The organism is Sphaerimonospora thailandensis (genome assembly GCF_016863115.1).
GTDB lineage: Bacteria > Actinomycetota > Actinomycetes > Streptosporangiales > Streptosporangiaceae > Sphaerimonospora > Sphaerimonospora cavernae.
The window spans coordinates 170829-228499 of record NZ_BOOG01000007.1 but is presented as its reverse complement, the minus strand read 5'-3'; the positions used below and the strand labels follow the sequence as shown (position 1 = coordinate 228499).

Genomic DNA, 57671 nt, shown 5'->3' with positions numbered 1-57671 from the left:
TCGAGCAGCCACAGGTAGCCGTAGTTCACCCCGCGGTGGCGCAGCGGGACGCACACCCGGCCGAGCAGGCCGGGCAGACCGGGGATGCGCACCGGGCCGGTCGCGGCGGCGATGCCGTACCCCTCGAAATGGGCGCGCACCTCGGCGGAGGCGCGCCGGCGCAGGATCGACTCCTGCCGGACCCGGTCGATGTCTCCGCTCTGCTCGCCGTACGCGAGCAGCTTGAACGACCGGTCCTCCATCGTGACCGAGGCGTCCAGCAGCCGCGCGATCTCATCGGCGATCTCCTGCATGTGCTCCATTGTTGTGCATCTGTCGGAAAATGCTGTGGCGGATGTCCGTGGACCATCGTGAGCTGGGAATTTTACCCTTGCGCCATGCTCGGATCTCTGCTTCTCGCGGTCTCGCGCAGCCCGCTGGCCCGTCGGACCGTCTCGGGTCTGCGGGCCACCCGCAAGGTCGTCGACCGTTTCGTGGCCGGGGAGTCGACCGCCGACGCCGTGGCCGCGGTCCGGCGCCTGACCGGCTCCGGGCTCACGGTCACGATCGACCATCTCGGCGAGGAGGTCCGTGACAGGGGGGCGGCCGTCGAGGCCGCCAAGGCGTACGTCACGCTGCTGGACGCGCTGCGGCCGCTCGGGCTCGGCGACCGGGCCGAGGTGTCGGTGAAGCTGTCGGCCGTCGGGCTCACGCTCGACGGCGACATGGCTCTCGGCGGTATGGCTCTCGACCACGTCGGGCAGATCTGCGCGGCGGCCCGCGACTGCGGCGCCACCGTCACCCTGGACATGGAGGACCACACCACCGTCGACTCCACGCTGGAGATCCTGCGCGCGTTGCGCGAGGACTTCCCGGAGACCGGCGTGGCGATCCAGGCGTACCTGCTGCGCAGCGAGGCCGACTGCCGCGACCTCGCCGGCTCGCGGGTCCGGCTGGTCAAGGGCGCCTACCGCGAGCCCGCCTCCGTGGCCTACCAGAGCAAGGCCGAGGTGGACCGGGCCTACGTCCGGTGCCTGCGGGTGCTCATGGCGGGCAGCGGGTATCCCATGGTGGCCACGCACGACGACCGGCTGATCGACATCGCCGAACTGCTCGCCGACCGGTACGGTCGCGGGCGGGACCGCTACGAATACCAGATGCTGTACGGCATCCGGGCCGACCGGCAGCGCGAGCTCGCCGCCGCCGGGCACCGGGTGCGGGTCTACGTTCCGTTCGGCGACGACTGGTACGGCTACTTCATGCGCCGTCTCGCCGAGCGCCCGGCCAACGTCGCCTTCTTCCTGCGCGCTCTGAAAGGCAAGTGAAGCAATGGATGCCATCGTCAACGTCCCGGTCCCGGCCAACGAGCCGGTGTACGGCTACGCGCCCGGCAGCGCCGAGCGCGCGGCCCTGGAGGCCCGGGTCAAGGAGCTCGGCGAGACGCGGCTCGACCTCACGATGACCATCGGCGGTGAGCGGCGGATGGCGGGCGGCGCCCCGATCGACGTCGTCCAGCCGCACAACCACGCCGCCGTGCTGGGCACCACGGCCGATGCGAGCGCCGCCGACGTGCGCGCGGCGATCGACGCGGCGCTGGCGGCCGCCCCGGCGTGGCGGGCCCTGCCGTTCGAGGAGCGGGCCGCGGTCTTCCTGAAGGCCGCCGACCTGCTGGCCGGCCCGTGGCGCGCCACGCTCAACGCCGCGACGATGCTGGGCCAGTCCAAGTCGGTGCAGCAGGCCGAGATCGACGCGGCCTGCGAGCTGATCGACTTCTTCAGGTTCAACGTCTCCTTCGCGCGGCAGCTCCTCTCCGAACAGCCGGTGTCGTCGCCGGGCGTGTGGAACCGCATGGAGTACCGCCCGCTTGAGGGATTCGTCCTCGCGATCACCCCGTTCAACTTCACCGCCATCGCGGGGAACCTGCCGGCTTCCGCCGCGCTGATGGGCAACGTCGTCGTCTGGAAGCCGTCGCCGACCCAGCAGTTCGCCGCGCACTTCACGATGCGGCTGCTGGAGGCGGCCGGGCTGCCGCCCGGTGTGATCAACATGGTCACCGGCAACGGCGCCGCCGTCTCCGAGGTGGCGCTGACCCACCCCGAGCTGTCCGGGATCCACTTCACCGGGTCGACCACGACCTTCCAGCACCTGTGGCGGACGGTCGGGACGAACATCGCGGGCTACCGGGGCTATCCGCGGCTGGTCGGCGAGACCGGCGGCAAGGACTTCGTGGTCGCCCACCCCTCCGCCTCGGCCGAGGTGCTGTCGACCGCGTTGGTCCGCGGCGCCTTCGAGTACCAGGGCCAGAAGTGCTCGGCCGCCTCCCGGGCGTACGTGCCGCGATCGCTGTGGTCACGGATGCGGGACGACTTCGTGGGCACCGCCGAGTCGCTCGCGGTGGGTGACGTGGCGAGCGATCTGTCGGCGTTCATGGGGGCCGTCATCGACCACCGGGCGTTCGCCAAGCACCGGGAGGCCATCGACCGGGCCGGGGCGACCGACTCGATCAACGTCCTCACCGGGTCGTACGACGACTCGACCGGATATTTCGTGAAGCCGACCATTCTGGAGTGCTCCGACCCGACCGACGAGGTGTTCGTCAAGGAGTACTTCGGCCCGATCCTCGCGGTGCACGTCTACGACGACTCGTCGTACGACACGGTCCTGGACCAGATGGAGAGCATCGCGCCGTACGCGCTGACCGGCGCGGTGATCGCGCAGGACCGGTACGCGATCGCGGCGGCCACCGAGCGGCTGCGCTTCGCGGCGGGCAACTTCTACGTCAACGACAAGCCCACCGGCGCGGTCGTCGGCCAGCAGCCGTTCGGCGGCGCGCGGGCCTCGGGCACCAACGACAAGGCCGGGTCGATCTTCAACCTGATCCGCTGGGTCAACACCCGGTCGATCAAGGAGTCCTTCGTCCCCGCGACCGACCACCGCTACCCCCACATGGGCTGACATCTGCCGACCCGGCGAGGGCTTGTCGTGGTCAGGCGCTGACCACGACAAGCCCGCCGTCGGCGATCAGCTCCTGACCGGTGGTGAAGGTCGCCTCGAAACCGAGGAACAGCACTGCGGCAGCGATCTCCTCCGGCGAACCGTGACGCTTCATCGGGGTGATCTGGTCTCCCAGCGCGTGGAACTCCTGACGTTCCCGGGGAGAGGCGTCCACCCCCATGGTGGGGGTGTCCACGAATCCCGGGCTCACGGCGTTCACCCGGATCCCGCGATCGACCAGTTCGGCCGCGAACACCTGGGCGAACGACCGCACGGCCGCCTTCGCGCCCGCGTACACGCTCATCCCGGCGCTGCCGCCGATGTTCGCGATCGAGGTGGTGAAGACGATGGCACCGCCGTCGCGCACCAGCGGCGCGAGCACCTGGGCGGTGAAGAACGCCCCCCTGGTGTTGACGGCGAAGGTCCGGTCATAGGTCTCCACGGTGACCTGATCGAACGGCTCCAGCTTGGCGTATCCAGCGTTGACATGCAGCAGGTCGATCTCGCCCAGGCGTCCGCCCGCCTCCTCGCCCAACGCCCGGATATCGTCCACGTCCGCGACATCGCACCGCACCACATGGGCGGCGGACCCGAGCTCCCGCCGGGCCTTCAGGAGGTTCTGCTCGTCTCGACCGGTGATCAGCACCTCGGCTCCGCCGTCGACAAGGGCCATGGCCACGGCGAAGCCCATGCCGTGGGTACCCCCCGAGATGACCGCCTTCTTACCGGCAAACCGGCTCACAAGCGCTTCCTTTCCGTCTGCTGGCTGGCGGCCGTACGACCTTGTCGGCGCCAGAGCGGTTCACGGTAGGCAGACCGTCTCTCCATCGGCTCTCGTCCGGCTCTTGGCGCGCTCTCGTCCAGATCGCCGCGCCACGAACGGATCAGACAGGCCGGATCAGATAGGTCAGGAGACGCCCGAGGCCGACATGAGCGCGCGCACCGGATCGAGCGCCCGCCCCTGCTCGAAACGGTGCTGGAACTCCACGCCGAGGGCCTCCCGTACGGCGGTGCCGATCCGGGTGACGTCGCCCCGTTCGGCGGGCGGCAGCGGAGCGCCCGCCTTGTCCCGGGCGGCGGTGGCGGCCCCGAGCAGCTGCGCCGCCCGGACGTGTCGCCCGGCAAGGGCCAGGGCACCGGCCAGGCCTTCCAGGGCCAGCGCGATCGATCGGGGATCACCAGTCGTGCGTGCCGCTTCCGCCCCCTCCAGATGCAGCCGCATCGCCGCCACCGCGTCTCCCCGTTGCTCTGCGACGAAGCCGAGCTCGGCGAGGATCAGCGCCTCTCCCGGGTCACCATCGAGCCGCCTGCACCACTCCAGCCACCGGCGCAGATGCGCCTCGGCCTCGTCGAGCCCGCCTTCCCTGCGGGCGCCCATGCCGAGGCCCACCTCGGCGAACTGTTCACCGAAGGGATAGCCCTGCTCCCTGGCCAGCCGCAACGCGCGTTCGTGCAGCCGCCTGGCCCGCCCGTGGTCTCCGTCCAGCAGCGCGATACGGGCGATGCCCGACAGCTTGACCGACACCTCGGCCCACAGCCCGAGGGTCTCCGCGACACGCAACCCGTCGTGATGCAACGCCGCCGCCCGTGGGTAGTCGCCCTGCACCTCGGCCAGCGACGCCAGGGTGTCCATGGCCTGGAGCCGTCCCCACCCGTCGCCCAGGTCGCGGAAGATCTCGGCGCTCTCCTCGCCGTATCGGCGGCCCGCGGCGAGGTCACCCCGGAGCATGGCGCGTGCGGCCAGGGCCGCCAGCGCGGCCGCGGTGCCCCACCGGTCGTCCAGCGAGCGGAACTCGGCCAACGCCCGGACGATGAGCCGCTCACTGCCGGCCTGGTCGCCGAACCCGGTCCGCATGAATCCGAGGAACCAGCACGCGATGGCCCGGCCGTACGGATCGTCGATCCCGCCGACGAGATCCTCGTAGCGCTCCGGCGGATCGCTCGGCTCGCCCGCGCGCAGTCTGAAGCCCGCCTGCCAGGCCAGCGCGACGGCGCGATCCGGGGCGTCACCGGGCGCCGCGAGCGCGGCCGTGAAGGCCCGGCTCGCCTCGCCGAACCTGCCGCGCAGAAACCAGTACCAGGCGAGCGCGTTGACCAGGCGCAGGGCCAGCACGCCCGTGCCCTGCCGTACCGCGATCTCCAGTGCGCTCTGCAGGTTGGCGCTCTCGGCGTCGATCAGCTCCAGCCGGCGACGCTGGCCGGGACCGTTCAGGTACGGCAGGGCCCACTCGGCGAGTTCGACATGGAACCGGACGTGCCTGATCCTGACCCGATCCGCCTCGCCTGCCTCGTGTAACCGCTCGGCGCAGTACGCGGCCAGCGACTCGGGCAGCCGATAACGGCGCTGCCCCGCCACATCGCCCGCCGACACCAGGCAGCGGTCGACCAGCCTGGCCACCAGGTCGAACACCTCGGATCGCTTGACGGCGTCGCTGTCACCGGCATCGGCGCCGTCGCCGTCGGCAACACCGTCGCCCGCGCAGACCTCCTCGGCGGCGCGCAGCGTGCATCCGCCGCTGAACACCGACAATCTGCGCAGCACCACCCGCTCCGGCTCGGTGAGCAGGTCCCAGCTCCAGTCGAAGACGGCACGCAGCGTCCGCTGCCGGGCGGGCGCGCCGCGCCGGCCGACCGTCAGCAGGGCGAACCGATCCGCCAGCCTGGCGGCGACCTCATGCACACCCATTGCGCCCACCCGGGTGGCGGCGAGCTCCAGCGCGAGGGGCAGCCCGTCGAGACGGCGGCAGATCTCGACGACCGCATCGATGGTGGTGTCATCGAGGGGGAAGTCCGGTTCCGCGGCCCTGACCCGGTCGAGGAACAGTGCCACGGCGCTGGATTCGGCGGCCCGGTCCGTGCTCCCCGCGACGCTCCCCGCGACCTGAATCGGGGCCCTCGCGGCGTTCTCCTCCGGCAGGGTCAGCGGCGGAACCATCCACAGCCGCTCCCCCTCGACGCCCAGAGCTTCCCGGGTGGTCGCCAGCACGCGCACGCCCGGTGCGGCCCGGAGCAGCATCTCCGCGACCCGCGCGGCCCGCTCGACGACATGCTCGCAGTTGTCCAGCACGAGCAGCAGCCGCCTGGCACGCAGGGCGTCGGCGAGCCGGTGAGCCGACGGAACCGGCCGCGGCACGATCACCTCGTCGCGCACACCGAGCGCGGTGGCCACCAGATCGACGATCGGCTCGTGCGCGTCCTCCCCTCGATCCCCGGGCTCCACGCCGGACAGTTCGACCAGCCACACCCCGTCCGGGTAGTCACCCGGGTAAGCACCGCCCGGGTGGTCACCATCCACACCGATCTGGGCCGCACCGATCTGGGCCGACTCTTCGGCGACCGCCAGCGCGAGCCGCGTCTTGCCGACGCCGCCGATACCGGTGAGGGTCACCAACCTGCCGGCCTGCAGCAGCACGCGGACCCGCGTGATCGCCTTTGCTCTGCCGATCAGGGAGCTCATCGCGACCGGCAGGTTGTTCGGCACCTTGGCCGACCGGCCGGCGAGCAGGACCGGGTGCGGGCCGGAACACGGCGCCGGAGCCGGGGGCAGAGCCGGGGCCGGAACCGAGCGCGGGGGGCGTGCCAGCGCCGGGTCCTGCCGCAGGATCGCCTGGCGCAGCGCGACCAACTCCGTGCCCGGATCCAGCCCCAGTTCCTCGGCCAGAAGTGCGCGCATCTCGTCGAAGCCGGCCAGCGCCTCGGCCTGGCGGCCAGCGCCGTACAGGGCCCGCATGTGCGCCATGCGCAGCCGCTCGCGTAGTGGGTGGCGCAGCACCAGGTCGGCCAGTTCCCCGGCCAGCGGGCTGTGCTCACCCAGCTCCAGCAGCGCGTCCGCGCGATCCTCCAGCGCGGTCAGCCGCTGCTCCTCCAGCCGTGCGACGATCGGCTGGGCGAAATCGGCGTCCGCGAAGTCGGCCAGCGCGGGGCCGCGCCACAGGGCGAGCGCGTCGTCCAGGGCCGCCACCCGGGCACGGGGCGTGGTCGCGTCGCGAGCCCCGGCCAGCAGGTGCTGGAACCGCCGCGCGTCCACCTCGACGTCGGCGACGTCCAGCAGGTAACCCGGCGGACGGAACACCACCAGATCACCCGCGCCCGGCTCGGCCCGCCCCAGCGCGCGGCGCAGCCCCCACACCTTCGTGTGCAGCGCCCCGGCCGGATTTTTCGGGGGCGAGTCTCCCCACAGGTCCTCGGCGAGCCGGTCCGCCGAGACCGGTCTGCCCTCCTGTACCAGCAGATCCGCCAGGAGCAGTCGGATCTTGCGCCCGGGTACGGCGAACGCGTGGCCGTCCGCTGTCCACACGGTCAAGGCCCCCAAGATGCCGAAACGCACGAAATTCACCATATAGCGGCCCGCAACGAGAGATCGACAAGAGCGAACGGTGAGAGCGCTCCGGCACCCTGGGGCCCGACACGGACGGATTGACAGACGGATTCACGGGCGATCACGCCCATCCCGAAGAGGCCCGTCCCGCAGAGAAAGGGATTGAGGGATGACCTCGGAGAACCACGCGCCGGTGAGCGTGATCGGCCTCGGCTCGATGGGCTCGGCTCTGGCACAAGCGTTCCTGGACGCCGGTCACCCGACAACTGTCTGGAACCGCTCACCAGGCAAAGCGGACAAGCTGCTGGCCAGCGGCGCGACCCGGGCGGCCACGGTGGCCGAGGCGGTCTCAGCCGGCGACCTGATCGTCATATGCGTGCTGGACTACCAAGCGATGCGCGAGATCGTCGGTTCGGCCGGCGACGCCCTGGACGGCCGCGTCATCGTCAACCTCACCTCCGGCACCCCCGAGGAGGCCCGCGAGACCGCGACGTGGGCGGCCGGGCGTGGGGTGCGCTACCTCGATGGCGCGATCATGGCCGTGCCGGACATGATCGGCGGTGCGGACACGCTCATCTTCTACGGTGGCTCCAAGGCCGTCTGTGCGGCGCATGCCTCAGTCCTCACCGCCATCGCGGGAGGCGGCGCCTACCTGGGTGAGGACGCCGGCCTGCCATCGCTGTACGACGTGGCGCTGCTGGGGCTGATGTGGACCACGTGGGCGGGTCTCCTGCACTCACTGGCCCTGGTGGGCGCCGGGGGCGTGCCGGCGTCCGCCTTCCTGCCGTATGCGCAGGCGTGGTTCGAGCATGTGATCGGCCCGGAGATTCCCGTGATCGCAGGCCAGGTCGATCAGGGCGTCTACCCCGACGCCGACTCCGCTCTCGGCATGCAGGCCATCGCGATCGAGCACCTGCTCGATGCGAGCCGGGCACAGCAGGTCGACGCCGGGCTCCCCCAATTCCTGAAGGACCGCACCGAGCAGGCGATCCGGCGCGGCCACGCGGGCGACGGCTTCGGCAGCCTGTTCGAGGTGCTGCGACGCCCGTCAGGTGAATGCCCTGAACGAGCTGAAGTCTGCCGTAACTGATCGATAACGCTCCCTGAGATCCTCAGCATCAGTGGGCCCAGGGCGGCCAAGTTCATACGGGTAGCCATCCGATCGGCGAGTCTCGCCGGAACTTGGCTGCCGCGATCAGCTTGGGGACATGGGATCCGTCGCTGGACGCCACCTTCGCTGGACCGCTTCCCGCTGCGGCAGACGCCACGACCAAGGCGTCCACGACGCATTCGTGTCCATCCAACCCGGCATCCTCCAGCAACAACCCGGCAAGGTCCGCGGTCCCCTCGGTGACAGGGATCACGGTCAGGTGAGCCCGTTGCCGGACGAGCCGCCTCCCCACCGCTCCGGTGCGTCGCACCTCCGCAAGAGTCACGGCACTGATCGCTGGGATGAATCCTTCCTGCCGGGCGACCGCGATCCGGGCCACGACTCCCGGATCATCTTCACCCAGCAAGGAGAACGGCTGGGCATCCAGCACCAACAGCGGCGTAGGGAACGAGACGTCCGCACGCCTCACTCGCCGAACCACGCGCGCTTGGCCTCCTCCATGACCTCGTCGGACAAGGGGCCCACCCGGCGCTCGTGGTCGGTCACGATCTCCTCGGCCTTCAGCAGTGCCAAGCCGTACTCCGCGGCCTGATCGACGAATCGGGAGAAGCCGCGTGGTCCGGTGCGGCTCTCGATCTCCTCGGCGAGGGAGCGGCGAAGTTGAGAGAACTATACTTGTGATAACTATGGATATCTCAGTTGGGGTGCCGAAGCCGGCGGGCATGTTCGACCGCGATCGTGAGTGGTCGATGCTGGTCAAGTTCGCTGCGGATGAGCAGCCGGGCGCCACACTCGGAGTCGTCTCCGGCCGACGCCGCCAAGGCAAGAGCTTTCTGTTGGAATCGCTCTGTCAGGAGTTGGGCGGGTTCTACTTCTCCGCCCAGGAGGCGACCGACGCCGAGTCGCTGGCGGCCATCGGAGCCGCGCTGACCCGGCATCTCGACCCGGTGGTTCCCTTCGCACCGGCGAGCTGGTCCACGGTGGTGGACGTCCTGCTGAGAATCGGCCGAGACCGGCCGGTTCCCGTCGTGATCGACGAGTTTCCGTACCTCGCCCGATCCAATCCGGCCCTGCCATCGATCATCCAGGGCGCTTACGCCCCGCGCAGGATGGAGCGTACGGAGTCGCGAGCCCGCCTGCTCCTGTGCGGTTCCGCCATGTCGTTCATGGGCGGACTTCTGTCCGGCAATGCGCCGCTGCGCGGACGAGCGTCGCTGGACCTGCCGGTGGACACCCTCGACTATCGGCTCGCCGCCCGTTTCTGGGGACTGACCGATCCCAGGCTGGCTCTGCTGGTGCACGCCGTGGTCGGCGGCACGCCGGCCTACCGGACCGAGATGATCCGTTACGACGCCCCCCGTGTCCTGGACGACTTCGACGACTGGGTCATCCGGGCCATCCTGTCCCCGGGCAGTCCGATGTTCCTGGAGGCGAGATACCTCCTCGCGGAGGAGCCCGATCTGCGCGACAGCGCGCTCTACCACTCGGTGCTCGGCGCCATAGCCGAGGGCAACAGCGGACGCGGTGGGATCGCGGGCTACGTGGGCCGTAAGAGCAACGAGTTGTCCCACCCCTTGACGGTCTTGGAGGACGCCGGGCTCATCACGCGCGAGATCGACGCGTTTCGCGGCAATCGCACGGATTTCCGGATCAGGGAGCCGCTGCTCACCTTCTATCACGCGATGATGCGCCCGTTCTGGCCGCAGCTCATGCGGGCCAACGCCACCGACCGGATCTGGCAGCGAGCCAAGCACAGATTCATCGGCAATGTGGTCGGCCCGCACTTCGAGAGGATCTGCCGCGACTGGACGCTCCACTTCGCCGAAGACCGTTTCGGCGACTGGCCCGTCCAGGTGACCGCGGGCACCGTGAACGATCCCGCCAACCGGACCACCCACGAGGTGGACGTCGTGGCCGTCGGGCATGCCGACGCCGGCAGACCTCCGCTGCTCGCGATCGGGGAGGTCAAATGGGGAGAAACCATGGGGACCGGACACCTCGATCGGCTCCGGCGCATCCGTGACCTCGTCAATAGGAATGACAAATACGACACTTCACAGATGCGCCTGGTCTGCTTCTCGGGATCGGGCTTCAGCGAAGATCTGGTGCGACTGAGCGGGCAGGGCGAGGTCGACCTGGTCGGGCTCGACGACCTGTACGCCTGATGCGAATGATGGTGCCGATTCGCCGGCGGGCAGACTGGAAAGCATCCGAGTACGTCTACCTACCGGAACGGTTGACATGATCTTCATTACCGCGAAGTTCCGCGTACGGCCCGAGCATGCGGCCCGGTGGCACGAGATCGTCGATGAGTTCACCCGGGCGACCCGGGCCGAGCCGGGCTGCCTGTGGTTCGACTGGTCGCGCAGCCTGGACGACGCGGCCGAGTACGTCCTGGTCGAGGCGTTCCGTGACGACGAGGCCGGTGCGGCGCATGTCAGGTCCGAGCACTTCAAGCAGGCTCAGCGGACGCTCCCGCAGTACCTCGCCGAGACACCTCGGATCGTCAACGTGACGGTCCCGCAGAGCGACTGGTCCCCCCTCGGCGAGATGGCCGTCCCCGACCAGGGCTGACACTCCATGAGGGGATGCCGCCGGCCATGAAGCTTGGTCGGCCCGCGACCGCTCGGTGGGCGATCACCTTGGTGGAGTACGCCTGACCGTTCGAGCCGGGAAAGGCGAGGACCGGCCCGTGTGAGACCGGTCCTTCGCTGCGTCTGAGCGGTCAGAGGACGAGGCAGCCGACCCGGACCGGGATGCGGGCCGACTGGCGGCCGGAGACCACGTCCTGCGCCTGGATGTAGGCGTTGGCGGGCCGCCGGGTGTACGCGCAGTCGACCACGTCGGTCTTCAAACCGAAGGCGCCACCGGCGAACTTCGCGTGGGCCTTGGCGTTGACCGTGCCGCTCCAGAAGAGCTTCCCGGTGTTGTACCGGATGGTCAGCCGGACCATGCCGAAGTTGAAGTGATCGCCGTTGATCTTGATGAGCTGGGTGTCGTCGACACCATATGCCCTGAAGTAGCGGGTGATCCACAGGCGGGCCTTGACCTTGCGCTCGTCGTCGAGCTTGTTGTCGGCCTTGGCCTGGGTGCGGGTCTGCGGGGTGACGCAGACGTCGTCGCCGTTGTAGGCCTCGCGCCAGACGTAACCGGTCACGCAGGTGTGCGGGCCGTAGACGCCGTCGGTCCAGCGGGCGGCGGCCACACTGTTGTCGGCCTTGGTCTGGGCGCGGGTGGCCGGGGTGACACAGACGACGTCGCCGACGCGGGCCTCCCGCCAGACGTAGCCCTGCAGGCAGGTGTCGGGTCCGTAGTCGGTGGCGGAGGCCGGGCCGGCCATCAGCGTGAGGGGGGCGGTGACGGCGAGGCCGGCGATCGCGGCGGCGGCCAGACCGGTGAGGGTGCGCTTCATCGTGTTCTCCTGAGGGAAGTCGGTCCCGGTCTGGCCGTCGCCGCCCGGGTGGTTTCCGCGTGCACCTCAGTGATACGGGCCCCCGCCTGCACTTCCCTTACCCACCGCTTACCGCAAGCCCTGAAAGCAACCTGCAAGTCGTACGGAACTCCCGGGCTCGCGGGACGGGGTGCCACAACCCGCCGGTCACGACCGTTCTTCAGGGGTGGGGGCGGTGCCGCCGAGATGGGCGGGCTGCCACCACACCCCGGGCGGGATCTCCGGGTAGGTGCGCTGCGCCTCATCGAGCAGGCCCGACATCCGGCGCCTCAGCTCGGCGGTGAGCTTGGCGATGTCGTCGTCGGGTCCCGTATTCAGAGGCTCGCCGACCAGGATCGTGATCGGGACATGCCGCTGGAGCAGCTTGCGCGGCCGGCCCTTGGTCCACAGGCGCTGCCCGCCCCACACCGCGACCGGGATGATCGGGACCCCGGCTTCGACGGCCATCCGGATGGGACCGCTCTTGATGTCCTTGACGGTGAACGACCTGCTGATCGTCGCCTCGGCGAAGTTTCCGACGATCTCCCCGGACCGCAGGGCCCGTACGGCCGCGCGGAACGCCCCGGCCCCGGCCGCGCGGTCGACCGGGATGTGGTGCATGCCGCGCATCAGCGGACCCGACACCGGGTGGGCGAACACCTCCTGCTTCGCCATGAACCGGACGAGCCGCCGTGAGGGCCGGGCGGCCAGGCCCGCGAAGACGAAGTCGAGGTAGCTGACATGGTTGCTGACCAGGACCGCTCCCCCGGATCGCGGCACGCGCTCGGCGCCCTCGATCCGGATGCGCAGGTCCAGCAGTTTGAAGGCGGCCAGCACGGCGCGGATCACCGGCGGGTACACGAGCTCGGACATGTAGGGAACCGTAACCTACGCACCAGTAGCTTCGATGATGAGGGCCGCCCGCAGGACATGGCCGGTCAGTGGCCGCGGAATGCCTCCTCGAGCCACCAGGCCGCGAGGCCGGGTGTGACCTTGGCGTGGACGAGAAGCGGCCGGTCACGCGGGCCCTTCAGCCATTCGGCGACCCCGGCGAGGTCCTCCTCCCGCCGTACGGAGACGGCCGCGCAGCCGAAGCCGCGGGCGATCTCGGCGAGGTCCACCGGCGGGAACGTGACATTGCCGAGCGGGAAGCCGTCCGGGCCGAAGTGGTGCACCTCGGCGCCGTAGGCGTCGTCGTCGTACACCACGATGACCATCGGCAGCCCGAGCCGTACGACCGTTTCGAGCTCGGCGATGGCCATGAGCGCTCCCCCGTCCCCCAGCGCGGCGACGGTGAGCCGGTCGGGCCTGGCGACGGCGGCGCCGATGGCGGTGGTCAGGCCGAGGCCGATCGACTGGAACGCCTGGGTGAAGCAGAAGGAGCCCCCGTCCGGCACGGACAGGAACATCGCCGGATATCCCATGAAGTTGCCGGAGTCGACGGCCACGACCCGATCCGCCGGGAGCAGGTCGTCGAGTCCGATCGTCAGCGTCCTGGGGTCGATCCGCCCGTCGCCGCCGGTGTCGGCGTACGGCACGTCGCGCCAGCGCACCTCACGGGCGATCCGATCGGCGATCTCGGGGGTCCGGTAGCCTGCCGCGTCCCCGGAAGGCGCGTCTCCGGAAGGCGCGTCCAGGAGGTCGGCGACCGCCCGTGCCGTCGCCCGTACGTCACCGATCACGCCGAGGTCCACGGGACGGTTCACGCCGATGACGTCGGCGTCGAGGTCGACCTGCACCACGGTGGCGCCCGGGCCGATCAGCTTGCCGTGCCGGGTGGTCCACATGGTGAGCGAGCAGCCCCAGGCGACGACCAGGTCGGCGCCACCGACGAGCTCGGCCGTCAGCGGCGAGGCGAATCCGCCCATCACGTCCAGATCCCACGGGCTGCCGTGGAAGTGCCCCTTGGCGACCGCGGAGGTCGCGTACAGCGCGCCCACCCGCTCGCCGAGGGCCTCCAGTTCCCGGCGGGCGCCCCGCGCCCCGCGGCCGGCCACGAACACCGGCCGCCGCGCCGCCCGCAGCAACCCGGCGAACTGCGCTATCGAGTTCGGGGCTATCGAGTCCGGGACGATCGAGTCCGGGGCCGCGGGCTCGGCGGCGCCGTCCGAAGCCCCGGGGCCGTCCACGGCCTCCGGGTCGTGCTCGCTGGGGAACGTGAGCCCCCACGGGGCCGGGATCCGGCTCGCCGCGGCCCGCCGCACCCCGCCGCCACCGGCCTGCAGTTCCCCTACGGCGCGCGCGGCCTCGTCCGGCAGCACCTCGTCCTGGACGTCCAGCGGCAGGCGGAGCAGCACGGTCCGGCGTCCCAGCAGCGCGGCGAGGAAGGCCATGACGGTGTCGTCGACCACGGTCTCCGCCGAGGCCACCCTGGCCACGTGCACACCGACGGCGGAGGCGAGGGCGGCCTGGTCGATCCAGAAGTTGGAACGGGCCGAGGTGGCCTCGGGGGCGAGCGCGAGCAGCGGAGTGCGGCTCTTGGCCGCCTCCGTGACGCCGGTCAGCGCGTTGGTGACGCCGGGCCCCTGATGGACGGTGAGGACGGCGACGGTTCCGCTCATCCGGGCGTAGGCGTCCGCCATGGTGGCCGCGCCGCCCTCGTGGCGTGCGGCGACATACCGCACGCCGTGCCGTACCAGCGAATTGGTGACGTGGAAGTTCCCGCTGCCGACGACCCCGAAGGCCGTGCGCACGCCGAGGGAGGCGAGGACGGCCCCGACGGCCTCCGCGACGTTCATCGTCGGATGGCTCATCTGTCGACCGGTCATCTTTCCAGGAGGGCCAGGACGCGCAGCGGGCTGCCGGAGCCGCCCACGATCGGCAGCGGGCCGGCGATCACCACGGCGCCCGTCGGCGGCAGCCGGTCGAGGTTGCGCAGCTGGGTCAGGCCGTACTTGCCGGCGCCGAGCAGGAACGAGTGACAGGGGAAAGCCGGGTCGAAGGAGTGCGCGGCGCCCGCGTCCGTGCCCACGGTCTCGACGCCGAGGCCGATGATCGGCGTCTGCTCCGCCAGGAAGCGGGCGCATTCGGCGGAGATGCCGGGGGTGTGCGGCCCGGTCTCGTCGGCGTTGAGGAACCGGCCCGCGTCGTTGGCTCGGGCGTCCCAGCCCGTGCGGTAGAGGAGCCAGCCGCCCTCCGGGAGGGGGCCGTGCTCCTTCTCCCACGCCCTGACATGGTCGATCTCGAGGAGGAAGTCGGGGTCCGCGGCCGCCTCGGCGCTGAAGTCCAGCACCGCCGCGGACGCGATCAGCTTGGTGACGGGCACCCGCGAGACGTCCTCGCCGTCTCGGGCGGTGACCCAGTGGTTGGGCGCGTCGAAGTGGGTTCCGGTGTGCTCACCGGTGGTGAAGTTGTTCCAGTACCAGGCCGGGCCGCGGTCGTCGTACCGGCTGATCTCCTGCAGGCTGAAGGTCGCCGTCTGCCCGAAGGTCTCCGGCAGCGACAGGATCGGCGTCTTCTCGGTCAACGGCGCGGTCAGGTCGAGCACCTCGATCCCGCCGTTCCGGATTCCCTCCATCAGATCCCGCAATACCGACATCACGCCTCCCTTGTGTCACACGCGGACGAATCCTCCTACACTCTCGCCCCTCGCGCCAGCCACAGGCCCCGGCCATCGGATGCCGGCGGCTACCACCGGAAGTAGACGAACAGGCGGCCGTGGTTCTTGGCGTCCTTGTCCACGCGATGGTAGAGCGCCTTGATCTCCTTCTGCTCCAGGAAGCGCAGCACCTTCTTCTTGAGCTGCCCCGACCCCTTGCCAGGGATGATCTCCACCTGGGTGGCCTTCTTCCGGACCGCCTCCTCCATGACGCCGCGCAGCGCCCGGTCGATCTCGCTGCCCCTGTTGTAGATGTCGTGGAGATCAAGTTTGAGCTTCACGCGAACAGTCTAGGAGAAAAGCCCGCGATCGGTCAGCCCGCGAACGATCGGTCAGCCGTGCAGATAGCCGACCAGAGCGTCCTTCTCCGTCTCCAGCTCCTCGATGGCGCTCTTGACGACGTCGCCGATGCTGACGATGCCCGCCAGCCGCCCGCCCCGCACCACGGGGACGTGCCGCACGCGGTGGTCGGTCATGGTACGGCGCAGCTCCTCGACGTTGGCGTCGGGCGTGCAGCTCCTGACGTCGGAGGTCATGATCGTTGAGACCGGCTGGCCGAGCACGGCGGCGCCCAGCTCGTGCAGGCGCCGTACGACGTCCCGTTCCGACACGATGCCCGCGATCGTCTCTCCGTCCTCCGACACCACCACCGCGCCGACGTTGAACTCGGCCAGCCTGGCCAGGAGCTCGGTCACGGTGGCCTGCGGAGAGACCGTCACCACGCCCGTCCCCTTACCCTTCAAGATCGTTCCGATGCGCATGCGCGCCGCCTTTCCGGCCCGGGGGGCCCGCCTTCCTCCCGCTCCGGCCTGCCAACTGGCCGACCAACCGGCCGGCCGGAGCCGTACAGGTCGTGTTTTCCCAGGCAACAGCGGCGACGACATCGCGTCAAGCGTCCTGACTCCACGCCCGGGTAAATCTCCTGTTCCCCTGCAGGGCTGCCCACCCCGGCGCGATCATCACGATCTTATGCTTGAGGTCATGGAAGACCCCCGTTGGCTCAGTGCGCAAGAGCAGCGCGCCTGGCGGGCGCACCTCGCCGCGCACCGGCTGCTGTTCCATCAACTCGACCGCGAGTTGCATGAGGAAGGTCTGTCGCTCAACGACTACGAGATCCTGGTGAACCTGTCGGAGAGCCCCGACCACCGCATGCGGATGAGCGAGCTCGCCGACGCCACCATCCAGTCCCGCAGCAGGCTCTCGCACCAGATCTCCCGGATGGAGGCCGCCGGGCTGGTGGTCCGGGCGAGCTGCGACGACGACCGGCGTGGCACGTTCGCCGTGCTCACCGATCTGGGCTGGAAGACCATTCAGCGTGCCGCCCCCGGTCACGTGGCGGGGGTCCGCCGGCACCTGATCGATCTGCTGACCCCCGAGCAGGTCACCGCGATCGAGGAGATATTCGGCCCCATCGCCGACCGCCTTCAGTCGATCCGCACGGCCCGCTGATGAAGGTCGCTACGATCCGCGTTGTGACAAGAATCCTCGGGCTGGTCGTGGCCGCCCTGCTGCTGGTGACCGCCTGCGCGTCGAACGGCACGGCCGCGCTTCCCGACGGGCCCGGCCTGCTGAAGAAGTCGGCCGAGGCGATGAAGGCGGTGCGGACCGTCGCCTTCGTCATCGAGACCAGGGACCGGCCCGCCGTGCCGGTCAGGCACGCCGAGGGCACCCTGACCAAGGAGGGCGATGCCAGGGGAACGCTCCAGGTCGAGCTCGTCGGCCTGCAGGAGTTCGAGTTCGTGATCGCGGGCGACACCGTGCACTTCAAGGGCCCGACCGGCGGCTTCCAGAAGATGACCAGGCAGCAGCTCGCCGCGATCTACGACCCCTCCGCCGTGCTGACCGGCGTGCCGGAGCTGCTGTCGTCGGCGAACGAAGCCCGGACCGAAGCCGCCGAGAAGGTCGGCGGCGCCGACGCCTACCGGGTCGCGGCCACCCTGCCGCAGCAGTCCCTCGCCAAGCTGGTGCCCGGCATCGCCCAGGGCGTGAACGGGACCGTGTGGATCGACAAGGCCACCGACCGGCTACTCAAGATCGAACTTCCGCTCAACGGCGGCGGAGTGACCGTGACCCTGGACGACTACGACGCCCCCGTGACGATCACACCGCCCGCGTCATGACGTCCCTCGTCCGCGGCCGCCGTCTCGCCCTCGGCGTGGGCGGCGCGGCCGTGCTGCTCGCCGCGCTCGACGCCTACGTCGTCGTCACCGTCTTCGCGGACATCGCCCAGCAGGTCGGCGTCCCGCTGAACCGTCTGGAACGGGCGACGCCCATCGTGACCGGCTTCCTGCTGGGTTACGTCGCGGCGATGCCGCTGCTCGGCCGGCTGTCCGACCGGTACGGCAGGCGTCCGCTGATCCATGCCTGCCTGGCCGGGTTCGCGGCCGGCTCGCTGGTCTGCGCGCTCGCCCAGGACGTCCCCACGCTGACGGCCGGCCGCACGCTGCAGGGCCTGGCGGGCGGGGCGCTGCTGCCGATCACGATGGCCCTCATCGGCGACCTGTGGGACGAGCGCGCCCGGCCGGTCGCCCTGGGGGCGGTGGGCGCGGCTCAGGAGCTCGGCAGTGTGCTGGGCCCCCTCTACGGCGCCGGGATCGCCGCCCTCGTCGGCTGGCGGGGCATCTTCTGGGTCAACATCCCGCTGGCCCTGCTCGCCGCCGTCGCCGTGCAGCGCGGCGTGCCGCGGGAGCCGTACGGCAGGGCGGGAGGCGGGGTCGACGCCGTCGGCGGCGCGCTGCTGGCGCTGGCGCTGGGCCTGCTGGTGGCCGGGCTCTACAATCCCTCGCCCGGCGAGGCGGTCCTGCCGCCGTGGGGTCTGCCGTGCCTGGCGGCCGGCATGGTCGCGGCAGCGGCGTTCGTCGCCTGGGAGATCCGCTCGCCGGTGCGGCTGCTGGACCTGACCGGCGTGCCGAGGGGGCCGCTGCTCGCCACGCTGGCGGTGAGCCTGCTGTCCGGGGCCGCCCTGCTGGTGACGCTGGTGGACGTCCAGCTCGCCGCGCAGACGCTGCTCGGCGAGGACGCCGTCGGCGGGGCGCTGGTGCTGACCCGTTTCCTCGCCGCGCTGGCCGTCGCGGCCTTCCTGGGCGGGATGCTGACCCGCCGGTTCGGGGAGCGGCCGGTGGCCGTCGCTGGGATGACGGTCGCCGCGGCCGGTTACCTGATGATGTCGCGGTGGCCGGTGGATCTCGCTTCGGCCGGCGTGTGGCTGGACGTCGATCTGGCCGTCGCCGGGCTCGGGCTGGGCGTGGTCGTCGCCCCGGTCTCCTCGGCCGTGCTGCGTGCCGTCCCGGCCGTTCGGCACGGCGTGGCCTCGGCCGCGGTCGTGGTGGCCCGCATGATGGGGATGCTGCTCGGCGTCGCGGCGCTGTCCGCGTGGGGGTTCCACCGCTTCCAGTCGCTGACGGCGCACCTGGACACGCCCCTGCCCATCGGCGGCGCCGGCGCCGACTACCTGGCCGAGCTGGCGGAGTACGAGGCCAAGGTGAAGGCCGCGCTGCACGTGGAGTACACGGAGATCTTCCTGATCACCGCGGGACTGTGCCTGCTGGGCACGCTGGCGGCCCTGGCCCTGCCCGGCGGGACGCGAGCGGCTCAGGACCCCCAAGGTAGGTCAGGAGCGCGGGCAGGTCAGGACCGCGGGTAGGCCGACACCGCGATCCCCGGCAGGCGGAGGAGCGGGCCGGAATCAGCGGTACGGCATTCGCCCGTGTTATTTCTTCTGCCGTTTCTCCCGGATCTTCATCGTGATCTCGATGGGGGAGCCGGCGAAGCCGAACTCCTCGCGGATGCGGCGCTCGATGAACCGGCGGTAGGTCTCCTCCAGGAACGCCGACGTGAACAGCACGAACCTCGGCGGCTCGGTCGTCGCCTGCGTGGCGAACAGGATCTTGGGCTGCCTGCCCCCGCGCACCGGCGGCGGCGTGGCCTGCACCAGCTCGGTGACGAACTGGTTGAGCCGGGCCGTCGGCACCCGCGTCCCCCACGACTCCAGGGCTCGCTCGATCGCCGGCGCGAGCTTGTCGACGTGGCGGCCGGTCTTTGCGGAGATGTTGACCCGCAGCGCCCAGGGCGTGCGGACGAGCTGGCGGTCGATCTCCTTCTCCAGGTAGTACCGCCGGTCCTCGTCGACCAGGTCCCACTTGTTGAACGCGACGACCATGGCGCGGCCGGACTCGATGACCAGGCCGATGATCCGCAGGTCCTGCTCGGTCAGCACCTCGGAGGCGTCGATCAGCACGACGGCCACCTCCGACCGCTCCAGCGCGGCCCGGGTGCGCATCGCCGCGTAGAAGTCGGCGCCCTTCAGCTCCCGGTCGCGGCGGCGGATGCCCGCGGTGTCCACGAACCGGTAGGTCGTGCCACGCAGCTCGACCAGTTCGTCCACCGGGTCGCGGGTGGTGCCCGCCACGGGGTCGACCAGCACCCGCTCCTCGCCCGCCAGCCGGTTCAGCAGCGACGACTTGCCCACGTTGGGCTTGCCCAGCAGAGCGACCCGGCGCGGGCCGCGCCGCTCGCCGAACGTCTGCTCCGGCGCCTCGGGCAGCGCGTCGAGCACGACGTCGAGCAGGTCGCCACTGGCCCGGCCGTGCAGCGCGGAGACCGGGTACGGCTCACCCAGGCCCAGCGACCAGAGCCCCGACGCCTCGATCTCCAACTGCTGGTTGTCGACCTTGTTGGCGGCCAGCACGACGGGCTTGCCCGACCGGCGCAGCACGGCCCCGACCGCCTCGTCGGAGTCGGTCACGCCGACGCCCGCGTCCACCACGAACAAGATCACATTCGCCAGCTCGGCCGCGACCTGGGCCTGTTCGGCGATCCGCAGCGCCATGCCGGTGGCGTCCGGGTCCCAGCCACCGGTGTCGACCAGTGTGAACCGGCGGCCGCGCCAGGTCGCCTCGTACGTCACCCGGTCCCGGGTCACGCCTGGCACATCCTCCACGACCGCCTCACGCCGGCCGATGATGCGGTTGACCAGCGTCGACTTGCCCACGTTGGGGCGGCCGACCACGGCCACGACCGGCAGGGGGCCTGCGTCGGGCTCACCGGAGCCATCGCCCGCGGAAGCGGCGAGTTCGGCCTCGGTCCAGCCGCCCTCGTCGTATTCGTACTCCCCCGTAACGTCCATTTCCTGCCTCATCGGCTGATTCCTCCCCGATCCCGCCAGGATCAGGCTCAATATGCCCCTGCACTGGCGGGGCTCAGATGGTCCGCTCCTTGACGAGCCGCAGCACTTCGGCGATCACCTCGTCGAGGTCGAGCGGAGTGGTGTCCAGTTCCACCGCGTCGGCCGCCATCGCCAGGGGGTCGGTCTTGCGCGTGGAGTCGAGCGCGTCCCGCCGGGCCATCTCGGCCCGTTGCTCCCGGGTGGAGGTCCCGGTCAGCTCCGCCGTACGGCGCAGCGCGCGGGCGTCGGCGCTCGCGGTGAGATAGATCTTGAGCGGCGCGTCCGGCGCCACGACCGTGCCGATGTCGCGTCCCTCGACCACGATGTCGCCAGGCCCGATGATCTGCCGCTGGAGATCCACCAGACGCCTGCGCACGTCGGGCACCGCGCTCACGGCGGAGACGGCCCGGGTGACCTCCTGGGTGCGGATCGGCCCGCTGACGTCGGTCCCGTCCACGCTGATGCCCGGGGCGTCCGGGTCAGTGCTGATCTCCAGCCGGGGTTCGCGGCAGCGGTCGGCGACGGCGTCCTGATCCGCGGGGTCGACCCCCTGGTCGAGCATCCACCAGGTGACCGCCCGATACATGGCCCCCGTGTCCAGGTACCGCAGCCCGAGAGCCCGGGCGACTCCACGCGACGCGCTCGACTTCCCCGACCCGGAAGGCCCGTCCATAGCGACGACCAGACCCGACACGCTCGCTCCTCTTCTCTGGCCCTGCCCGGCGATCCGGCCCGACATCCCGGCCCGGCGATCCCCACCCTGCCTTTACCCGACCCCCGAGCGTACCGGGACTCCCGGCGATCCCGCGCATCAGCGCCGCGCGCACTCAGCCGGTTCGGCCGTCGGCGGCCGTCGGCGGCCGTCAGGGCACCTGCCAGCCGCGCTCGCGCAGGCCTTCGGCGAGCGCCTCGGCCGCCTCCGGCTGGACGTACAGGTCCGCCGCGCCGAGCGGCAGCCCGGGCGCGTGCTCCAGCCGGATGTCCTCGATGTTGATCCCCGCCTGTCCGGCGGCCTGGACGAGCCGGGCCAGTTCGCCGGGACGGTCCCCGATGACCACCTGGACGACCGCGTAGGTGCTCGCCGGGCCGCCGTGCTTGCCGGGGATCCGGCCGGTCCCGCGCACGCCACGCCACAGCAGTTCGGTGACGCCCGCGACGGCGGCACCGTCACCCGCGAGCATGCGCAGCGATCGCGCGACGTTCGCCAGGTCGGCGGCGACGGCCTCCAGCACCTCCGCCACGGGTACGGCGTTGCCGGACAGGATGCCGGTCCACAGCGCCGGGTCGCCGGCGGCGATCCGGGTGACGTCGCGCACGCCCTGACCGGACAGGCCGAGCGCCGTGTCAGACGCCTCGGCCAGCCGCGCCGCGACCGCCGCCGCCGTCACGTGCGGCGCGTGCGAGACCACCGCCACCGCCCGGTCGTGCTCGGCGGCGTCCACCCGTACGGCGTTGCCCCCGCACAGGCCGATCAGTTCCAGGACCGCCGCCACCGCCGGGCCGGACGCCTCCGGCGTCGGGCAGAACGCCCAGGGGCGGCCGAGGAACAGGTCGGGCCGGGCCGCCGCCGGCCCCGACCGCTCCCGGCCTGCCAGCGGATGACCGGCGACGAACGTGGACAGGTCGCAGCCGAGCTGCGCCGCCTGCGCGATCAGGAGTTCCTTCACGCTGGCCACGTCCGTGTAGGCCCGGGCGGTCTCGCTCTTCTGCAGGTCGAGCAGCCACTGCGCGACGAACGGGGGCGGCACCGCGATGACCGCCAGGTCCACGGTCCGGTCGGCCCGCCAGTCCTCCCCCGCCCCCAGTTCCCGCGCCAGCCGTACGGCTCCCGCGTCCCGATCGGCGAGGAACACCCGGACGCCGCGCTGACGCAGCGCGAGCGCGATCGAGGTGCCGATCAGTCCCGTGCCGACGATGACGGCGCTGCCGAGCGCGGTCGCGGCGCCCTCGGTGGAAGCACCCTCGGTGGAAGCGCTCTCGGTGGGAGTCATCCTGCTCGTCCTGGTGGTCTCGTCCCTGACAGGATCTACTGCATCTACTGCGCGATGGCGGGGTCTACTGTGCGATGTCCACGCGGAGCGCGACCGCGCCCCGCAGGTACACGTGCTGGATCTCCTGACGCGGCCGGTCGGTGGCGATGTGCGCCATCAGGCGGACCACACGCGGCAGCGCACCGGGCACGTCGATCTCGGACGCGCACAGCAGCGGGACATCGTGGAACCCCAGCTTCCGCGCGGCCAGCGCGGGGAACTCCGCGGTGAGATCGGGCGTCGCCGTGAAGATCACGCTGATGACGTCCTCGGTGGTGAGGTCGTTCCGCGCCATCACCTCGGTGACCAGTTCGGTCGTCCCCGCGATGATCGATTCCCGGTCGTCGCCGTCGACCTGGATGGCTCCACGAACCGCCCGCACCATCGTCGTTCCCCTCTCGCGCTCGCCGCCGTGGGCCCAAGCCACCGCCCAGTCCACGGGGCTTTATCCGTTATTGTCCCGCCCTGCGAACCGGCGCCCGGCAAGGCTACATGCCGACGGTGGAGTAGAGCTCGCCGACCTCCTGCACCGTCAGAGTGCGGAGGGTACCGGGCTTGAGCCGGCCCAGTTTGACCGGGCCGAACTCGATCCGCGCCAGGTCGATCACCCGGTGGCCCACGGCCTCCAGCATGCGCCTGACGATGTGCTTGCGCCCCTCGTGCAGGACGATCTCGACCAGCGCCTGCTGGCCGTGCTCCTGCACGATGCGGAACTCGTCGGCCCGGGCCAGCCCGTCGTCCAGCGCCACGCCCTCGCGCAGCGCCCGGTGCAGGTTGCGCGGCACCGGACCGGGCACCTTGGCCCAGTATTTCTTCGTCACGCCGTAACTGGGGTGGGTCAGCCGGTGCGCCAGCTCACCGTCGTTGGTGAACAGCAGCAGGCCCTCGGTCTCGGTGTCCAGCCGGCCCACGTGGAACAGTCGCGGAGCGAGGTCCTGCACGTAGTCGTGCAGGCACGGGCGGCCCTCCGGGTCGTCCATCGTGCTCACGACGCCGATCGGCTTGTTGAGCGCGTAGTAGACCAGGTCCGGCGCGGTCGGCACCCGCCTGCCGTCGACGTGGATGACCTGCCTGGCGGGATCGACCCGGGCGCCGAAGCGGCGCACCACCTGGCCGTCGACCGTCACGCGGCCGTCACCGATCATCTCCTCGCAGGCGCGCCTGCTGGCCACCCCGGCCTGGGCGAGGACCTTCTGCAGCCGCGCGCCGTCCGGCACCTCCGTGGTGTCGCGCTCGTCGGTGTAGTCCTCGTCGTAGAAGTCCGGGTCGCGCAGCGGCTGCCGCGAGGTCTTGAACGGGTTCTCCCCCCTGCTCTCACGGCTCTCCCGGGGCGCTCCCCCGCGGCCCTCTCCCGACCGGGGCCGCGATGCCGCCCCGCCGCGGTCGGACCTGTCGTGGCCGAAGCGCGCGCGCAGTCCGCCCCGTTCGGCACTCCCGCCGCCGATGGTCCGCACGTCGTCACGCGACCCGGTGCCACCCCTGGCGGCGCGGAACGGGGCACGCCCAGGCTGACGGTCCTCACGAGGCCGGTCCTCACGCCTGCGGTCCTCAGGCCGGCGGTCGGCTCGCTCACCCCGATAGGGGCGATCGTCCCGATGACCACGTTCGGGACGCCTGCCGCCGAAGTCCCGGCCGCCCTCGAAGCCCCGGTCTCTGCCAGGGGCCCGGTCCCTACCAGGGGCCCGGTCTCTGCCAGCGGCCCGGTCCCTGTCGAAACCGCGGTCCCTACCAGAGGCCCGGTCCCTGTCGAAGCCCCGGCCGCTACCAGAGGCCCGGTCCCTACCCGGGGTCCGGTCGTCACGGTACGCCTGCGCCCGGTCACGACCGCCGGGACGCTCCCGGTCACGGTCACGGTCGCCGTAACGGCCTCCCTCGCCGGAGGGCCTGCCGTACCTGCCGCGCGAGCCGCCGCGGTCGTCCCGATATCCCCCGCCGTCCCGCCGGTCCCGGTGATCTCCATCCTCCCGACGGCCCCGGTAGCCCCCGGCGGTACGGCTGTCACGGGCGTCTCGGCCGGTCCGGTCTCGATCCGTCCGGTCTCGATCCGTACGGTCTCGATCCGTACGGTCACCGCGGAAGGGCTTGCGGTCGGCGTCGCGGTAGCGGTCGCCGCCTCTGAAGCCGTCGCCTCTGGAGCCGTCGCCTCCCCTGCCGTCGTTTCTGGGACCCATGCCCCGCTGACCGGTGCTCCGGCTCCGACCGCGTCCCTCACCGGACGGGGTACCACGCCTGCTGTTCACTGCTTCTCCTCAAAGATTTCCACGTCGTCCGGGAGGAATGGGGCGAGCTCGGGAAGCTCGTCGAGGCTACGCAACCCCAGCCTCTCCAGGAAGTAACTCGTCGTCCGGTAGAGCACGGCCTGGCTCTCCGGGTCGGTTCCGGCCTCCTCGACCAGGCCTCGTGCGGTGAGCGTCCGTATGACGCCGTCGCTGTTCACACCACGGATCGCCGCCACCCGGGCCCGGCTGACCGGCTGCCGGTAGGCGACCACGGCGAGGGTCTCCAGCGCCGCCTGTGTCAGCCGCGCCGTCTGGCCGTCCCTGACGAAACGCTCCACGAGCGGGGCACACTCCGCCCGGGTGTAGAAACGCCAGCCTCCGGCCACCTCCCGAAGGTCGAAACCACGTCCGGCCGCGATGTATTCCTCGGACAGATCACGCAGGGCGGCGCCGATCTCACTCGTCGGCCGCTCCAGGACCTGAGCGAGGGTCACCTCGGCGACCGGCTCGTCGACCACCATCAGGATCGCCTCCAGCGCCGGTCTGAGGTCCGGCAGGGGCTGCGGGATCCCGGCGGCCTCGACTGCCTCGACTGCCTCGCTGCGTTCCATGGGCCCCTCTCGCTATTCGGCGCCGCCGTCACCGCGTGACGCGTCGTAGTCGTCTCCGACCAGCACATCGCCGTCCGCGGCGCCGGTCCACGTGACGTACAGCTCGCCGAGCGGCTCGACCTGCTCGAAGGAGACGGCGGCCTCCCGGAACAGCTCCAGGACGGCCAGGAACCGGGCGACGATCTCGAAGGTGCCCCCGCAGTCGGCGGTCAGCGCCCGGAAGGTCGCCCTTCCGACCCGCCGCAACCGCTCGACAAGAATAGCGGCTTGTTCGCGGACGCTGGCGAGCGGTTGATAGATGTGGGAGACCGAGACGGTCGGCGGAGCCTTCGGCGTGAACGCCTTCGCGGCGATCTTGGCGAGCTGCTCCGGCCCGATGCCGAGGACGAGCTCCGGCAGCAGGTCGGCGAACCGCTTCTCCATGGGCACCGACCGGGGAAAGCGCAGGGCCTCCTCCGCCAGCCGCCCGGTGAAGATCTTCGCGACCTCCTTGTAGGCCCGGTACTGCAGGAGCCGCGCGAAGAGCAGGTCACGGGCTTCCAGCAGAGCCAGGTCCTCCTCGTCCTCGACTTCGCCGGTGGGCAGCAGGCGGGCCGCCTTCAGGTCCAGCAGGGTCGCGGCGACCAGCAGGAAGCGGCTCGTCTGGTCGAGGTCCCACTCGGGTCCGCGAGAACGGATGTACGCGATGAACTCGTCGGTGACCTGATGCAGGGAGACCTCGGTGATGTCCAGCTTGTGTTTGGAGATCAACCCGAGCAGCAGGTCGAACGGGCCCTCGAAGACATCCAGATGCACCTGGAACCCGGCCTGGTCTTGGGTCTCGGGCCCGGACACCTGCTCCGTCACGCCTCCCATTGTCGCCCAGACTCCCGGAGTGAATTACGAGATCACCCGCGGGAGTGGGCGGGCCAGCGGGCGAGGAGCTCCCGAGCGAGATCACGATAGGCGGTGGCGCCCATCGATCCGGGGTCGAACTGCGTGATCGGCTCACCGGCCAGGGTGGCGTCGGGGAAGCGGACGGTCCGGTTGATCACCGTGTGGAAGACCTTGTCCCCGAACCCCTGCATGATCGTCTGGAGAACTTCGCGCGCGTGCAGCGTACGAGGGTCGTACATCGTGGCGAGCAGGCCGTCGATCTCCAGGCTCTTGTTCAGGCGCTCCTGGACCTTGCCGATCGACTCCATGAGCAACGCGACGCCACGCAGCGCGAAGAACTCGCACTCCAGTGGAATCATCACGCTGTGCGCGCAGGTGAGCGCGTTGACCGTGAGCAGGCCGAGCGAGGGCTGGCAGTCGATCAGGCAGATGTCGTAGTGCGGCAGCAGCGGCTCCAGCGCCCGCTGCAGTGCGTACTCCCTGGCCACCTCGTTGACCAGCCTGATCTCCGCGCCGGACAGGAAGATGTTGCTGGGGAGCAGTTCCATGTTCTCGACGGAGGTGTCGAGCAGCACGTCCTCGACGGTGACGTCCGGCTCCTCCATGATGAGGTCGTAGACCGTCGCCTCGATCGGCCGGGGGTCGATGCCCAGACCGACGGAGAGCGCGCCTTGGGGGTCGAAGTCCACCAGCAGGACCCGCTGGCCCACCTCGGCCAGCGCGGCGCCGAGGTTGATGGTGGTCGTCGTCTTGCCGACGCCGCCCTTCTGATTCACCATCGCGACGATCCGCGCCGGTCCGTGGGTCTCCGGCGGTGTCGGCTCGGGGAACACCGGGCGCGGACGGCCGGTAGGCCCGATCGCACCGCCGGGGATCCCCGCGTTCCACGTCGCCTCAGTGGTCGCAGTCACCTTGTCCTCCCTGACGGCCTCGAACCTGATCGAATCTAAAGGGTCGGCAACAATGCGGCAAGGCGGCGCGCCCAAGGCGCTCTCAGTTCAGCGCGCGGGGATGGGCCGCCGCGTAGACCTCCCGGAGCCTGTCGACCGTCACCAGCGTGTACACCTGCGTGGTGGTCACCGAGGCGTGACCGAGCAGTTCCTGGACAACCCTAACGTCCGCGCCGCCATCGAGGAGGTGGGTTGCGAACGAATGTCGCAACATGTGTGGAGAGACACCGGAAAGTCCGGCCCGCTCCGCCGCGGCCTGGAGCACCTCCCAGGCGCCCTGCCGGGTCAGCCGGCCGCCCCGCGCGTTGAGGAACAGCGCGGGTGTCCCCCGGCCGTGCGCCGCGATCGAGGGCCGCGCCCTGACCAGGTATGCGTCGAGCGCCCGGCGGGCGTACCGGCCCAGCGGCACGATCCTCATCCGCCCGCCCTTGCCGCGCAGCCGCACCTGATCCTCTCCGGGGTCCTGGTCCGAGTCCTGTCCGGGCTCCTGTCCGATCTCCTGTCCGGGATCGTGGGACACGTCGTCGACGGCGAGCCCGACGGCCTCGGAGATCCGGGCGCCCGTGCCGTACAGGACCTCCAGGAGCGCGCGGTTGCGCAGGGCCAGCGGCGAGTCCTCGGGACCGCACGCGGCCAGCAGCCGCTCGACGTCGGCGACGCTGATCGCCTTGGGCAGGCGCCGCATCTGACGCGGCGGGCGGACGTCGTGCGCGGGGTCGTGACCGGAGACGCCCTCGCGGAGCGCGAACCGGTGCAGCCCGCGCACCGCGGACACGGCGCGGGCGGCCGAGCTGGCCACCAGCGCCGGGTGATGGTCGTCCCCCTCGCGCAACGCGGCGAGGAACGCCACCACGTCCCCCTCCGCGACGTCCGCCAGCGTGGCGAGGCCCCGTGCCTCCAGATGCTCGATATAGCGGCGCAGGTCGCGCCGGTAGGACGCGAGCGTGTTGGCAGACAGCCCCCGCTCCACCGCCAGATGGGCGAGATAGCTGGACAGCACCGCCTCGGGCTCGCTCAGGACGTCCCCCTACGGACTCATGCCTCCGGCGCGTCGGCGGGACGAAGTCCCTTGAATCCGTCGGCGGAAGCTGCGTATGCGGCGAGGATACCGGCGACCGCCGGAGAATTGTGGATCATTCCGGTCAGCACTCTGTCGACCGCCTCGGCCAGCGGGATCCACACCACCGGCATGTCGATCTCCTCGTTCCGGCGGACGTAGGAGTCCTCCTCCTCGGGGATCGGCGCCACGTCGCGGGCCAGGAAGATCCGGATGCGCTCGTCGGTCATGCCGGGCGAGGTGTAGACGTCGACCAGCGTGTCCCAGGCGCGGGCACGGTAACGCGCCTCCTCGGCCAGCTCGCGCGCCGCGCAGGCCACCAGCGGCTCGCCGGGCACGTCGCGGAGGCCGGCCGGCAGCTCCCACAGCAGGCGCCGCATCGGATGCCGGTACTGGCGGATCAGCAGCACGCGACCGGAGTCGTCGAGGGCGACCACCGCGACCGAGCCGGGGTGCACGGCGTAGTCGCGGTCCGCCGTCCCGCCGTCCGGCATCACCACGGTGTCGGTGCGCACGGAGATGACCCGCCCGCTGAACCGCTCAGCGGCGGCCACGACCTCCCACGACTCCTCGACGTCCCGCACCTGCGGGGGAACGTCCGGGGACGGCTCGTTCGAGGATGGCGCCTTCACCTGGTGCGGCTTCACTTGGTGCGGCTTCACTTGGTACGGCCCGCCTTCACGACGGGCTGGCTCGCAGCCTGGTTCGCAGCCTGGTTCGCCCCGGCCTGGCGGGCCTGCGCGTACTCGAGGGCGCCCTCCACCAGCCCCTTGAACAGCGGGTGCGACCTGGTCGGGCGGGAGCGGAACTCGGGATGCGCCTGAGTGCCGATGAAGAACGGGTGCTGGTCGGCGGCCAGCTCGGCGTATTCCACGAGCCTGCCGTCCGGGGACAGGCCGGAGAACACCATGCCGACCTTCTCCAGCGGCTCCCGGAACGCGTTGTTCACCTCGTAGCGGTGCCGGTGCCGCTCCTCCACCCTGGCTTTGCCGTACAGGCGACGGGCGATGGAGCCCTCGGCGAGCTTGGCGGGGTAGAGACCGAGCCGCATGGTGCCGCCCATGTCACGCTCCCCGGCGACCACGTCCTCCTGGTCGGCCATGGTCGAGATGACCGGGCTCGGGGTCTTCGGGTCGAACTCGGTGCTGTCGGCCTCGGCGATCCCGGCGAGGTTGCGGGCCGCCTCGATGACCATGCACTGCATGCCGAGGCAGATGCCGAGCAGGGGGATCTTCTGCTCGCGGGCATGCCGTACCGCGCCGACCTTGCCCTCGATGCCGCGCACGCCGAACCCGCCGGGGATCAGCACCCCGTCGACGCCGTCGAGCTCCCGGGCGGCGCCCTCGGGGGTCTCGCAGTCGTCGCTCTGGACCCAGCGGATGTTGACCCTGGCGTCGGCGGCGAACCCCCCGGCGCGCAGCGCCTCGGTGACGGACAGGTACGCGTCGGGCAGGTCGATGTATTTCCCGACCAGCCCGATCGTGACCTCCTTGGCGGGCCGGTGCACCCGGCGCAGCAGCTGGTCCCACTCGGTCCAGTCCACGTCGCGGAACGGCAGGCCGAGCCGTCGCACGACGTACGCGTCCAGGCCCTCGGAGTGCAGGACCTTCGGGATGTCGTAGATCGAGGCGGCGTCGACGGCGGAGACCACCGCGTCCTCGTCCACGTCGCACATCAGGCTGATCTTACGCTTGAGCGAGGTGGTGATCGGCCGGTCCGACCGGCACACGATGGCGTCGGGCTGGATGCCGATGCTGCGCAGGGCGGCGACCGAGTGCTGGGTCGGCTTGGTCTTCAGCTCCCCGCTCGGGCCGATGTACGGCAGCAGCGAGACGTGCAGGAAGAACACGTTGTCGCGGCCGACCTCGTGGCGGACCTGCCGTACGGCCTCGAGGAACGGCAGCGACTCGATGTCGCCGACGGTGCCGCCGACCTCGGTGATCACGACATCGACGTCGGGACCGGCCATGCCGCGGATGCGGTCCTTGATCTCGTTGGTGATGTGCGGGATGACCTGCACGGTGTCGCCCAGATACTCCCCGCGCCGCTCCTTGGCGATCACGTTGGAGTAGACCTGGCCGGTCGTCACGTTCGCCGAGCCGTGCAGCTCGGTGTCGAGGAAGCGCTCGTAGTGGCCGACGTCGAGGTCGGTCTCGGCGCCGTCGTCCGTGACGAACACCTCGCCGTGCTGGAACGGGTTCATCGTCCCGGGGTCGACGTTGAGGTAGGGGTCGAGCTTCTGCATGGTGACCCGGAGGCCGCGCAGTTTGAGGAGGCGCCCGAGGCTGGAGGCGGTGAGCCCTTTGCCGAGACTGGAGGCGACGCCACCGGTGACGAAGAGGTGCTTGGTCGGAATCTGCCTGGCCGGTGTCGGCCTGGGCAGTGTTTCCCTGGACGGTGTTTCCCGGGTCTGGGCGGCGCTGCGCAAGAATGGCTCCCGTGGTCGTCGTCTATCCCGGCCGCCCAGTCGGCGACCGCGATGCCCACGGGCTCTCAGAATATCAAACGCTTCCCGTTATCCGCCCCCCTACGTGCGCGAACCCGCTATAGCCGGTAAGTCGACCAACGGGTAACTTGTCCCGGTATGTCGATCGTGAAGCGTGCCGTCGGCCGACTGGTCCACCGCGGTTGGTCCTACGTGCGCGAAGCGGCCGCGCTCACCCCCGGCGCCACGGGCGGCTACCGGTTCCGCCGCCTCGGCGACGGGGCGTGCGTCGCCTTCCCCACCGGCGCCATCTTCGGCGAGGCATGGATCGAGATCGGCGACCACACGCTCATCGGCGAGCGCGTCTCCATCTCCGCCGGCATGGGCCCGGGGGTGGACCTCGGCCCCGGCTCGATCGTGCGGATCGGCCGCGGCTGTTCCATCGGCAGGGGCAGCCACATCGTCGGCCACCAGTCCATCGACATCGGCGACGACGTCTTCACCGGCCCCTACGTCTACATCACCGACCAGAACCACGTGTACGACGACCCGGAGGCGCCCATCGGGCGGCAGTGGCCGCGCAACAAGCCCGTCGTCATCGGGCCGGGCTCCTGGCTCGGCACGGGAGCGATCATCCTGCCGGGCACCCGGATCGGCCGGCAGTCGGTCGTCGCCGGCGGCGCGGTCGTGCGGGGCGAGTTCCCCGACCACTCGGTGATCGCCGGGGTGCCCGCCAGGATCGTACGGCGACACTCCCCCGAACTCGGCTGGCACAGCCCCTCGGCCGCCGACCCCTTGCCCACGCCCCGGCTGCCGATGGTCGCCCTGCCGTCCGAATCCGTCGCCCACGGCTACGTTCAGTGTCAGGATGGTGATGTCGAGTGACCCGCCAAGGTAAGAGGAGGACAGCGGATGACCACGGCTCTCCCTGAGTGGTTCTACCCAGGCCCGCCGGGCGGGTGGACCGCCGAGATGCTCGACTGCCTTCCCCCTGACGCACCTCGGCACGTCGAACTGATCGATGGCTCCCTCGTCATGAGGCCTCCCCAGACCGCCTTCCACATGTTCATGGTCACTCGTCTCACTGAAAGTGAGCGTGGAATCCGTCCCCCGTGCCACCTCGCGGTCGCCCGAGAGATGACGGTAACGCTGGGACCGCGGCAGCGGCCCGAGCCCGATGTCCTTGTGGTGAAACGGGAAGCCCTGGCCGATCTGCACAGGACCTCGTATGACCCGGAGGACGTTCACCTCATCGCCGAGGTCGTGTCGCCGGGTTCGGAGGACAGGGATCGGACCACCAAGCCGATCAAGTACTCCAACGCCGGCATCAGGTATATGTGGCGGATCGAGCTTGAGGACCAGGAGCCGGTCGCCTACACGTTCGAACTGGAGCCGAGCGTGAAGGCGTACGTCCCGACGGGCATCCATCGCAAACGGCTCACGACCTACGTCGGCTTCGATGTGGACATCGACCTGGATCTGCGACCCTTCCTCGGCTGATCAAGCCGAGGACCATCGCCGCACAGTGATCACCTCGCGGCGTCACTGTGCAGCGTTCATTGCGGAGGGCTCATTTCGCAGTGTTCATTTCACGCCGGCCTCGCGCATGTCGCGGACCTCGCGTTTGAGTTCCTTGATCTCGTCGCGGAGCCGGGCGGCCACCTCGAACTGAAGGTCGGCGGCCGCGGTGTGCATCTGCTCGGTCAGGGACTCGATCAGGGACTCGAGCTGCGCCCTCGGCATCTCACCCACGATGGCCTTCGCGTGCCGGCCGGCCTGCTTTGCGGCGAGGCCGGGAACCGGAGCCTTGCCGCGGGACTGCTGACGGCCGGCCCCGCCGAGCATCTGGGCCGTGTCCGCGTCCTCCCTGGCGAGGCTGTCCAGGATGTCGGCGATCTTCTTACGCAGCGGCTTGGGGTCGATGCCGTTGGCCTGGTTGTAGGCGACCTGCTTGGCCCGGCGCCGGTTGGTCTCCTCGATCGCCCGTTCCATGCTCGGTGTGATCTTGTCCGCGTACATGTGCACCTGGCCGGACACGTTACGGGCGGCACGGCCGATGGTCTGGATGAGCGAGGTCTCCGACCGCAGGAAACCCTCCTTGTCGGCGTCCAGGATGGACACCAGTGACACCTCGGGCAGGTCGAGGCCCTCACGGAGCAGGTTGATGCCGACGAGCACGTCGAACTCACCCAGGCGAAGCTCGCGCAGCAACTCGATGCGGCGCAGCGTGTCCACCTCGCTGTGCAGATAGCGGACCCGGATGCCGTTCTCGAGCAGGTAGTCGGTCAGGTCCTCGGCCATCTTCTTGGTCAGCGTCGTGACCAGGACCCGCTCGTCTCGCTCGGCCCGCGCCCTGATCTCCTCCATGAGGTCGTCGATCTGACCCTTGGTGGGCTTGACCACGACCTCGGGGTCGACCAGGCCGGTGGGCCGGATGACCTGCTCGACTACGTCGCCCCTGCTGCGCCCCAGCTCGTACGGCCCTGGGGTCGCCGACAGATAGACGGTCTGGCCGATCCGCTCCAGGAACTCCTCCCACTTCAGCGGACGGTTGTCCATCGCGGACGGCAGACGGAACCCGTGATCGACAAGCGTGCGCTTACGCGAGGCGTCGCCCTCGTACATCGCGCCGATCTGCGGCACGGTCTGGTGCGACTCGTCGAGGACGAGCAGGAAGTCCTCCGGGAAGAAGTCCAGCAGGGTGTGCGGCGCAGTGCCCGCCGCGCGCCCGTCGATGTGCCGCGAGTAGTTCTCGATGCCGGCGCAACTGCCGATCTGGCGCATCATCTCGATGTCGTAGGCGGTCCGCATGCGCAGCCGCTGGGCCTCCAGCAGCTTGCCCTGTCGCTCCAGATCGGCCAGCCGCTCGGCGAGCTCGGCCTCGATGTCGTTGATGGCCCGCTCCATCCGCTCCGGCCCGGCCACGTAGTGCGACGCGGGGAAGATGTGCAGTTCGTCGTCCTCGGCGACGACCTCACCGGTCAGCGGGTGGAGGGTGGCCAGCTTCTCGATCTCGTCGCCGAACATCTCGATGCGGACGGCGAGCTCCTGGTAGACGGGAATGACCTCGACCGTGTCCCCGCGCACCCGGAACGTGCCACGGGTGAAGGCCAGGTCATTGCGGGCGTACTGCATGTCGACGAGCCTGCGCAGCAGTTGGTCCCGGTCGATCTGCTGGCCGACCTTCAGCCCGACCATCCGCTCGACGTACTCCTGGGGGGTGCCCAGACCGTAGATGCAGGAGACCGAGGCGACCACGACCACGTCGCGCCGCGACACCAGGGACCAGGTCGCCGAATGCCGCAGCCGTTCCACCTCCTCGTTGATCGAGGAGTCCTTCTCGATGTAGGTGTCGCTCTGGGGGACGTACGCCTCGGGCTGGTAGTAGTCGTAATACGAGACGAAGTACTCGACCGCGTTGTTCGGCAGCATCTCCCGAAGCTCGTTGGCGAACTGCGCGGCGAGCGTCTTGTTCGGCTGCATGACCAGCGTGGGGCGCTGGAGCCGCTCCACCAGCCAGGCCACGGTGGCGGTTTTGCCGGTGCCCGTCGCGCCCAGCAGGACCGTGTCCTTCGCCCCGGCCCGGACCCGGCGTTCCAGCTCGGCGATGGCCGTCGGCTGGTCACCGGACGGCGTCATCTCGGTGACGACCTCGAAGGGCGCCGCCTTGCGCTGCAGGTCGATCAGAGACTTCATCGCTCGCTCACCACTTCGCTCTCGCCCCGCGTCTGGCCCCGATCCGCCCGGCCCCCGCCGCCGGATGCTCACGTCTCCATAACCTACGCCGCACGGCCGACAATTCCGGTACGGATCCCGGCTCTGGCCGCGGCTCCGCGCCAAAAGGCTCGGACCGTCGACAGGCCCCCCGGCAGCGATGAGTTCAGGCGGTGAGCAGCAGGACGCCGACCGTCGCGGCGAGAGCTGCCACGGCCAGTCCGGCACCCGTCACGACGAACCTGCCGATCGGCACCGGCACCTCGCGGCGGCGGCACCACTCGAACCACAGGAGCGTGGCCAGTGACCCCCATGGCGTCACGACTGGACCGATGTTGACGCCGACGAGCAGAGAGAGCAGCCGCGTCCCGTCTGCGGGTGGGATCACCTGCTCCGCGGCGACGTAGGCGGGCAGGTTGTTCACCATGCTCGACAGTCCGGCCCCCGCCGCTGCCGCCCGGCATGCGCCCGACACGCCGCCGTCGACGCCGACGACCGCGCGCATCACGTCCGCCAGGCCGAGCCTGGCGAGCGTGGGCACCACCAGGAACAGCCCTGTGACGAAGACCAGGAGCCGCCACGGGATGAGAGACCAACCGAGCTTCGAGCGGTCGCGCCATGCGAAGGCGGCGACCACGGCCACGGCGGCGCCGAGCGCGGCGATCTCGATCCGCACCCCCGCGAGGATCGCGGCGGCGAACAGCACGCACACGGAGACGGCGGCCGTGAACAGCAGCCGGTCGGCCACTGGCACCACGGCCGGCGGCCGGTAGCGTTCCTCACCCCGCTCCGCCCGACGCCAGAAGAAGACCCAGAGGAACACCATCGTGACCGCGATCGAGGTGAGTCCCGGCGCCCACATCCGCGCGGCGAAACCGCGTGTGCCGAGCGCGAACCGGTTCATCGCCAGCAAGTTCGTCAGGTTGGAGACCGGCAACACCAGGCTCGCCGTATTGGCCAGCCACACCGTCGTCACGGCCAGCGGCAGCGGCCTGATCCCGGCCCGCCGCGCCAGCGCCACCATCACCGGGGTGAGCAGCACAGCCGTCGTGTCTAGATTGAGAAATATCGTTACAAGTGATGCGAAAGCCGTACAAAGCAGAAAAAGCGCCGGATAGCTACCCCCGCCGACGATCGCCAGGCGAGTCGCCACGACGTCGAAGACCTGGGCCTCCCTGGCCAGTTCCGCGAGCACGATGACCGCGACCAGGAACAGCAGCAAGGGCGCGACGCGGGCGAGACTCTCCGCTGCCGCCGTCAGAGGGAGGAGCCCGGTGGCCGCGCACAGCAGACCTGCCGCGAGCAGGCCGAGCCGGATCCGGTCGAGGACGTCCAGCCGCCGCAGACCTCCCCCCACGGCCAACACCTCATCCCTGCCGCTCGAAAGCCCGCGGAGCCGCCGGCATCCGGGACACGATCTGGCCGGAACGCCGTCTCGGTCACCCGCCGCCGGGGGCGTACGCACCCGCCCGGGCGACGAGCTCATCCCAGACCTCGCCGACCCGGGCGTCGAGAAGCTCCAGCGAGCCCTCGTTGTCGATCACGATGTCGGCCACGTCGAGGCGGTCCTCGCGGGATGCCTGGACCGCGATCCTGGCCCGTGCGTCCTCCTCGGTCATACCCCGGAACTCTCCCAGCCGGTGGACGCGGACGCCGTCGGAGGCGTCCACGACGATCACCAGGTCGTACATGGCGGCGAGGCCGTTCTCGGCGAGCAGCGGCACGTCGTAGACGACGATCGCCCCGGCGGGAGCGGCCTGCTGGAGCTCCTCGACCCGGGCGCCGACCCTCGGGTGGACGATCCCGTTGAGCACCTTCAGCTTGCCGGGGTCGGCGAACACGATCGAGCCGAGCCGTTCCCGGTCGAGCGTCCCGTCCGGGCGCAGCACGCCGTCACCGAACGCCTGGACGATCTCGGCGAGGCCGGAAGTCCCCGGCTCCACCACCTCCCGCGCGATCTTGTCCGCGTCTATGACGATCGCGCCGCGCGCCGCGAGCCGTCGCGACACCTCACTCTTGCCCGAGCCGATGCCGCCCGTGAGTCCTACCCTGAGCACGCCCCGCAGCCTATCCGCCGGCGGTGCGGCGCAGCCTGGCGGGCGGCGGCATCGAGTGGGCGGAGAGGACCTGGAGCGACGTCAACGGCTGAGACGCAGGTGCACCAGGGTCAGGTGATCCTGCACTCGCTCCCGGTGGGTCTCGCGGTAACCGAGGCGCCGGTACAGCCGCAGATTGCCCTCGGAGAGATGACCGGTGAACAGGTCGAACACGGCGGCCTCGGGGACCGTCTCGTGCAGCGCGGCGAGCAGCCCGCCGCCGATCCCCCGTCCCTGCCGGTCCGGTGCGACGACGAGGCGTGCGACGAGGCACGTCGGGCCGGACAGCTGACCGCGAACGGATCCGATCAGCCGGGCGCCCTCCGTCGCCTTCAGCACGACCCCGGTGTCGATCACTTTGCGTATCTGCTCGACCGTCTCGACGAGCGGGGGCAGGAACGGGTCGCCGTAGAGCTGGGCCTCGGTCACGTAGGCGGCCCGCTGCAGGGTGAGGATCTCCCCGGCGTCACCGGGCATGGCCCGCTCGATGTCCAACACTCCGTCACCCTATCGGTGCGCGAAAGGCCCCGGACAGCGGAAGGCCCCGCCGAAGCGGGGCCTTCCGTGCTGCTTTCTGAACCGGTGCCTGCGAGCCGGTCTCCCGGCTCAGCTCTGGCCGCCGGCCAGCTTCTCACGCAGGGCCGCGAGTGCCTCGTCCGAGGCGAGGGCGCCACCGCTCGGCTGGCTCTGCGACGAGGTCTCGCCGCCGTAGGACGAGGTGGCCGCCTGGCTGGCCGCCGCCGCCTCCTCCTGCCGGGCCTTCTCGATCTGCGACTTGTGCGCCTCGAAGCGGGCCTGGGCCTCGGCGTACTGCCGCTCCCACTCCTCGCGCTGCTTGTCGAAGCCCTCGAGCCACTCGCCGGTCTCGGCGTCGAAGCCCTCGGGGTAGATGTAGTTGCCCTGATCGTCGTAGGTCGCCGCCATGCCGTACAGGGTGGGGTCGAACTCGACCTCGGCGCCGACACCCTCGTTGGCCTGCTTGAGCGACAGGGAGATCCTGCGGCGGTCGAGGTCGATGTCGATGATCTTGACGAAGATCTCCTCGCCGACCGTCACGACCTGCTCCGGGATCTCCACGTGGCGCTCGGCCAACTCGGAGATGTGCACCAGGCCCTCGATGCCCTCCTCGACGCGGACGAACGCACCGAACGGCACCAGCTTGGTGACGCGGCCGGGCACGACCTGGCCGATCTGGTGGGTCCGGGCGAACTGCTGCCACGGGTCCTCCTGCGTCGCCTTGAGCGACAGCGAGACCCGCTCGCGCTCCATGTCGACGTCCAGGACCTCGACCGTGACCTCCTGGCCGACCTCGACGACCTCGGAGGGGTGATCGATGTGCTTCCAGGACAGCTCGGAGACGTGCACCAGACCGTCGACGCCGCCGAGGTCCACGAACGCGCCGAAGTTGACGATCGAGGAGACGACGCCCTTGCGGACCTGGCCCTTCTGCAGGGTGTTGAGGAACGTCTGGCGCACCTCGGACTGCGTCTGCTCGAGCCAGGCGCGGCGGGACAGGACCACGTTGTTGCGGTTCTTGTCCAGCTCAATGATCTTGGCCTCGAGCTCACGGCCGACATACGGCTGGAGGTCGCGGACGCGGCGCATCTCGACCAGGGACGCCGGCAGGAAGCCCCGCAGGCCGATGTCGAGGATGAGACCACCCTTGACGACCTCGATGACGGTGCCGGTGACGATGCCGTCCTCGTCCTTGATCTTCTCGATCGTGCCCCACGCCCGCTCGTACTGGGCGCGCTTCTTGGACAGGATCAGGCGGCCTTCCTTGTCCTCCTTCTGGAGGACCAGCGCCTCGACGTGCTCCCCGACCTCGACGACCTCGGCCGGATCGACGTCATGCTTGATGGAGAGCTCGCGGGACGGGATCACGCCCTCGGTCTTGTAGCCGATGTCGAGCAAGACCTCGTCTCGATCGACCTTGACAACGGTGCCCTCAACGATGTCGCCGTCGTTGAAGTACTTGATGGTCTCGTCGATCGCGGCGAGGAAGGCCTCCTCGGAACCGATGTCGTTGACCGCTACCTGCGGGGTGCTCGAGGTGGCCTCAGTGCTGCTCGTCATGTGTGGAATTGCTCCGAACCGGACAGATGTCGTTGTGACGAAAGCGCGGCGGGCCTGTTTCCGTTCGTCGGCGGCTGTTCAGCGATCACAGCCGACCGAAGACCGAGCGCGAGCCCGCTCCGTCCGAGACGCGCGCGAGCCCACAGCGCAGCGATCAGCATATGAGACATGGCGGGCGGGGTCAATCCGAGGCAAGCGGACACGCCGCTAGTAGGCGACGACCTTCCCTGCCCTGCTTGAGGCTACCGTGCCGCGTAGTTTGCGAGGAATCGACACTCTCTTGGGGTCTCCATCGGACGTATACCGCTTCTCGGGGTGTTCGTCCAGCCACTCGAGCCAGTAGGTAGTGCACCAGCGGCGGCATTCCCCGTGTTTTCCGTTGGACTGGATCCTGGGGATCGCGTACCGCTCGAATTTTTTCGCGTAGGGCGAAACGGCCGGCTCGGCCCCCGCGAGGAACACGCCGTCGAAGTGGTACTTCGTGCCGTCCCACTTCCCGTCGTGCGCCGCGCTCAGCTTCCTCGGGCGGGAGCCGTACGGCAGGGCGAGCGTGGTGGACGGCCCCGCGCCGAGTTTGGCGAGCAGCCGGTCCTGGCGCACGATCTGCTCACTCACCCGCTTTGTCGGCAGACGGCGCAGGTCGGGGTGGTCGTAGCTGTGGTTGCCGACCTCGAAGCCGCGCTCGACGAGCCACTTCACGGCCAGGATCTGCTCGGCCCGGTCCTGCAGTCCGAAGGGGTTGCGGTTGACCCAGAACGTGGCGACCGGCCGGAAGTTCGGGTATTTCGCCGCGACCTCGTAGATGATGCCGACGGCCGTGTCCCGCTTCGGCACCCCATGGGAGTCCAGCGCGAAGTGGCTGGGGTGGCCGTCGTCGAAGGTGAGGACGACGGGGTGGGAGCCCGCCGGGATGTCGATCTTTCCGGACACGAACTCGGCGGCCGTGATCGGCACATAGTCCTTCCGGGCCAGTCGCTCCAGTTCCTTTCGGAGCTGGCCGGGGGTGCGGTCGATGGAGGCGATCCGCTTGGGCAGCAGCCGGTGATACATGATCACCGGGACCAGGCCGGCCTCGTTGGCCTTCACCTTCTTGGCGGATTCCGGCGTCGCGGTCACCGACGCCGTCTCGCCGGGCGGTGCCTCCGCGGGGGCCGTCGGCGTAGTGGTGGGCGACACCCCCACCGCCGTCCGGGTGCCGCCGCCCCCGGAACCGGCCCGCGGCAGCAGCATGAGCACGACGAGACCCACCACTACCACCACGACGTTGGCCAGAACGGCGACCCGAGCAACTTCCCGCACGATCATCCGACCATAATGCCCAAAATTTACCTAAATCACATGGGCAGATTACCGGGCGATTACGGTCGGTGATCGGCACTCCACGGCCCAGGGACACAAAGCGGGGATCCGGAGACGGGCGTCAGTGGCCCGCGTCCTCCCATGTCTCGCCCACCCCGACGGAGACGTCGAGCGGCACCCGCAGATCATAGGCCGCGCCCATCTGCGCGCGCACGAGCGCGGTCACCTCCGCCAGCTCTCCCGGCGCCACCTCGAACACGAGCTCGTCATGGACCTGGAGCAGCATCCGCGAGCGCATTCCCGCCATCGCCCGCCGTACGTTGAGCATGGCGACCTTGATGATGTCGGCCGCCGAGCCCTGGATGGGCGCGTTGAGCGCCATCCGCTCCGCCATCTCACGCCGCTGCCGGTTGTCGCTGGTGAGGTCGGGCAGGTAACGGCGGCGGCCGAGGATCGTCTCGGTGTAGCCGTCCTGGCGGGCCTGCGCCACGACCGCTTCCAGGTAGTCGCGGACCCCGCCGAACTCCTCGAAGTACTCCTCCTTGAGCGCCCTCGCCTCGGCCACGGCGATGCCGAGCTGGCCGGACAGCCCGAAGTCGGACAGCCCGTAGGCCAGGCCGTAGTTCATCGCCTTGATGCGGGCCCGCAGATCGGCGGTCACCTCCTCGGGCGGCAGGTCGAAGACCCGCGCGGCCGTCGCCTGGTGGAAGTCGTGGCCCGACTCGAAGGCGGCGATCAGCGCCTCGTCCCCCGAAAGATGCGCCATGATCCGCAGCTCGATCTGGCTGTAGTCCGCCGTCAGCAGCGTCTCGTAGCCCTCGCCCACCGTGAAGCCCCTGCGGATGCGACGGCCCTCGACGGTCCTGATCGGGATGTTCTGCAGGTTCGGCTTCTCGCTCGACAACCGCCCGGTCGCCGCGACGATCTGGTTGAACGTGGTGTGGATGCGCCCGTCGTCCGCGATCTCCTTGATCAGCCCCTCGACCGTGGTGCGCAGCTTGATCTGGTCGCGGTGCCTGAGCAGGATCGTCGGCAACTCGTTGTCGGTCTGCGTCGCCAGCCACGCCAGCGCGTCGGCATCCGTCGTGTACCCCGTCTTGATCTTCTTGGTCTTCGGCAGGCTCAGCTTGCCGAACAGGATCTCCTGGAGCTGCTTGGGCGAGCTCAGGTTGAACTGCTCGCCCACGACCTCGTGTGCGGCCTCGACGGCCTGCTTCACGGCGGCGCCGAACTCCGCTTCCAGCGCCGCGAAGTACTGCCTGTCGGCGCCGATCCCGGCCCCCTCCATCTCGGCCAGCACCCGCACCAGCGGCAACTCCACCTCGGTGATCAGCCGAGTGCCGCCGCGCCGCGACAGATGCTCCTCCAGCGCGTCGGCCAGGTCGCGCACGGCATGGGCACGCAGGGCCAGATCACGCGCCTCACCGGCGTCAACGTCGTCGAACAGTGAGGTCTGGCCGTCCGGCGCGGACTCCGCCCGCAACTCCCGGCGCAGGTAGCGCAGCACCAGGTCGTCGAGCGGGAACGACCGCTGTCCCGGTAGCGCCAGATAGGCCGCCAGGGCTGTGTCACAGGTGAGACCGCGCAGGTCCTGCCCGTGCGCCCACAGCGCGAGCAGCGACCCCTTGGCGTCGTGCACGGCCTTGGGCCGCGACTCGTCGGCCAGCCACCCGCCGAGAGCCGCCTCGTCCTCGGGGGTGAGCCGCGTCGGGTCCACGTAGGCCGCGCCGGCCGCGGTGGCGATGGCGATGCCGTCCAGCCGGCCGGTGCCGCTGCCGTACGCGCCGCGGAACGCGAGGCCGGCCCGGCCCCCACCCGGCTCAACCGGCTCAGGCAGAGCGGACAGCCACCCGGCCACCTGACCCGGCTCCAGCACGGTCACCTCGAGCTCGAAGCCCTCCTCCGCCTCCGGCTCGGCCGTGCCGGCCGCGCCGAGGGTCTTGAACAGCCGTTCGCGCAGCTCACCCCGGATCTGCAGGGCGTCGAGCAGCTTGTCGACCTCCTCGCGGTCCCACTGCCCCATCGTCAGATCGGCCACGCCCGCCTCGACCGCGACGTCCCGCCGCAGCTCGGTCAGCATCCGGTTGTGGATCACCTGGCCGAGGTGCTCGCGCAGCCGCTCGCCGACCTTCCCCTTCACCTCGTCGGCCCGCCTGACCAGCTCGTCGAGCGATCCGTACTCGACGATCCACTTGGTGGCGGTCTTCTCGCCCACGCCGGGGATGTTGGGAAGGTTGTCGCTCGGATCGCCGCGCAGCGCGGCGAAGTCGGGGTACTGCACCGGGGTCAGGCCGTACTTCTCCGCGACCGCCTCAGGCGTGAAGCGCGTCATGTCGCTGATGCCGCGCCTGGTCATCAGCACGGTGATCCGCTCGTCGACGAGCTGCAGCGCGTCGCGGTCGCCGGTGACGATCAGCACGTTCATGCCCTCGCCGGCTGCGCGCGTGGCCAGCGTCGCGATCAGGTCGTCGGCCTCGAACCCCGCCAGTGACATCCGCGGCACACGCAGGGCGTCGAGCAGTTCGAAGATGAGCTGCATCTGGCCGCGGAAGTCCTCCGGCGTCTCCGCCCGGTTCGCCTTGTATCCGTCGTACGCCTCGTGCCGGAAGGTCGGCTCGCTGCGGTCGAAACAGACCGCGACATGGCTCGGCCGCTCGTCGCGCAGGACGTTGGTCAGCATGGAGGTGAAGCCGTAGACCGCCTCCGTGTGCTGGCCGTCGGTTGTCATGAGATTGGCGTCCTTGAGCGCGTAGAAGGCGCGGTAGGCAAGGGAATGCCCGTCCAGGAGCAGCAGACACGGACGGTCGGGGGTCGCTTCACTCTTCGGCACACCCGCAGCCTAGTCTCCCTGTACGACATAAAACCCGGACTCTTCCCGGAGGAGGCCCCCCCTTGACTGTCACCGATCCCGAGGAGTTCCTCAGCGCCCTCAACGGGGCCGGCGAGGGCCACCTGCACGAGCGCATGGGCATCGAGATCCTGGAGGCGAGCCCCGAACGGGTGGTCGGCCGCATGCCCGTCGAGGGCAACACCCAGCCGTACGGCCTGCTCCACGGCGGCGCGTCCTGCGTGCTGGCCGAGACACTGGGATCCATCGGCGCCGCACTGCACGCGGGTCCCGGGCGGATCGCGATGGGGATCGAGATCAGCGCCGCACACCACCGATCGGCCACCTCCGGTCACATCACCGCGGTGGCCACTCTCGTGCACGGCGGCCGTACTCTCGCGACGTACGACATCGAGATCACCGACGACCGGGGGCGGCGGGTGTGCACCTCGCGCCTGACCTGCATGCTCCGCGACGCCGAGTGATCCTCGCGCCATCTGTTTCCCACCACACCCCCAAAAAGGACGTTCAGCTCATTTACTCCATAAAAGAACGACCTTGCGACTTTCTTTGCACACCTGCCCCTCAGGTCGCTAGCGTGGTGCCCTCAGAGCCCGTGGGGACCGAGTAGACAACGTGCGGAGCCGGGGAAGCTGTGTACGGACCCAAAGGTCCTCCACGGGCTCGCCACTCTTCCCGTGCCGCCCTGACGGCTGCCCGGATCTTCCGGGGCGGCCGCGCGGCGGTCACCGTGATCGTCACACGCCCCTTCCCACACGCCTGACGCGCGAGGCCGGCCGGGGACGCCTCCCCGGCCGGCCTCTCCTTCGTCGCGTACGGGTCTGTCAGTGCTGTCCCAGGGAGCCGCCCAGGTACGCCTCGCGGACCTGCGGGTCGTCGAGCAGGTCGGCGGCCGGCGCGGCCTTGACCACCTTGCCGGTCTCCAGGACGTACGCCCGGTGGGCGATCTGGAGGGCCTGCTGGGCGTTCTGCTCGACGAGCAGGACCGTGGTCCCCCGGTTGTTGATCTCCTTGATGATCGAGAAGATCTGAGCCACGAGCATGGGCGCCAGGCCCATCGACGGCTCGTCCAGCAGGAGCACCTTGGGCTTGCTCATCAGCGCCCTGCCGATGGCCACCATCTGCTGCTCGCCGCCGGACATGGTGCCGGCCGCCTGGGTCTTGCGCTCGGCCAGCCGCGGGAACAGGTCGAAGACCTCCGCCAGGTCCTTGGAGAAGTCGCCTGACCGGGTGTAGGCCCCCATGAGCAGGTTCTCCATCACCGTCATGCCGGGGAAGCAGCCCCGGCCCTCCGGCGACTGGCCGATGCCGACCAGCACCCGCTTGTGACCCGGCAGCCTGCTGATGTCCTTGCCGTCGAAGGCGATGCTGCCCGACGTCAGCGGACGCAGGCCCGAGATCGTCTTGAGCGTGGTGGTCTTGCCCGCTCCGTTCGCGCCGATGAGGGTGACGATCTCCCCCTCGTCGACGTCGAGCGAGATCCCCTTGAGGGCCTCGATCTTGCCGTAGTGGACGTGGATGTCCCTGATCTCAAGAAGCATCTGCGGGTGCCCCCAAGTACGCCTCGATGACCCTCGGGTCGCTCTGCACATCGGCCGGGAGACCCTCAGCGATCTTCTGCCCGAAGTCCACCACGGCGATGCGGTCGCTGATTCCCATGACCAGGGCCATGTCGTGCTCGATCAGCAGGATCGTACGGCCCGCGTCACGGATCTTCCTGATCAGCTCCTGGAGTTCGATCTTCTCCGCCGGGTTCATGCCGGCTGCCGGCTCGTCGAGCAGCAGGAGCTTGGGGTCGGTCGCCAGGGCCCGCACGATCTCCAGCCTGCGCTGGTCGCCGTACGGCAGGTTCTTGGCGGTCTCGTCCGCCCGGTGCGCGATGCCGGCGAACTCCAGCAACTCCATCGCACGCTCCCGCCCGCGGCGCTCGGCGTGCCGGTGCCACGGCAGGCCGAGAGCGGCGCCGACCGCGCCGGTCCGGTTGTGCGCGTCGAAGCCGACGAGGACGTTCTCCAGCGCCGACATGCTGTGGAACAGCCGGATGTTCTGGAAGGTGCGGGCGACGCCGCGCTTGGTGATCGTGAATCGCTTCAGACCGCTGATCTTCCCGCCTTCGAAGCGCACCTCGCCGGAGGTCGGCCGGTAGACACCGGTGATCACGTTGAACACCGTCGTCTTGCCCGCGCCGTTCGGGCCGATCAGCGCGAAGATCTCCCCCTCCCTGATGGTGAGGTCGACCCCGCCGAGGGCCTGCACGCCGCCGAAGCGCATCGTGACGGCGTTGAGCTCGAGCAACGCCTTCGGCTCGCTCACTTGGCCACCTCCTCTGCCGCCTGACCGCCGGCCTCCGTGGCGCCCGGTTCCGTGTCACCCGATTCGCCGCCGTTGCCGGAGACGGCACGGCGCCGGCGCGCGGGCAGCAGCCCCTCCGGACGCAGCGCCATCATCAGCACGAGCGCACCGCCGAAGATGAGGATGCGGTAGTCCTGGAAGCCGCGGAACCGCTCGGGAAGCCAGGCGATCAGGAATGCCCCGATGATGACGCCGGGCAGGTTGCCGGAGCCGCCCAGCACCACGGCCGCCAGGATGGTGGCCGACAGGATGAACGGGAAGTTGTTGTGCTGGATCGCGATGACCTTGCTGGCCCAGATGGCCCCGGTCAGACCGCCGATCATGGCGCCCACGAAGAAGGCCAGCAGCTTGAACCGGAAGGTGGGCACGCCCATCAGTTCGGCGGCGTCCTCATCCTCCCGGATGGCCTCCCAGGCTCGGCCGACCCGGCTCCGCTCCAGGCGTTTGGCGAAGATCACGACCAGCACGATGGCCGCCACCAGCAGGTAGTAGTACGGCAGCGGATCGAGCGCGAAGTCCACCCCGAAGATCGTCGGCGGGTGGGGGATGTTGGTGATGCCGCGCGCGCCGCCGATGTAGTCGGTGTTCTGCGCGGTGATCCGGACGATCTCCCCGAACCCCAGCGTGACGATCGCCAGGTAGTCTCCGCGCAGCCGCAGCGTCGGCGAGCCCAGGACGATGCCGGACACCGCGGTCATGAAGATCGCGATTACCAGGATTCCCCAGAAGTTCCAGCCGAACTTGGTGGCGAAGACCGCCATGGTGTAGGCGCCGATGGCGTAGAAGGCGACGAAGCCGAGGTCGAGCAGGCCCGCCTGACCGACCACCACGTTCAGGCCCACGGCCAGCAGCACGAACGTGCCGATCGGGCTGAACAGCAGCGACGGCCAGTGCGAGTACGGGGACATGAACGACCCGATGGCCGGGTGCGGGGCGACGATCACCAGGGCGATCAGCAGGCCGTAGACGGTCCAGCGCGTCCAGCGTGGCGCCGCCGCCCACCAGTCGCGCACCCCGTCGCTGAAACCGCCGACCGCGCGCCGGAGCGACGTCAGCGGATTGCCGCTGCGAATGTTGGAGTTTGCGTTCATGCGCGCGCTCGCTGGAGGGATTCACCGAGGATGCCGGTGGGACGGAACAGGAGGACGAGGACGAGGACGGTGAAGGCGATGACGTCCTTCCATTCTGAGCCGAAGAAGATCGAGCCCCAGTTCTCGATCAGTCCGAGCGCGAGTCCGCCGAGGAGTGCGCCGCGGAGGTTGCCGATGCCGCCGAGCACCGCGGCGGTGAACGCCTTGACGCCGAGCAGGAAGCCGACGTTGTAGCGGAGATTCTCGAACTCCATGGCGTACAGCAGGGCCGCCACCCCCGCCATCGCACCACCCACGAAGAAGGTGGTGCGGATCACCTTGTTGATGTCCACGCCCATGAGCGTGGCGGTCTCGGGGTCCTGGGATGTGGCTCGGATGCCGCGGCCGATCCTGGTGCGGCTCACGAAGACGTCGAGCAGGATCATCATGATCACTGCGGCGCCGACGATGATCAGGTGGTCGTTCCGGATATCGGTGTTCCCGATCGTGACGACCGTCTCACGATCGAGGAGCCGCGGCACCGGGACCTGGATGCGTCCCTGAGAGGGGCGGTCGAACACCTCGGGGATGATCACGAGGGCGAACAGCTCCTGGAGGAAGATGGAGGCGCCGATCGCGGAGATGAGCGCCGCGAGCCGACCGGCGCCGTGCCTGCGCAGCGGCCGGTAGGCCACCCGTTCCAGCACGACGGCGGCGCCGCCCGAGGCGGCCATGGCCACCAGCATCAGCAGGAGCAGCACACCGACCAACGCCACCCCGGTGAGGGGGGTGGTCACTCCGAGGTGCAGGACCACGAACAGCGCGGCGAAGGCGCCGATCATGAAGATCTCGGAATGTGCGAAGTTGATGAGGCGCAGCACGCCGTACACCATCGTGTAACCGAGGGCGATCAGCGCGTAGATGGCGCCACTGGCCAGGCCTCCCACGGTGGAGGGGCCGACCTGATTGATGAAGTCGTTGAGCACGGGGGTCGCTTTCGAACCGGGGCGACGGTAGTCGCCGGGCGGTAGGGAGCGGGAGCATCGGTATGCTCCCGCTCCTCAGCGTTCTCAGATCGATCCGGACGCGTCAGCCGAGCTGCGCCTGCGAGGTGTCGCCCAGCCAGTCGAGGTTGCCGTCCTTGATCTGGTAGACGTGGATGACGTTCGCCGCGATGTCACCGTTCGGACCGAACTTGATCTGCTTCGAGACGCCCTTGAAGTCGACCGTCGCGAGGAAGTCGTTGATCTTCTCCGGGGTGGTGTTGCCGGCCTCGATCGCCTTCAGGATGGCCGTGGCCGCGTCGTAGCCCTCGGTGGCGTAGATCAGCGGGTCGCCGCCGAACTTCGCCTTGTACTTCTCGCTGAACTCCTTCAGCTCCGGCACGTCGGAGCCGAACGGGATGAGGCAGGGGCAGCCGAGCACCGCACCCTCCGCGGCCTCCTTGCCGGCGGCGTTGACGAGCTCCTTGTCCACCGCTCCGTCGCCGGAGACCACGGTCGCGGTCACGCCGCCGTCACGGAGCTGCTTGAGCAGCCGGCCGAGCTGGGCGTAGTAGCCGCCGTAGTAGATGACATCGGGCGAGGCGGCCTTCACCTTGGTGACGGTGGAGGAGTAGTCCGAGCCGTTCGGGTCGATCTTGTCACGCTCGACCGCGACGCCCTGGGCCTCGAACTCCTTGGCCACCGCGTCGGCGAGGCCGGCGCCGTACTCCTGCGCGTCGTCGACGACGAACGCCTTCTTCGCCGACTTGGCCTTGACCAGGAAGTCGGCGATGGCCGGGCCCTGGATGGCGTCGTTGGCGACCACGCGGTGCCAGAACTTCCAGCCGTTGTCGGCCAGTGCGGGGTTGGTCGCCGAGCCCGTGACGCTCGGGATCTTGCCCTCCTCCAGGATCGGGCCCACGTTGCGCGACTCGCCGGAGAAGCCCGGGCCCACCATGGCCACAATCTTGTCTTCGGTGACGGCCTTCTGGGCCAGCGGGACAGCCTGGTCGGGGTTGCCCTGGCTGTCGTACTTCACCAGTTCGACCTTGACGCCGGTCGACTTCGCGTTGAACTCGTCCACCGCGAGCTGCGCGCCCTGAGACGGCGGGATCATGAGCGCCGAGTTCTCACCGGTCAGGTCGCCCATGAAACCGATCTTGAGGGTGGTGGCGCCGTCGCCACCGCCCTGGCCATCGGACGCAGAGCTGTCGCCGGAGCCGCTACCACACGCCGCGAGACCGAGGGTCAGCGCTGTACCGACCGCGACAATGCCGCCAAGGCGAGCGATCTTGGATCGCAAGGTTGCCTTCCTTTCGCTGGATCCCCTTCCGAGGATCGGATACGCATCCGCCCCATCCAGCGGTCAGCCGAGGGGTCGTGACCGGTAGTACAACCACGGGAAGTCACAGGTCGGTACAGAGGTCATCACGGTTATGGCTTTGTTATGTCTGTCCTCTTCGTTTAGTAATCAACATGTAACGGAAATAGAAAAAATTCCTTTGGCCCTGGTCGCTGGCCCCATGCATCGGCTTATCATGTCTTTTCGCCCTGACGGGGTGGCCGGCCCTGATGGGTGGTCAGCTCTGCGGGCTCTCCGATGTGGGCTGGGGCTCCTGCGGCGCGGCCTCGGCGATCACGATCTGCGCCACCTGCCGCATACCGATACGTCGGTCCATGGACGCCTTCTGGATCCACCGGAACGCCTGCGGCTCGGTCCACCCGTGCTGGGCCATCAGCAGGCCCTTCGCCCGGTCCACGAGCTTCCTGGTCTCCAGCCGCCCCGAGAGGGTGGAGACCTCCTTCTCCAGCGCCGTGATCTCCTCATGGCGGCTGATCGCCATCTCGATCGCCGGAACCAGGTCCCCCTTGGTGAAGGGCTTCACCAGGTACGCCATCGCCCCCGCGTCCCTGGCCCGTTCCACCAGGTCGCGCTGGGAGAACGCGGTCAGGATCAGACACGGCGCGATCCGCTCGGCGACGATCCGCTCGGCGGCCGAGATGCCGTCGAGGACCGGCATCTTCACGTCCAGGACCACCAGGTCGGGGCGCAGCTCCGTGGCCAGCTTGACCGCGGTCTCCCCGTCACCGGCCTCGCCCACCACGGCGTAGCCGTCCTCTTCGAGCATCTCCTTCAGGTCGAGGCGGATCAGCGCCTCGTCTTCCGCGATCACCACTCGTCGCTGCGTACTCACGCACAAGAGGTTACCGATGTCCGCTAGATTAGGACCACGCGAGGGGTCGTGCGGACGATCAACGATCCGCTAGGCTCCGAAGCGACGGGATCCAGATGACCATATAAAGTCTGGATTGAAGCCCCGGTACCCCAATTGGCATGAGGGAGCGGATTCAAAACCCGTACAGTGTGGGTTCGAGTCCCACCCGGGGCACTTTTCGCCTCGATCAGTCGCGGCGTTGATCAGGCGAGGCTGTCGAGCCACGCCTTGTGGAGGCGGGCGAATCTGCCGGAGCGGGCGATGAGACGCTCCGGCGGCCCGTCCTCGACGATCCGCCCGGCGTCCATCACGAGGACCCGGTCGGCGATCTCCACCGTCGACAGCCGATGCGCGATGATCAGCGCCGTGCGATCGGCCAGCACCGTGCGCAGCGCCCGCTGCACGAGCCGTTCACTGGGCACGTCGAGGCTCGAGGTGGCCTCGTCGAGGATCAGCACCGCCGGATCGGCGAGAAACGCCCGGGCGAACGCGACCAGTTGCCGCTGCCCCGCCGACATCCGGCCGCCGCGCTTGCCGACCTGCGTGCCGTACCCCTCGGGAAGCGCGGAGACGAAGGCGTGCGCGCCGATGGCCTCGGCCGCTTCGACGACCGCCGCCGCCGGCGCATCCGGCCGCCCGAACCTGATGTTGTCGGCGATCGTGCCGGTGAACAGGAAGTTCTCCTGTGTCACCATGACGACGTGGCGGCGCAACTCGGCCTCGTCGAGATCACGCAGGTCCACGCCGTCGAGCAGGATCCGCCCGGCCACCGGATCGTAGAACCTGGCGATGAGCTTGGCCAGCGTGGTCTTGCCCGCGCCGGTCGTGCCGACCACGGCGACGGTCTGCCCGGCGGGGATCTCCAGCTCCAGCCGGGGCAGTACGGCCCGGCCGCCGTCGTAGCCGAACTCGACGGCGTCGAACCGCAGGCCGCCCCGGGCCCCGCCGCGGATCCCACCTCGATCGCCGCCGAGCGGCGCCGGCAACGGCACCGGCACCGGCGGCTCGGCGACCTCGGGCCGCTCCTCCAGCACGCCGGACAGCTTCTCCAACGCGGCGCCGGCCGACTGCAGCGCGTTGTAGAACTGACTGATCTCCTGCATCGGCTCGTAGAACTGCCGGAGGTAGAGCAGGAACGCGGCGAGCACCCCGACCGTCACCGTGCCGTTCAGAGCGAGCCATCCGCCGTACAGCAGCACGGCCGCCACCGTGACGTTGCCGATGAGCTTGATGCCCGGCATGAACACGGCGACCAGGCGGGCGCTGCGCGTGTTGGCGTCGCGGTAGTCGGCGTTGAGCCGTTCGAAGATCTCCTGGTTGCGCGGCTCCCTGCGGAACGCCTGTACGGCGCGGATGCCGGTCATCGACTCGACGAAGTGGACGATGACCAGCGCCACGGCCTGGCGGGTCCTGCGATAGGCGACGCTCGACTGCCGCCGGAACCATCGGGTGAACAGCAGCAGGACCGGCAGCGGCAGCAGCGCCACCAGGCCGAGGCGGACGTCGAGCACGAGCAGCATGACGGCGGTGCCGCACAGGGTGAGCACGGCGGTGACGAGGCCGTCGAAGCCCGAGTCGAGCAGCTCGCCGATCGCCTCGACATCCGAGGTGAGCCGGGAGATCACCCGGCCCGATGTGTACTTCTCGTGGAAGGACAGTGACAGCCGCTGGAAGTGGTCGAAGACCCGTCGGCGCAGTTGCAGGAGGATGTCCTGCCCGATCCGGCCGGACATCTGGAGGAACGCCTTCCGGGTGAGCGCCTGGACGAGCGCGGCCCCGACGACCAGCGCGATGATCGTCAGCAGCGTTCCCGGACCGCGGCCGGCCAGCACCGGGGGGATGCCGTCGTCGATGCCCGCCTTCACCAGGTACGGCAGGGCCAGGCCGGCCGCGCTGGACAGCACGATCACGGCGGTCAGCAGCGCGATCCGCTTCCGATGCGGCCGCAGCAGGTCGGCGAGCAGCCGCCGCGACCGCGTGCGCAGCAGCAGCGTCACGCTGTCGGACACCTGGTCCTGATCTTCGGCGGCCACGCCCCGCCAGGAGTCGCTCATCGCAGGACCCCCTCGGGGTCGAGATCGGCGTCCTGCGCCAGCAGCGCGCGATACTCCGGCACCGCCGACAGCAGGTCGGCGTGCCGGCCCACGCTGGTGATGGCGCCCTCGCTGAGCAGCGCCACCCGGTCGGCTAGCAGCACGGTCGAGGCCCGGTGCGCGACGATGAGGCCGGTCGCGTCGGCGAGGACCCGCCGAAGCGCCTCCTCCACCAGCGCCTCGGTCTCCACGTCGAGCGCGGACAGGGTGTCGTCGAGCACGAGGACGCGTGGCCCGGCGAGGATCGCCCGGGCCAGGGCCAGGCGCTGTCGCTGGCCTCCCGACAACGACATGCCCTGCTCGCCGATCCGGGTGTCGAGCCCCCACGGCAGGTCGTGGACGAAGGCGGCCTGGGTGATCTCCAGGGCCTCCCGGATCTCCCGGTCGGTGGCTTCGGCGCGGCCCAGCGTGACGTTCTCCCGCACGCTCATCGAGAACAGCGTGGGCTCCTCGAAGGCGGTGGCGACCATCGCACGCAGCGTCGGGAGGGACAGATCCCGCACGTCCCGCCCGTCGATGGTGACCCGGCCGCCGGTCACGTCGCGGAGCCTGGGCACCAGGGACGTCAGCGTCGTCTTGCCCGAGCCGGTGGCCCCGACGATGGCGACGGTCTCCCCCGGCCGCACCTCGAGCCGGACGTCGCGCAGCACGGACCGGTCGGCGCCGGGGAACCGGAACTCCACCCCCTCGAACCGCAGGTGTCCCCGCCCCCGAGATCGCCGCCGGCGCCGCTTCTCCTGCCGCTCGATGACGTACGGCCCGCCCGCGACGCGGGTGTCGGTGATCGCCGGGTCGCTGATCGCTGGGTCGGTGATTTCGGGGGTGGTGTCCAGCACCTCGGTCACTCGGTCCGCCGCGGTCATCGCCTCCTGTCCCATCGCGAGGATGTAGCCCAGCGAGGCGACCGGCCAGACGAGCTGCAGCACGAAGGTCGTGAACGCGACGAGGGTGCCGAGCGTCAGGGCGCCCGCGCCCACTGCCACCGCGCCGAACAGCAGCACCATGGCCAGCGTGAGGTTGGGGATCACCTCGAGGAACGTGAAGAATCGTGATGACAGCCGGACCTTGCCCAGTGCCGTACGGCGCAGCTCGCTCGCGGCCTCGTCGAACACGCCGTACAGGTGGCGGCGCCGGCCGAACGCCTTGATCGTGCGGATGCCGACGGCCGCCTCCTCGACCAGGGTGGCCAGATCGCCCTGCTGGTCCTGCACCTGGCGGGAGACGCGGATGTACCGCTTCTCGAACCGCAGCGACAGCGCCACGACCGGCACGGCCGACGCCGTGACGAGCAGGCCGAGCGGCCAGTACGTCCGAAGGAGCACGATGACGACCGCGGTGAGCTGGAGGATGTTCATGATCAGGAACAGCACTCCGAAGCCCAGGAAGCGACGGATGGTGGACAGGTCCGTCGTCGCGCGCGACAGGAGCTGCCCGGACTGCCACTCGTCGTGGAAGCTCATCGGCAGGCGCTGCAGATGGCGGTAGAGATCGTCACGGATCGCCGCCTCCAGGCCGAGCACCGGCCCGGCCTGCGACCACCTGCGTACGAAGGTGAGCACGGCCTCGGCGACGCCGAGGCCGAGCGCGAGCAGCCCGAGCGGGAGCAGCGCGCCGCGGTCCCCATGCGCCACCGGGCCGTCGATGATCTCCTTGCCGACCAGCGGGATGACCGTCCCGGCGGCGATGCCGAGGAACGCGGCCATCCACGAGACGGTCAGGATTCGGGCGTACGGTCGCAGATAGGACCGTAACCGCCACAGTGAGCGCCACGAGAGGCGGCGAGCGTCGGGTCTGGATCCGGGCTGTTCGCGCATCGTCCCGTAGCGTCCCCCGAATGCATGGACAGGATCGGACAACCGGCACTGCCATGCTTTATCAGGAGACGACGACCATCAAGAGGTTTTCCTCCGCCGCTCGGTATACCAGGTGTTTACCTGGGAGTTACCTGATGGTGTTCACCTGGGGTGAGCGACCGCCGAGCCGATGGTGTGGACCCGCAGGGCGTTGGTGGATCCGTGCGTGCCGGGCGGGGAGCCGGCGACGATCACCACCTTGTCGCCCTTCTCGCAGCGGCCGAGCGACAGCAGCGACGCCTCGACCTGGCGGACCATGTCGTCGGTGTGGTGCACGAACGGGACCTCGAAGGTCTCCACGCCCCACGTCAGTGCGAGCTGGCCGCACACCTGCGGGTTGGAGGTGAACGCGAGCAGCGGGATCGGCGAGCGGTAGCGGGCCAGGCGGCGGGCGGTCTCACCGGACATGGTGAACGCCACGAGGGCCTTGGCCTTGACGATCGCGCCGACCTCGGCGGCCGCGCGGGCGATCGCGCCGCCGGTGGTCTCCGGCAGGCGCTCCAGGGTGTGCTTGGCCTCCAGCGTCGTGCCCTCCGCTGCGATGGCGATGCGGTGCATGGTGGCCACCGAGTCGACCGGGTAGTTGCCGACCGACGTCTCACCCGACAGCATCACCGCGTCGGCGCCGTCCATGACGGCGTAGGCGACGTCGGAGGCCTCGGCGCGGGTCGGGCGCGGGGCGTTCATCATCGAGTCGAGCATCTGGGTGGCCACGATGACCGGGTGGGCCTTCTCACGGCACAGCTCGATGATCCGGCGCTGGACGATCGGCACCTGTTCCAGCGGAAGCTCCACACCGAGGTCGCCGCGCGCGACCATGACGCCGTCGAAGGCGTCGACGATCTCCTCGAGGTGCTCGACGGCCTGCGGCTTCTCGATCTTGGCGAGGAGAGGCAGGCGGACGCCCTCCTCATCCATGATCTTCTGGACCAGCAGGGCGTCGTCCGGCGACCGGACGAACGACAGGGCGATCAGGTCGAACCCGGTTCGCAGCGCCCAGCGCAGGTCCGTCTCGTCCTTCTCGGTGAGCGCGGGCGCGCTGACGGCGACCCCGGGAAGGTTGAGGCCCTTGTTGTCGGAGATCATGCCACCGATGATCACTCGGGTGACCACGCGCGGCCCGTCCACGGCGGTCACCTCCAGGTTGAGGCGCCCGTCGTCGACGAGCACCGTGTCACCGGGCCTGACGTCGCCGGGCAGTCCCTCGTACGTCGTGGAGACGATGTCGCGGTCCCCCGGCACGCTCTCGGTCGTGATCGTGAAGACGTCGCCGAAGCCGAGCCGTACCGGACCGGAGGCGAAGCGGCCGACGCGGATCTTGGGGCCCTGCAGGTCGGCGAGGACGCCGACGGGGCGTCCCAGTTCCTCGGCGGCGGCCCTGACCCGGTCGAAAACCTCCTTGTGCAGCTCGTGGCTGCCATGTGAGAGGTTGAAGCGGGCCACATTCATGCCGGCGAGGATGAGTTCGCGCAGGCGCTCGGGAGATGAGGATGCGGGGCCCAGGGTACAGACGATCTTAGCTCGACGACTCACAAGCACTACCCTAATTGGTACAGACCACTTCATGTGACAGCAGGCACAGGCGTCGCCGAGTATTCACGGTCTTTCACCAGGGAGTTCACCCATCCGGCCCGATGGCGGCCCGGCGGCGGCCCAATGGCGGCCCAATGGCGGCGCGGCGTCATCACATCTTGCAATGACCACGCTACTCCTCCCCGTCCTCCCCCACCGGGCTTTCCCCACTCCCACCCACCCCTCCCCCGCTGCGAGAATTCGCAAGATCACGCGTGGGGGGCTGTCACTGGGTGATGGTGGCGGCGCGGGCGGCGTTGACCACGCCGTGGCCGAAGAACCCGTTCTTGGCGGTGTCCCCCTCGCAGACCTGCGTGTCGTCCGGGCCGTACTTGTAGGTCCGGGGTGACGGGCATGCCTGCTGTACGGCCGAGGCGTACAGCAGCCTCTCGACCTGCGCCGGGTCCATCTGGAGCCCGCCCTTGCCCGGCTTGCCGAACCGGCCGATGATGATCGCGGCCACTCCGGTGGCGTGCGGGGCGGCCATCGAGGTGCCCTCCAGGTACTGGTAGTAGGCGCACTTGCCGCCCTGACAGTCGCGGATCACGGACGCGTCCTTCGGCCGGCCGTCCTTGCCGATCGAGCCCTTGGCCCGCAGCGCGCTTTCGGGGGCGGCGGCCAGGATCTCCCGTCGCGCGCCCTTGAGCTCGGTGCCGCCGTCGAACAGGTCGCCGCCGGGCGCGGCGATGTCGGCCTGCTCGATTCCGTAGTCGGAGAAGCCGGACTTGCGGCCGCTCGGCCCGACCGCCGTGACCGAGATGACGCCGTCGAGCTCTGCCGGGACGTTGAGGCAGGTGTTGTCGACCTTGCGGTTGCGCTGCTTGTCCAGGGGGTAGTTGGGGCTGCCCGCGTCCGACTGCGGCTTGCCGAGGTCGGTGCCGCTGTTGCCGATCGCCGTGATCAGCGTCACGTTTCGCGAACGGGCGTAGGCGACCGCCCGGCGCATGCCCTCGATGATGCCCTTCTGGTCCAGGCGCTCAGCCGGCGAGTCCTGCGGATTGTTCGCGCAGTTGAACGCCCACGGGTCGACGTAGAAGCTCATGTTGACGACGTCGATGCCCACGTCCCCGGCGTACGCCAGGGCGTCCATGGTCGGCTTGAGGAAGAAGAAGCCCGAGTCGGTGCCCGCCCTCAGGTTGACCAGTGACACGTCGGGGGCGACCCCGCCGATACCGATGCCGTTGAGCGGCGAGCCGATGGTGCTGGCGACGTGCGTGCCGTGCCCGTCGTCGTCCGCGTCGGCCGGGTCCTTGCAGCCCTGATGTTCGCACGGGCCGTCGAGCTTCTTGCCGTTCGGGTCGTTCGGCTCGTCCATGACGAAGTTGCGGCTGAGCTCGCGGTTGAAGTTCGGGGCGATGTCTGGGTGGTTGCCGTCGACGCCGGTGTCGATGATGCCCACCAGCACCTTGTGGCTGCCCTTGGCCTTGCCGTACGACCCGTCGGCGGTGGCGCCCATCATCTTCATGTCCCACTGGCGGCCCGCCAGCGGCTCCCCCGTGCCCGGCCGCCGCGCGGCGGAACGCGCGGCGGAACGCGCGGCCGGCGCCGCAGCCGGAACGTCGGAGACCCTGCCGATGGGCCGGTCGAGTGAGACGCCGACGACGGCCGGATCGGCCCCGATCCGCTCCGGTGAGCCGGTGCGCACCACCAGATAGCCGAGCCGGTCGTCCTGGCCCTCGACGGTGCCTCCGGCGGCCGTCACGGCGCGGGTCGCGGCGTCCTTGCCGCCGCCCGCGTAGAACACCAGGTATCGGCGGGCCTGGGTGGCCGGGCCGGACTCCGACGCGCTGGACGTGCTTGACGGACCGGCGGAGGGCTGGGCCGCGCCCGCCATGCGATCCGCCTGGTCAGACGGAGCGCAGGCCGCCGCGCCGACGGCGCCCACCAGCGTCAACGAGACGGCCATCCCACCGAGGCGTCTGCGCGCGTTCACCGATTCCCCCCGTTTCGGCTCCGGCACCCTTCAGGCAGCCGGACCCCCCCGACTGCCTGATCCTGAATATGTCCTATTTTCTAGGGCTAAACCAGTGGACGGGCCGTCGGCGGGATCGGGGCGGACAGCACGGTCCCACCGCTGAGCCGCCGATCCACGGCCGCGGCGGCCGACCGGCCCTCCGCGATCGCCCAGACGATCAACGATTGCCCCCGGCCCATGTCGCCCGCCACGAAGACGCCCTCGACGGCGGTTTCGTACGAGGCGTCCCTGACCACATTACCCCGCGCGTCGAAGAAGTCTCCCGGCGTGAGCGCCGCCAGATCGGTGAGCAGCGGCCCTTTCTCCGGGCCCAGGAAGCCCATGGCGAGCGTGACCAGCCCGGCCGGGATCTCCCGCTCGGTGCCGGGGATCGGCCGGAACCCGGTGGCCGGGCCCTCGACGCCGACCAGGCGCACCGCCCTGACGTCGCCTTCGGCGTCGCCGACGAACTCGGTGGTGGACACGGCGTAGACCCGCTCGCCGCCGCCGGCCGCCAACTCCTCGTGCGCGCTCTCCATCTTGAACAGTATGGGGAAGGTCGGCCACGGCTGCCCGGCGGTACGGGACGCCGGAGGCGCCGGCATGATCTCCAGCTGGGTGACCGAGGCGGCCCCCTGGCGGATCGCCGTGCCGACGCAGTCGGCCCCGGTGTCGCCGCCTCCGATCACCACGACGTGCTTGCCGCACGCGGAGATCGGCGAGGCGTCCAGATCGCGGTTGGCCGGCGGGAGGTACTCCATCGCCTGGTGGATCCCTCCGAGC

The 57671-nt window shown here is 70.0% G+C and carries 50 protein-coding genes and 1 tRNA gene (2 of these 51 cut by a window edge); 12 read left to right on the top strand and 39 right to left on the bottom strand.

The window, feature by feature from the left end; translation table 11 throughout:
* On the bottom strand, positions 1-293 hold the beginning of the coding sequence (locus tag Mth01_RS02970) for a PucR family transcriptional regulator (protein ID WP_204010692.1). Its footprint begins 946 nt before the window's first position; the window shows 293 of its 1239 coding nt (coding positions 1-293); it begins with the start codon at positions 291-293; the stop codon falls past the left edge of the window.
* An 84-nt stretch (positions 294-377) separates the two neighbouring features.
* Between Mth01_RS02970 and Mth01_RS02965 the strand changes: the two genes are divergently transcribed.
* Positions 378-1304, top strand: a complete 927-nt coding sequence (locus tag Mth01_RS02965; protein ID WP_204010690.1) for a proline dehydrogenase family protein — start codon at positions 378-380, stop codon at positions 1302-1304.
* A 4-nt stretch (positions 1305-1308) separates the two neighbouring features.
* On the top strand, positions 1309-2934 hold the full coding sequence (gene pruA, locus Mth01_RS02960) for an L-glutamate gamma-semialdehyde dehydrogenase (protein ID WP_204010687.1): 1626 nt from the start codon (positions 1309-1311) through the stop codon (positions 2932-2934).
* 31 nt (positions 2935-2965) lie between these two features.
* Here pruA and Mth01_RS02955 read toward each other — a convergent pair whose 3' ends face one another.
* Together Mth01_RS02955 and Mth01_RS02950 are read right to left on the bottom strand one after the other, a co-directional pair.
* On the bottom strand, positions 2966-3715 hold the full coding sequence (locus Mth01_RS02955; protein WP_204010684.1) for an SDR family oxidoreductase: 750 nt from the start codon (positions 3713-3715) through the stop codon (positions 2966-2968).
* 165 nt (positions 3716-3880) lie between these two features.
* Positions 3881-7300 carry a BTAD domain-containing putative transcriptional regulator gene (locus Mth01_RS02950; RefSeq protein ID WP_204010682.1) on the bottom strand — a complete coding sequence of 1140 codons (3420 nt, stop codon included), beginning with the start codon at positions 7298-7300 and terminating at the stop codon, positions 3881-3883.
* Between the two features lie 160 nt (positions 7301-7460).
* Between Mth01_RS02950 and Mth01_RS02945 the strand changes: the two genes are divergently transcribed.
* Complete coding sequence (locus Mth01_RS02945; RefSeq protein WP_204010681.1) at positions 7461-8381, top strand: NAD(P)-dependent oxidoreductase; 921 nt, start codon at positions 7461-7463, stop codon at positions 8379-8381.
* 52 nt (positions 8382-8433) lie between these two features.
* Here Mth01_RS02945 and Mth01_RS02940 read toward each other — a convergent pair whose 3' ends face one another.
* Positions 8434-8832, bottom strand: coding sequence for a PIN domain-containing protein (locus tag Mth01_RS02940; RefSeq protein ID WP_239089294.1), 399 nt, complete (start codon positions 8830-8832; stop codon positions 8434-8436).
* A 256-nt stretch (positions 8833-9088) separates the two neighbouring features.
* Between Mth01_RS02940 and Mth01_RS02935 the strand changes: the two genes are divergently transcribed.
* The gene (locus Mth01_RS02935; protein ID WP_239089293.1) at positions 9089-10567 is read left to right on the top strand and encodes an AAA family ATPase; all 1479 of its coding nucleotides are present in this window, start codon (positions 9089-9091) and stop codon (positions 10565-10567) included.
* 76 nt (positions 10568-10643) lie between these two features.
* The gene (locus Mth01_RS02930; RefSeq protein ID WP_204010678.1) at positions 10644-10976 is read left to right on the top strand and encodes a putative quinol monooxygenase; all 333 of its coding nucleotides are present in this window, start codon (positions 10644-10646) and stop codon (positions 10974-10976) included.
* Between the two features lie 151 nt (positions 10977-11127).
* Here the strand turns inward: Mth01_RS02930 and Mth01_RS02925 are convergent, their stop codons facing one another.
* The 6 genes from Mth01_RS02925 to Mth01_RS02900 form a co-directional block, all read right to left on the bottom strand.
* Positions 11128-11814: a hypothetical protein gene (locus Mth01_RS02925; protein ID WP_204010677.1), complete on the bottom strand. Its 687-nt coding sequence runs from the start codon at positions 11812-11814 to the stop codon at positions 11128-11130.
* A gap of 186 nt (positions 11815-12000) precedes the next feature.
* The gene (locus tag Mth01_RS02920; RefSeq protein WP_204010676.1) at positions 12001-12705 is read right to left on the bottom strand and encodes a lysophospholipid acyltransferase family protein; all 705 of its coding nucleotides are present in this window, start codon (positions 12703-12705) and stop codon (positions 12001-12003) included.
* A gap of 65 nt (positions 12706-12770) precedes the next feature.
* Positions 12771-14600 (bottom strand): thiamine pyrophosphate-binding protein, encoded by a 1830-nt coding sequence (locus tag Mth01_RS02915; RefSeq protein WP_239089292.1) that lies wholly within the window; start codon positions 14598-14600, stop codon positions 12771-12773.
* A complete protein-coding gene (locus Mth01_RS02910) occupies positions 14597-15370 on the bottom strand; it encodes a cyclase family protein (protein WP_204010675.1) in 774 nt (257 codons plus the stop codon). The genes Mth01_RS02915 and Mth01_RS02910 overlap by 4 nt, the downstream gene beginning before the upstream one ends.
* Positions 15371-15459: 89 nt before the next feature.
* The gene (locus Mth01_RS02905) at positions 15460-15711 is read right to left on the bottom strand and encodes a Smr/MutS family protein (protein WP_204010673.1); all 252 of its coding nucleotides are present in this window, start codon (positions 15709-15711) and stop codon (positions 15460-15462) included.
* Between the two features lie 51 nt (positions 15712-15762).
* A complete protein-coding gene (locus Mth01_RS02900; protein WP_204010671.1) occupies positions 15763-16191 on the bottom strand; it encodes a CBS domain-containing protein in 429 nt (142 codons plus the stop codon).
* A 220-nt stretch (positions 16192-16411) separates the two neighbouring features.
* Between Mth01_RS02900 and Mth01_RS02895 the strand changes: the two genes are divergently transcribed.
* From Mth01_RS02895 to Mth01_RS02885, 3 genes are read left to right on the top strand one after another with little or no spacing between them, the layout of a single operon-like run.
* Entirely contained in the window at positions 16412-16879 is a 468-nt protein-coding gene (locus tag Mth01_RS02895; RefSeq protein WP_204010668.1) for a MarR family winged helix-turn-helix transcriptional regulator, read from the top strand.
* Between the two features lie 23 nt (positions 16880-16902).
* Positions 16903-17550: an LppX_LprAFG lipoprotein gene (locus Mth01_RS02890; RefSeq protein ID WP_239089291.1), complete on the top strand. Its 648-nt coding sequence runs from the start codon at positions 16903-16905 to the stop codon at positions 17548-17550.
* A complete protein-coding gene (locus Mth01_RS02885; RefSeq protein WP_204010648.1) occupies positions 17547-19073 on the top strand; it encodes an MFS transporter in 1527 nt (508 codons plus the stop codon). Before Mth01_RS02890 ends, Mth01_RS02885 begins: the two co-directional genes overlap by 4 nt.
* 66 nt (positions 19074-19139) lie before the next feature.
* On the opposite strand, the gene der is transcribed toward Mth01_RS02885, so the two are convergent.
* The 11 genes from der to Mth01_RS02830 form a co-directional block, all read right to left on the bottom strand.
* Entirely contained in the window at positions 19140-20555 is a 1416-nt protein-coding gene (der, locus tag Mth01_RS02880; RefSeq protein ID WP_204010645.1) for a ribosome biogenesis GTPase Der, read from the bottom strand.
* A gap of 73 nt (positions 20556-20628) precedes the next feature.
* On the bottom strand, positions 20629-21333 hold the full coding sequence (gene cmk / locus Mth01_RS02875; RefSeq protein WP_204010643.1) for a (d)CMP kinase: 705 nt from the start codon (positions 21331-21333) through the stop codon (positions 20629-20631).
* 124 nt (positions 21334-21457) lie between these two features.
* The gene (locus tag Mth01_RS02870; RefSeq protein WP_204010640.1) at positions 21458-22585 is read right to left on the bottom strand and encodes a prephenate dehydrogenase; all 1128 of its coding nucleotides are present in this window, start codon (positions 22583-22585) and stop codon (positions 21458-21460) included.
* A 64-nt stretch (positions 22586-22649) separates the two neighbouring features.
* Positions 22650-23009 (bottom strand): chorismate mutase, encoded by a 360-nt coding sequence (gene aroH, locus Mth01_RS02865; protein ID WP_204010949.1) that lies wholly within the window; start codon positions 23007-23009, stop codon positions 22650-22652.
* A 103-nt stretch (positions 23010-23112) separates the two neighbouring features.
* Positions 23113-24795 carry a pseudouridine synthase gene (locus Mth01_RS02860; RefSeq protein ID WP_204010637.1) on the bottom strand — a complete coding sequence of 561 codons (1683 nt, stop codon included), beginning with the start codon at positions 24793-24795 and terminating at the stop codon, positions 23113-23115.
* A 65-nt stretch (positions 24796-24860) separates the two neighbouring features.
* A complete protein-coding gene (scpB, locus tag Mth01_RS02855) occupies positions 24861-25454 on the bottom strand; it encodes an SMC-Scp complex subunit ScpB (RefSeq protein ID WP_204010628.1) in 594 nt (197 codons plus the stop codon).
* Positions 25455-25466: 12 nt separating this feature from the next.
* Entirely contained in the window at positions 25467-26309 is an 843-nt protein-coding gene (locus Mth01_RS02850; RefSeq protein WP_204010621.1) for a segregation and condensation protein A, read from the bottom strand.
* Positions 26310-26341: 32 nt separating this feature from the next.
* Positions 26342-27241 carry a ParA family protein gene (locus tag Mth01_RS02845; protein WP_275408873.1) on the bottom strand — a complete coding sequence of 300 codons (900 nt, stop codon included), beginning with the start codon at positions 27239-27241 and terminating at the stop codon, positions 26342-26344.
* A gap of 82 nt (positions 27242-27323) precedes the next feature.
* On the bottom strand, positions 27324-28280 hold the full coding sequence (locus Mth01_RS02840) for a site-specific tyrosine recombinase XerD (RefSeq protein ID WP_239089289.1): 957 nt from the start codon (positions 28278-28280) through the stop codon (positions 27324-27326).
* Positions 28281-28315: 35 nt separating this feature from the next.
* Positions 28316-28969 carry an NUDIX domain-containing protein gene (locus tag Mth01_RS02835; protein WP_407695913.1) on the bottom strand — a complete coding sequence of 218 codons (654 nt, stop codon included), beginning with the start codon at positions 28967-28969 and terminating at the stop codon, positions 28316-28318.
* Positions 28970-28995: 26 nt separating this feature from the next.
* Complete coding sequence (locus tag Mth01_RS02830; RefSeq protein WP_204010937.1) at positions 28996-30693, bottom strand: CTP synthase; 1698 nt, start codon at positions 30691-30693, stop codon at positions 28996-28998.
* Positions 30694-30921: 228 nt separating this feature from the next.
* Between Mth01_RS02830 and Mth01_RS02825 the strand changes: the two genes are divergently transcribed.
* Entirely contained in the window at positions 30922-31647 is a 726-nt protein-coding gene (locus Mth01_RS02825; protein WP_204010614.1) for an acyltransferase, read from the top strand.
* A 27-nt stretch (positions 31648-31674) separates the two neighbouring features.
* Positions 31675-32262: a Uma2 family endonuclease gene (locus Mth01_RS02820; protein ID WP_204010612.1), complete on the top strand. Its 588-nt coding sequence runs from the start codon at positions 31675-31677 to the stop codon at positions 32260-32262.
* Positions 32263-32346: 84 nt separating this feature from the next.
* Here Mth01_RS02820 and uvrB read toward each other — a convergent pair whose 3' ends face one another.
* The 7 genes from uvrB to polA all read right to left on the bottom strand — a co-directional run bounded on the left by uvrB (position 32347) and on the right by polA (position 42777).
* Positions 32347-34458 (bottom strand): excinuclease ABC subunit UvrB, encoded by a 2112-nt coding sequence (uvrB, locus tag Mth01_RS02815; protein WP_204010596.1) that lies wholly within the window; start codon positions 34456-34458, stop codon positions 32347-32349.
* A gap of 184 nt (positions 34459-34642) precedes the next feature.
* Positions 34643-35833: an ArsB/NhaD family transporter gene (locus Mth01_RS02810; RefSeq protein WP_239089288.1), complete on the bottom strand. Its 1191-nt coding sequence runs from the start codon at positions 35831-35833 to the stop codon at positions 34643-34645.
* A gap of 82 nt (positions 35834-35915) precedes the next feature.
* A complete protein-coding gene (gene coaE, locus Mth01_RS02805) occupies positions 35916-36533 on the bottom strand; it encodes a dephospho-CoA kinase (protein ID WP_204010590.1) in 618 nt (205 codons plus the stop codon).
* An 81-nt stretch (positions 36534-36614) separates the two neighbouring features.
* On the bottom strand, positions 36615-37070 hold the full coding sequence (locus tag Mth01_RS02800) for a GNAT family N-acetyltransferase (protein WP_239089287.1): 456 nt from the start codon (positions 37068-37070) through the stop codon (positions 36615-36617).
* A 108-nt stretch (positions 37071-37178) separates the two neighbouring features.
* Positions 37179-38648, bottom strand: coding sequence for a 30S ribosomal protein S1 (gene rpsA / locus Mth01_RS02795; protein WP_204010587.1), 1470 nt, complete (start codon positions 38646-38648; stop codon positions 37179-37181).
* Between the two features lie 207 nt (positions 38649-38855).
* Positions 38856-39953 carry a polysaccharide deacetylase family protein gene (locus Mth01_RS02790; protein WP_204010584.1) on the bottom strand — a complete coding sequence of 366 codons (1098 nt, stop codon included), beginning with the start codon at positions 39951-39953 and terminating at the stop codon, positions 38856-38858.
* A 115-nt stretch (positions 39954-40068) separates the two neighbouring features.
* On the bottom strand, positions 40069-42777 hold the full coding sequence (polA, locus tag Mth01_RS02785; protein ID WP_204010580.1) for a DNA polymerase I: 2709 nt from the start codon (positions 42775-42777) through the stop codon (positions 40069-40071).
* A 134-nt stretch (positions 42778-42911) separates the two neighbouring features.
* Here polA and Mth01_RS02780 point away from each other — a divergent pair, with 134 nt between their 5' ends.
* Complete coding sequence (locus tag Mth01_RS02780) at positions 42912-43259, top strand: PaaI family thioesterase (protein ID WP_204010931.1); 348 nt, start codon at positions 42912-42914, stop codon at positions 43257-43259.
* Between the two features lie 360 nt (positions 43260-43619).
* Here Mth01_RS02780 and Mth01_RS02775 read toward each other — a convergent pair whose 3' ends face one another.
* The 6 genes from Mth01_RS02775 to Mth01_RS02750 all read right to left on the bottom strand — a co-directional run bounded on the left by Mth01_RS02775 (position 43620) and on the right by Mth01_RS02750 (position 49395).
* Positions 43620-44336, bottom strand: a complete 717-nt coding sequence (locus tag Mth01_RS02775) for an ABC transporter ATP-binding protein (RefSeq protein WP_204010578.1) — start codon at positions 44334-44336, stop codon at positions 43620-43622.
* Positions 44326-45108 (bottom strand): ABC transporter ATP-binding protein, encoded by a 783-nt coding sequence (locus Mth01_RS02770; RefSeq protein ID WP_204010575.1) that lies wholly within the window; start codon positions 45106-45108, stop codon positions 44326-44328. The genes Mth01_RS02775 and Mth01_RS02770 overlap by 11 nt, the downstream gene beginning before the upstream one ends.
* Positions 45105-46238 (bottom strand): branched-chain amino acid ABC transporter permease, encoded by a 1134-nt coding sequence (locus tag Mth01_RS02765; RefSeq protein WP_204010572.1) that lies wholly within the window; start codon positions 46236-46238, stop codon positions 45105-45107. The genes Mth01_RS02770 and Mth01_RS02765 overlap by 4 nt, the downstream gene beginning before the upstream one ends.
* A complete protein-coding gene (locus tag Mth01_RS02760; RefSeq protein WP_204010569.1) occupies positions 46235-47203 on the bottom strand; it encodes a branched-chain amino acid ABC transporter permease in 969 nt (322 codons plus the stop codon). Before Mth01_RS02760 ends, Mth01_RS02765 begins: the two co-directional genes overlap by 4 nt.
* Before the next feature lie 103 nt (positions 47204-47306).
* The gene (locus Mth01_RS02755) at positions 47307-48503 is read right to left on the bottom strand and encodes a branched-chain amino acid ABC transporter substrate-binding protein (RefSeq protein ID WP_204010566.1); all 1197 of its coding nucleotides are present in this window, start codon (positions 48501-48503) and stop codon (positions 47307-47309) included.
* Positions 48504-48780: 277 nt separating this feature from the next.
* Complete coding sequence (locus Mth01_RS02750; RefSeq protein WP_239089286.1) at positions 48781-49395, bottom strand: ANTAR domain-containing response regulator; 615 nt, start codon at positions 49393-49395, stop codon at positions 48781-48783.
* Between the two features lie 120 nt (positions 49396-49515).
* On the opposite strand from Mth01_RS02750, the gene Mth01_RS02745 reads away from it, so the two are divergent.
* Positions 49516-49590, top strand: a tRNA-Leu gene (locus Mth01_RS02745).
* Between the two features lie 29 nt (positions 49591-49619).
* Here the strand turns inward: Mth01_RS02745 and Mth01_RS02740 are convergent.
* The 5 genes from Mth01_RS02740 to Mth01_RS02720 form a co-directional block, all read right to left on the bottom strand.
* Positions 49620-51470, bottom strand: coding sequence for an ABC transporter ATP-binding protein (locus Mth01_RS02740; RefSeq protein WP_204010564.1), 1851 nt, complete (start codon positions 51468-51470; stop codon positions 49620-49622).
* Positions 51467-53212, bottom strand: coding sequence for an ABC transporter ATP-binding protein (locus Mth01_RS02735; protein ID WP_239089285.1), 1746 nt, complete (start codon positions 53210-53212; stop codon positions 51467-51469). The genes Mth01_RS02740 and Mth01_RS02735 overlap by 4 nt, the downstream gene beginning before the upstream one ends.
* 252 nt (positions 53213-53464) lie before the next feature.
* Positions 53465-54895, bottom strand: a complete 1431-nt coding sequence (gene pyk / locus Mth01_RS02730) for a pyruvate kinase (protein WP_204010560.1) — start codon at positions 54893-54895, stop codon at positions 53465-53467.
* 265 nt (positions 54896-55160) lie between these two features.
* Positions 55161-56867, bottom strand: coding sequence for a S8 family serine peptidase (locus Mth01_RS02725; protein ID WP_239089284.1), 1707 nt, complete (start codon positions 56865-56867; stop codon positions 55161-55163).
* 86 nt (positions 56868-56953) lie between these two features.
* Positions 56954-57671 carry the 3' portion of a glutamate synthase subunit beta gene (locus tag Mth01_RS02720; RefSeq protein ID WP_204010558.1) on the bottom strand. The gene runs 749 nt beyond the window's last position, so 718 of the gene's 1467 nt are visible here — the last part of the coding sequence; its start codon lies beyond the right edge, outside the window — the gene reads right to left on this strand; its stop codon occupies positions 56954-56956.

Coding starts and splice junctions, on each gene's coding strand:
- Mth01_RS02775 (WP_204010578.1), bottom strand. CDS start 44,336: ATGCTTCTTGAGATCAGGGACATCCACGTCCACTACGGCAAGATCGAG.
- Mth01_RS02935 (WP_239089293.1), top strand. CDS start 9,089: ATGGATATCTCAGTTGGGGTGCCGAAGCCGGCGGGCATGTTCGACCGC.
- aroH (WP_204010949.1), bottom strand. CDS start 23,009: ATGGTGCGGGCGGTTCGTGGAGCCATCCAGGTCGACGGCGACGACCGG.
- Mth01_RS02870 (WP_204010640.1), bottom strand. CDS start 22,585: ATGACTCCCACCGAGAGCGCTTCCACCGAGGGTGCTTCCACCGAGGGC.
- rpsA (WP_204010587.1), bottom strand. CDS start 38,648: ATGACGAGCAGCACTGAGGCCACCTCGAGCACCCCGCAGGTAGCGGTC.
- Mth01_RS02920 (WP_204010676.1), bottom strand. CDS start 12,705: ATGTCCGAGCTCGTGTACCCGCCGGTGATCCGCGCCGTGCTGGCCGCC.
- Mth01_RS02740 (WP_204010564.1), bottom strand. CDS start 51,470: ATGAGCGACTCCTGGCGGGGCGTGGCCGCCGAAGATCAGGACCAGGTG.
- pruA (WP_204010687.1), top strand. CDS start 1,309: ATGGATGCCATCGTCAACGTCCCGGTCCCGGCCAACGAGCCGGTGTAC.
- Mth01_RS02895 (WP_204010668.1), top strand. CDS start 16,412: ATGGAAGACCCCCGTTGGCTCAGTGCGCAAGAGCAGCGCGCCTGGCGG.
- Mth01_RS02900 (WP_204010671.1), bottom strand. CDS start 16,191: ATGCGCATCGGAACGATCTTGAAGGGTAAGGGGACGGGCGTGGTGACG.
- Mth01_RS02885 (WP_204010648.1), top strand. CDS start 17,547: ATGACGTCCCTCGTCCGCGGCCGCCGTCTCGCCCTCGGCGTGGGCGGC.
- Mth01_RS02930 (WP_204010678.1), top strand. CDS start 10,644: ATGATCTTCATTACCGCGAAGTTCCGCGTACGGCCCGAGCATGCGGCC.
- Mth01_RS02765 (WP_204010572.1), bottom strand. CDS start 46,238: ATGAACGCAAACTCCAACATTCGCAGCGGCAATCCGCTGACGTCGCTC.
- Mth01_RS02860 (WP_204010637.1), bottom strand. CDS start 24,795: ATGGGTCCCAGAAACGACGGCAGGGGAGGCGACGGCTCCAGAGGCGAC.
- scpB (WP_204010628.1), bottom strand. CDS start 25,454: ATGGAACGCAGCGAGGCAGTCGAGGCAGTCGAGGCCGCCGGGATCCCG.
- Mth01_RS02820 (WP_204010612.1), top strand. CDS start 31,675: ATGACCACGGCTCTCCCTGAGTGGTTCTACCCAGGCCCGCCGGGCGGG.
- Mth01_RS02780 (WP_204010931.1), top strand. CDS start 42,912: ATGGGCATCGAGATCCTGGAGGCGAGCCCCGAACGGGTGGTCGGCCGC.
- Mth01_RS02850 (WP_204010621.1), bottom strand. CDS start 26,309: ATGGGAGGCGTGACGGAGCAGGTGTCCGGGCCCGAGACCCAAGACCAG.
- Mth01_RS02945 (WP_204010681.1), top strand. CDS start 7,461: ATGACCTCGGAGAACCACGCGCCGGTGAGCGTGATCGGCCTCGGCTCG.
- Mth01_RS02790 (WP_204010584.1), bottom strand. CDS start 39,953: ATGATCGTGCGGGAAGTTGCTCGGGTCGCCGTTCTGGCCAACGTCGTG.
- Mth01_RS02825 (WP_204010614.1), top strand. CDS start 30,922: ATGTCGATCGTGAAGCGTGCCGTCGGCCGACTGGTCCACCGCGGTTGG.
- cmk (WP_204010643.1), bottom strand. CDS start 21,333: ATGTCGGGCCGGATCGCCGGGCAGGGCCAGAGAAGAGGAGCGAGCGTG.
- Mth01_RS02915 (WP_239089292.1), bottom strand. CDS start 14,600: ATGACCGGTCGACAGATGAGCCATCCGACGATGAACGTCGCGGAGGCC.
- der (WP_204010645.1), bottom strand. CDS start 20,555: ATGGACGTTACGGGGGAGTACGAATACGACGAGGGCGGCTGGACCGAG.
- Mth01_RS02965 (WP_204010690.1), top strand. CDS start 378: ATGCTCGGATCTCTGCTTCTCGCGGTCTCGCGCAGCCCGCTGGCCCGT.
- Mth01_RS02925 (WP_204010677.1), bottom strand. CDS start 11,814: ATGAAGCGCACCCTCACCGGTCTGGCCGCCGCCGCGATCGCCGGCCTC.
- uvrB (WP_204010596.1), bottom strand. CDS start 34,458: ATGAAGTCTCTGATCGACCTGCAGCGCAAGGCGGCGCCCTTCGAGGTC.
- Mth01_RS02735 (WP_239089285.1), bottom strand. CDS start 53,212: ATGGCCGCGTTCCTCGGCATCGCCGCCGGGACGGTCATCCCGCTGGTC.
- Mth01_RS02910 (WP_204010675.1), bottom strand. CDS start 15,370: ATGTCGGTATTGCGGGATCTGATGGAGGGAATCCGGAACGGCGGGATC.